Source organism: Borrelia sp. MN22-0132, assembly GCF_049201035.1.
GTDB lineage: Bacteria > Spirochaetota > Spirochaetia > Borreliales > Borreliaceae > Borrelia > Borrelia puertoricensis.
This window is the reverse complement of record NZ_CP138334.1, coordinates 57,672-115,342: the sequence shown is the minus strand read 5'-3', so window position 1 is coordinate 115,342 and position 57,671 is coordinate 57,672. Positions and strand designations below refer to the sequence as shown.

The 57,671-nt window shown below is 28.8% G+C and carries 54 protein-coding genes and 1 tRNA gene (2 of these 55 cut by a window edge); 37 read left to right on the top strand and 18 right to left on the bottom strand.

Translation table 11 applies throughout. The features are described from left to right. Positions 1-607, top strand: the 3' portion of a protein-coding gene (locus R5397_RS00505; protein ID WP_421622523.1) for a LysM peptidoglycan-binding domain-containing M23 family metallopeptidase. Its footprint begins 281 nt before the window's first position; 607 of the gene's 888 nt are visible here — the last part of the coding sequence; the start codon falls outside the window, past its left edge; it ends in the stop codon at positions 605-607. Positions 608-761: 154 nt separating this feature from the next. Here the strand turns inward: R5397_RS00505 and R5397_RS00500 are convergent, their stop codons facing one another. The 14 genes from R5397_RS00500 to flgF all read right to left on the bottom strand — a co-directional run bounded on the left by R5397_RS00500 (position 762) and on the right by flgF (position 13,592). Further along, positions 762-2,132, bottom strand: coding sequence for a sigma-54-dependent transcriptional regulator (locus tag R5397_RS00500; RefSeq protein WP_421622522.1), 1,371 nt, complete (start codon positions 2,130-2,132; stop codon positions 762-764). After that, positions 2,125-3,285 carry a two-component system sensor histidine kinase NtrB gene (locus R5397_RS00495; RefSeq protein ID WP_421622521.1) on the bottom strand — a complete coding sequence of 387 codons (1,161 nt, stop codon included), beginning with the start codon at positions 3,283-3,285 and terminating at the stop codon, positions 2,125-2,127. The genes R5397_RS00500 and R5397_RS00495 overlap by 8 nt, the downstream gene beginning before the upstream one ends. Beyond that, positions 3,285-4,328, bottom strand: a complete 1,044-nt coding sequence (locus R5397_RS00490) for a hypothetical protein (protein ID WP_421622520.1) — start codon at positions 4,326-4,328, stop codon at positions 3,285-3,287. Before R5397_RS00490 ends, R5397_RS00495 begins: the two co-directional genes overlap by 1 nt. A 10-nt stretch (positions 4,329-4,338) precedes the next feature. Further along, the gene (locus R5397_RS00485; RefSeq protein WP_421622519.1) at positions 4,339-4,827 is read right to left on the bottom strand and encodes a CvpA family protein; all 489 of its coding nucleotides are present in this window, start codon (positions 4,825-4,827) and stop codon (positions 4,339-4,341) included. Beyond that, entirely contained in the window at positions 4,817-5,905 is a 1,089-nt protein-coding gene (murG, locus tag R5397_RS00480; RefSeq protein WP_421622518.1) for an undecaprenyldiphospho-muramoylpentapeptide beta-N-acetylglucosaminyltransferase, read from the bottom strand. Before murG ends, R5397_RS00485 begins: the two co-directional genes overlap by 11 nt. Positions 5,906-6,099: 194 nt before the next feature. Further along, on the bottom strand, positions 6,100-6,894 hold the full coding sequence (locus R5397_RS00475) for a PfkB family carbohydrate kinase (RefSeq protein ID WP_247066001.1): 795 nt from the start codon (positions 6,892-6,894) through the stop codon (positions 6,100-6,102). Next, a complete protein-coding gene (tsaD, locus tag R5397_RS00470) occupies positions 6,891-7,907 on the bottom strand; it encodes a tRNA (adenosine(37)-N6)-threonylcarbamoyltransferase complex transferase subunit TsaD (protein ID WP_247066003.1) in 1,017 nt (338 codons plus the stop codon). Before tsaD ends, R5397_RS00475 begins: the two co-directional genes overlap by 4 nt. Beyond that, complete coding sequence (locus R5397_RS00465) at positions 7,873-8,784, bottom strand: divergent polysaccharide deacetylase family protein (protein ID WP_421622517.1); 912 nt, start codon at positions 8,782-8,784, stop codon at positions 7,873-7,875. The genes tsaD and R5397_RS00465 overlap by 35 nt, the downstream gene beginning before the upstream one ends. Positions 8,785-8,830: 46 nt before the next feature. After that, the gene (locus tag R5397_RS00460) at positions 8,831-9,634 is read right to left on the bottom strand and encodes a sigma-70 family RNA polymerase sigma factor (RefSeq protein ID WP_421622516.1); all 804 of its coding nucleotides are present in this window, start codon (positions 9,632-9,634) and stop codon (positions 8,831-8,833) included. Between the two features lie 113 nt (positions 9,635-9,747). After that, the gene (locus tag R5397_RS00455; RefSeq protein WP_025375749.1) at positions 9,748-10,089 is read right to left on the bottom strand and encodes a rod-binding protein; all 342 of its coding nucleotides are present in this window, start codon (positions 10,087-10,089) and stop codon (positions 9,748-9,750) included. 3 nt (positions 10,090-10,092) lie between these two features. After that, the gene (locus R5397_RS00450; RefSeq protein ID WP_247066030.1) at positions 10,093-11,088 is read right to left on the bottom strand and encodes a flagellar basal body P-ring protein FlgI; all 996 of its coding nucleotides are present in this window, start codon (positions 11,086-11,088) and stop codon (positions 10,093-10,095) included. Between the two features lie 210 nt (positions 11,089-11,298). Further along, complete coding sequence (locus tag R5397_RS00445; RefSeq protein WP_347343292.1) at positions 11,299-11,937, bottom strand: hypothetical protein; 639 nt, start codon at positions 11,935-11,937, stop codon at positions 11,299-11,301. Continuing rightward, positions 11,937-12,731 (bottom strand): flagellar basal-body rod protein FlgG, encoded by a 795-nt coding sequence (gene flgG, locus R5397_RS00440; protein WP_421622515.1) that lies wholly within the window; start codon positions 12,729-12,731, stop codon positions 11,937-11,939. Before flgG ends, R5397_RS00445 begins: the two co-directional genes overlap by 1 nt. Positions 12,732-12,743: 12 nt before the next feature. Next, positions 12,744-13,592 carry a flagellar basal-body rod protein FlgF gene (gene flgF, locus R5397_RS00435; RefSeq protein WP_421622514.1) on the bottom strand — a complete coding sequence of 283 codons (849 nt, stop codon included), beginning with the start codon at positions 13,590-13,592 and terminating at the stop codon, positions 12,744-12,746. 249 nt (positions 13,593-13,841) lie between these two features. Here flgF and R5397_RS00430 point away from each other — a divergent pair, with 249 nt between their 5' ends. From R5397_RS00430 to R5397_RS00345, 18 genes are all read left to right on the top strand, one after another. Further along, positions 13,842-14,378 carry a DUF2147 domain-containing protein gene (locus tag R5397_RS00430; protein WP_421622513.1) on the top strand — a complete coding sequence of 179 codons (537 nt, stop codon included), beginning with the start codon at positions 13,842-13,844 and terminating at the stop codon, positions 14,376-14,378. A gap of 36 nt (positions 14,379-14,414) precedes the next feature. After that, positions 14,415-14,945: an adenine phosphoribosyltransferase gene (locus tag R5397_RS00425; protein ID WP_247066039.1), complete on the top strand. Its 531-nt coding sequence runs from the start codon at positions 14,415-14,417 to the stop codon at positions 14,943-14,945. A gap of 126 nt (positions 14,946-15,071) precedes the next feature. Beyond that, positions 15,072-15,386 (top strand): 50S ribosomal protein L21, encoded by a 315-nt coding sequence (gene rplU / locus R5397_RS00420; protein ID WP_247066041.1) that lies wholly within the window; start codon positions 15,072-15,074, stop codon positions 15,384-15,386. Further along, positions 15,386-15,718 carry a ribosomal-processing cysteine protease Prp gene (locus R5397_RS00415; protein WP_421622512.1) on the top strand — a complete coding sequence of 111 codons (333 nt, stop codon included), beginning with the start codon at positions 15,386-15,388 and terminating at the stop codon, positions 15,716-15,718. Before rplU ends, R5397_RS00415 begins: the two co-directional genes overlap by 1 nt. After that, a complete protein-coding gene (rpmA, locus tag R5397_RS00410) occupies positions 15,705-15,950 on the top strand; it encodes a 50S ribosomal protein L27 (protein ID WP_247066044.1) in 246 nt (81 codons plus the stop codon). Before R5397_RS00415 ends, rpmA begins: the two co-directional genes overlap by 14 nt. Before the next feature lie 22 nt (positions 15,951-15,972). Then, the gene (obgE, locus tag R5397_RS00405) at positions 15,973-16,956 is read left to right on the top strand and encodes a GTPase ObgE (protein ID WP_421622511.1); all 984 of its coding nucleotides are present in this window, start codon (positions 15,973-15,975) and stop codon (positions 16,954-16,956) included. Between the two features lie 85 nt (positions 16,957-17,041). Continuing rightward, entirely contained in the window at positions 17,042-17,614 is a 573-nt protein-coding gene (gene nadD, locus R5397_RS00400) for a nicotinate (nicotinamide) nucleotide adenylyltransferase (RefSeq protein WP_247066047.1), read from the top strand. Then, a complete protein-coding gene (locus R5397_RS00395) occupies positions 17,615-18,799 on the top strand; it encodes an LCP family protein (RefSeq protein ID WP_421622510.1) in 1,185 nt (394 codons plus the stop codon). Next, complete coding sequence (rsfS, locus tag R5397_RS00390; protein WP_247066051.1) at positions 18,774-19,124, top strand: ribosome silencing factor; 351 nt, start codon at positions 18,774-18,776, stop codon at positions 19,122-19,124. Before R5397_RS00395 ends, rsfS begins: the two co-directional genes overlap by 26 nt. A gap of 99 nt (positions 19,125-19,223) precedes the next feature. Continuing rightward, the gene (gene spoVG / locus R5397_RS00385; RefSeq protein ID WP_247066052.1) at positions 19,224-19,514 is read left to right on the top strand and encodes a septation regulator SpoVG; all 291 of its coding nucleotides are present in this window, start codon (positions 19,224-19,226) and stop codon (positions 19,512-19,514) included. Positions 19,515-19,577: 63 nt separating this feature from the next. Continuing rightward, positions 19,578-19,649: transfer RNA gene (locus R5397_RS00380), tRNA-Gln, on the top strand. 28 nt (positions 19,650-19,677) lie between these two features. Beyond that, positions 19,678-20,226 carry a 50S ribosomal protein L25/general stress protein Ctc gene (locus R5397_RS00375; RefSeq protein ID WP_247066055.1) on the top strand — a complete coding sequence of 183 codons (549 nt, stop codon included), beginning with the start codon at positions 19,678-19,680 and terminating at the stop codon, positions 20,224-20,226. 6 nt (positions 20,227-20,232) lie between these two features. Then, a complete protein-coding gene (gene pth / locus R5397_RS00370) occupies positions 20,233-20,799 on the top strand; it encodes an aminoacyl-tRNA hydrolase (protein WP_421622509.1) in 567 nt (188 codons plus the stop codon). Continuing rightward, entirely contained in the window at positions 20,799-22,115 is a 1,317-nt protein-coding gene (gene tilS, locus R5397_RS00365; protein WP_421622508.1) for a tRNA lysidine(34) synthetase TilS, read from the top strand. The genes pth and tilS overlap by 1 nt, the downstream gene beginning before the upstream one ends. Next, complete coding sequence (gene ftsH, locus R5397_RS00360) at positions 22,112-24,019, top strand: ATP-dependent zinc metalloprotease FtsH (RefSeq protein WP_421622507.1); 1,908 nt, start codon at positions 22,112-22,114, stop codon at positions 24,017-24,019. The genes tilS and ftsH overlap by 4 nt, the downstream gene beginning before the upstream one ends. 21 nt (positions 24,020-24,040) lie before the next feature. Beyond that, positions 24,041-25,531 carry a hypothetical protein gene (locus tag R5397_RS00355; RefSeq protein ID WP_421622506.1) on the top strand — a complete coding sequence of 497 codons (1,491 nt, stop codon included), beginning with the start codon at positions 24,041-24,043 and terminating at the stop codon, positions 25,529-25,531. 16 nt (positions 25,532-25,547) lie between these two features. After that, the gene (locus tag R5397_RS00350; protein ID WP_421622505.1) at positions 25,548-27,185 is read left to right on the top strand and encodes a S1C family serine protease; all 1,638 of its coding nucleotides are present in this window, start codon (positions 25,548-25,550) and stop codon (positions 27,183-27,185) included. 32 nt (positions 27,186-27,217) lie between these two features. Next, positions 27,218-28,324 (top strand): thymidine kinase, encoded by a 1,107-nt coding sequence (locus R5397_RS00345; RefSeq protein ID WP_421622504.1) that lies wholly within the window; start codon positions 27,218-27,220, stop codon positions 28,322-28,324. Positions 28,325-28,331: 7 nt separating this feature from the next. Here R5397_RS00345 and R5397_RS00340 read toward each other — a convergent pair whose 3' ends face one another. Together R5397_RS00340 and tmk are read right to left on the bottom strand one after the other, a co-directional pair. Further along, positions 28,332-28,949: a hypothetical protein gene (locus R5397_RS00340; protein ID WP_421622503.1), complete on the bottom strand. Its 618-nt coding sequence runs from the start codon at positions 28,947-28,949 to the stop codon at positions 28,332-28,334. Positions 28,950-28,980: 31 nt separating this feature from the next. Further along, positions 28,981-29,589 (bottom strand): dTMP kinase, encoded by a 609-nt coding sequence (gene tmk / locus R5397_RS00335; protein WP_421622502.1) that lies wholly within the window; start codon positions 29,587-29,589, stop codon positions 28,981-28,983. A gap of 74 nt (positions 29,590-29,663) precedes the next feature. On the opposite strand from tmk, the gene R5397_RS00330 reads away from it, so the two are divergent. The 3 genes from R5397_RS00330 to R5397_RS00320 are packed head-to-tail and all read left to right on the top strand — an operon-like array spanning position 29,664 to position 37,094. After that, complete coding sequence (locus tag R5397_RS00330) at positions 29,664-34,052, top strand: translocation/assembly module TamB domain-containing protein (protein ID WP_421622501.1); 4,389 nt, start codon at positions 29,664-29,666, stop codon at positions 34,050-34,052. Positions 34,053-34,071: 19 nt separating this feature from the next. Next, a complete protein-coding gene (bamA, locus tag R5397_RS00325; RefSeq protein WP_421622500.1) occupies positions 34,072-36,531 on the top strand; it encodes an outer membrane protein assembly factor BamA in 2,460 nt (819 codons plus the stop codon). A gap of 44 nt (positions 36,532-36,575) precedes the next feature. Then, on the top strand, positions 36,576-37,094 hold the full coding sequence (locus R5397_RS00320; RefSeq protein ID WP_247066074.1) for an OmpH family outer membrane protein: 519 nt from the start codon (positions 36,576-36,578) through the stop codon (positions 37,092-37,094). A 20-nt stretch (positions 37,095-37,114) separates the two neighbouring features. Here the strand turns inward: R5397_RS00320 and R5397_RS00315 are convergent, their stop codons facing one another. Continuing rightward, complete coding sequence (locus R5397_RS00315) at positions 37,115-37,624, bottom strand: STAS domain-containing protein (RefSeq protein ID WP_247066076.1); 510 nt, start codon at positions 37,622-37,624, stop codon at positions 37,115-37,117. 75 nt (positions 37,625-37,699) lie between these two features. Between R5397_RS00315 and mutS the strand changes: the two genes are divergently transcribed. From mutS to R5397_RS00240, 15 genes are all read left to right on the top strand, one after another. Next, a complete protein-coding gene (gene mutS / locus R5397_RS00310; RefSeq protein WP_421622499.1) occupies positions 37,700-40,279 on the top strand; it encodes a DNA mismatch repair protein MutS in 2,580 nt (859 codons plus the stop codon). A gap of 10 nt (positions 40,280-40,289) precedes the next feature. After that, positions 40,290-40,895 (top strand): amidophosphoribosyltransferase, encoded by a 606-nt coding sequence (locus R5397_RS00305; RefSeq protein WP_421622498.1) that lies wholly within the window; start codon positions 40,290-40,292, stop codon positions 40,893-40,895. Between the two features lie 113 nt (positions 40,896-41,008). Then, positions 41,009-41,440, top strand: coding sequence for a ribosome maturation factor RimP (gene rimP, locus R5397_RS00300; RefSeq protein ID WP_421622497.1), 432 nt, complete (start codon positions 41,009-41,011; stop codon positions 41,438-41,440). Between the two features lie 13 nt (positions 41,441-41,453). Continuing rightward, entirely contained in the window at positions 41,454-42,899 is a 1,446-nt protein-coding gene (gene nusA, locus R5397_RS00295; RefSeq protein ID WP_421622496.1) for a transcription termination factor NusA, read from the top strand. Beyond that, a complete protein-coding gene (infB, locus tag R5397_RS00290) occupies positions 42,880-45,471 on the top strand; it encodes a translation initiation factor IF-2 (protein ID WP_421622495.1) in 2,592 nt (863 codons plus the stop codon). Before nusA ends, infB begins: the two co-directional genes overlap by 20 nt. Positions 45,472-45,495: 24 nt before the next feature. Beyond that, a complete protein-coding gene (gene rbfA / locus R5397_RS00285) occupies positions 45,496-45,858 on the top strand; it encodes a 30S ribosome-binding factor RbfA (protein ID WP_421622494.1) in 363 nt (120 codons plus the stop codon). Between the two features lie 6 nt (positions 45,859-45,864). Continuing rightward, positions 45,865-46,710, top strand: a complete 846-nt coding sequence (gene truB, locus R5397_RS00280; RefSeq protein WP_421622493.1) for a tRNA pseudouridine(55) synthase TruB — start codon at positions 45,865-45,867, stop codon at positions 46,708-46,710. A gap of 307 nt (positions 46,711-47,017) precedes the next feature. Further along, positions 47,018-47,284 carry a 30S ribosomal protein S15 gene (gene rpsO / locus R5397_RS00275; RefSeq protein ID WP_247066091.1) on the top strand — a complete coding sequence of 89 codons (267 nt, stop codon included), beginning with the start codon at positions 47,018-47,020 and terminating at the stop codon, positions 47,282-47,284. A gap of 13 nt (positions 47,285-47,297) precedes the next feature. Beyond that, the gene (gene pnp, locus R5397_RS00270) at positions 47,298-49,451 is read left to right on the top strand and encodes a polyribonucleotide nucleotidyltransferase (protein WP_421622492.1); all 2,154 of its coding nucleotides are present in this window, start codon (positions 47,298-47,300) and stop codon (positions 49,449-49,451) included. Positions 49,452-49,459: 8 nt separating this feature from the next. After that, entirely contained in the window at positions 49,460-50,977 is a 1,518-nt protein-coding gene (locus tag R5397_RS00265; protein WP_421622491.1) for a hypothetical protein, read from the top strand. After that, on the top strand, positions 50,952-52,241 hold the full coding sequence (locus R5397_RS00260; protein ID WP_421622490.1) for an LptF/LptG family permease: 1,290 nt from the start codon (positions 50,952-50,954) through the stop codon (positions 52,239-52,241). Before R5397_RS00265 ends, R5397_RS00260 begins: the two co-directional genes overlap by 26 nt. Beyond that, the gene (locus R5397_RS00255) at positions 52,238-53,305 is read left to right on the top strand and encodes an LptF/LptG family permease (RefSeq protein WP_421622489.1); all 1,068 of its coding nucleotides are present in this window, start codon (positions 52,238-52,240) and stop codon (positions 53,303-53,305) included. The genes R5397_RS00260 and R5397_RS00255 overlap by 4 nt, the downstream gene beginning before the upstream one ends. A 17-nt stretch (positions 53,306-53,322) precedes the next feature. After that, the gene (tgt, locus tag R5397_RS00250) at positions 53,323-54,450 is read left to right on the top strand and encodes a tRNA guanosine(34) transglycosylase Tgt (RefSeq protein ID WP_421622488.1); all 1,128 of its coding nucleotides are present in this window, start codon (positions 53,323-53,325) and stop codon (positions 54,448-54,450) included. Then, positions 54,443-55,966, top strand: a complete 1,524-nt coding sequence (murJ, locus tag R5397_RS00245) for a murein biosynthesis integral membrane protein MurJ (protein ID WP_421623037.1) — start codon at positions 54,443-54,445, stop codon at positions 55,964-55,966. Before tgt ends, murJ begins: the two co-directional genes overlap by 8 nt. Further along, complete coding sequence (locus tag R5397_RS00240) at positions 55,963-57,384, top strand: HEAT repeat domain-containing protein (protein WP_421622487.1); 1,422 nt, start codon at positions 55,963-55,965, stop codon at positions 57,382-57,384. Before murJ ends, R5397_RS00240 begins: the two co-directional genes overlap by 4 nt. On the opposite strand, the gene coaBC is transcribed toward R5397_RS00240, so the two are convergent. Next, positions 57,378-57,671 carry the final stretch of a bifunctional phosphopantothenoylcysteine decarboxylase/phosphopantothenate--cysteine ligase CoaBC gene (gene coaBC, locus R5397_RS00235; protein WP_421622486.1) on the bottom strand. The gene runs 882 nt beyond the window's last position, so only the last 294 of its 1,176 coding nucleotides appear in the window; its start codon lies beyond the right edge, outside the window — the gene reads right to left on this strand; its stop codon occupies positions 57,378-57,380. The two genes, R5397_RS00240 and coaBC, sit on opposite strands and share 7 nt — an antisense overlap.

Below are 57,671 nucleotides of genomic sequence, written 5' to 3'. Positions count from 1 at the left end.
AGGAGAAGAGATCTTAATTCCTAGTAAAAAAGGCATTTTTATTATTGATAATAAGGAACATAGATTTAATAGTTTGCTTTTAGCAACAAGGGATTTAACAAAAGCAGAAAAGATAAAGGTTAGACAAAATAATAAGATTTATGAGTTTTATTTTTTTGATTCTTTGATACAACCAGAGTTAAGTTACCTCTCAAGTACAGAAATGCTTTTCTTTTTGAATTCTGATTTTATTTTGCCTTTAAAGGGCTTTATTATTAGCTCTGATTTTGGATTTAGAGCAGATCCGTTTACTGGTATTAAAAATTTTCATAAGGGTATAGATCTTGCAGCTCCAATGAATTCTTTGGTTTTTTGCTCATCTTATGGTGTTGTAGTTGTAGTTGACTATAATGATATTTATGGCAATTTTGTTGTGGTTGAACATAAAAACAATATTAAATCCTTTTATGGCCATCTTAGTTCTTATATTGTAAGGAAAGGAGATGTTTTAAGAACAGGGGATATTATTGGTAGGGTAGGTCGAACTGGTCGTTCAACAGGTCCCCATTTGCATTTTGAAATATTGAAAAAAGATGAACCTATTAATCCTATTAAGATTTTGAAGTAGATAGATACTTTTTTGATCAGTATATGATAGGTCGATTTTAAATATAAGGATATAGTTTTTTGCCATACTTTGTTTAAATTGGCATTAATATGTTTTTATACTAAAAAATATATATCGTGAAATAATCGGTATACTTTTTTGTACTAATTATTAATTAATTGTGCTTGATTGAATCTATATCATACTCTGTTATTTTATTGTGCAAGGTTTTTCTTCCTATTTTGAGTATTTTGGCACATTTGCTTTTATTGTTCTTGGAATGTAAAAGTGTTTGCTTAATGATTTCTTTTTCTGCTTCTTTTAAGCTTATACCTATTGGTAGTGTAATTTTAATTATTTGGTTTGTGTTATTTCTAATTTTGGGAGGTAAATCATCTTTTACAATTTGCTTTCCCTTAGATAATATTAAGGCGCTCTCTAGTACATTTTTGAGTTCTCTAATATTTCCTGGCCAATCATATGCATAAAGGGCTTTTAGTGCATCATTAGAGAGATTTTTCTCTTCTCTGTTATTTTCACTTGCAACACCTTTAATTAGTATTTTTGTTAGCTTTGGTATGTCGTCTTTTCTCTCTCTTAAGGGAGGAATATTGATATTTATTATGTTAAGCCTATAAAATAAATCTTCTCTAAACCTTCCTTTTTTAATTTCTTCTTCAATATTTTTGTTTGTTGCTGTTAATAGTCTAATATCGACTTGCATAGTAGTTTCTCCACCTACTCGTTCGAATGTTCTATTTTGAAGTACTCTTAGTAGTTTTACTTGAACCTCAGGTGATGTTTCTACTATTTCGTCTAAAAATATCGTTCCTTTATCTGCTAATTCGAATCTACCTTTTTTTTGAGATATTGCACCTGTGAATGCTCCTTTTTCATGTCCAAAGAGTTCACTTTCAAGTGTGCTCTCAGAGAGTGCAGCGCAATTGACTTTAATAAAGGGTTTATCATTTCTATTTGATAAGTCAAATATGGCATCTGCTATTACTTCTTTTCCAACTCCGCTCTCTCCAATTATTAAGACAGATGCTTTTGATTTTGCAATTTTTTTTACAAGTCCTAAGGTTTTTTGCATTATAAGGGATTTTCCAAATATACGTTCATAGTAATTTAAATCTTTTCGAATTATGACATTATCTTGGGATATGTTTTCATGCCTTTTGTCATTTTTACCATTTAAGGCTCGCTTTATTATGAGTAACAGCCTTTCAAGATCAACAGGTTTTGTTAAAAAATCATAGGCACCTTCTCGCATAGCATCGACTGCTGAATCGACAGTTCCATGAGCTGTAAGAATAATGAAGGGAATATTTGGGTTTTTATCTTTTACGATTCTGAGTAATTCTTCTCCTGATATTTGGGGCATTCTAAGGTCAGATATTATGGCATCAATCTTTTCATTTTTAATTGTTTCAAGTGCTTCCTTTCCATCACTAGCAGTAAATACAAAATAACCTTCATCTTCAAGATAAGTTGCTATTCCTTCTCGTATATTTTTTTCATCATCTGCTACCAGTAGTTTACTCATTCTCTAAACATCCTTCAATTAGAATTTTGCCCGTATTTAATTTTGGAAGTGTAATTGTAAAAGATGTTCCCTTCATCTCTTTACTTTCCACAAAAATTTCACCCCCATGTTCTTTAATTATTTTATAAGAGATAGTTAGTCCTATGCCACTTCCACTTTCTTTTGTGCTAAATTGAGGCTTGAATATTTCATCTTTTGTTTCATTTTTTATTCCATTTCCATTATCTTTAATGCTAATGTATATTTTTTCTGTGTTTTCGTGAATAGAAATTTCTATTTTTTTTGTCTTTTTATTTGATTCAAGTAGTGCTTCTTCTGCATTTTTTATTATGTTGATTATTACTTGCCGGATGAGTTTTTCGTCAATTAATGTAGAGCTTACTTTTTTTAGATTGATTAGGAATTTAATATCTTTATTGTTTAATTCTGGATTTAATAGGTTATAGACGCTTTTTATAACGTTAGTAAGATTTTTTTTTTCTGGTACTATTTTTATTGGTCTTACTGTTAATAAAAAATCTGTTACAGTTTTATCCATTCTATTGATTTCTTCTTTTATTATTTTGAAGTAATTATTTGCTTTTGTGCTTTTGATACTTTGTCTATCTATTTCTTTTTTGAGTAGTTGTAAGTTTATATCAATTGCTCCTAGTGGATTTTTAATCTCATGAGCAATATTTCTTGCATGTCTTGTAAAAGCAGCTAAAGCCTCAGCTCTTCTAAAAAGTTCTTCTTTATGTTTTTTATCTTTAATATCTTCAATTAAAATAATATTTCCTTCAAGCTTTTGATCCCTGACGTATGGCATAAATGATATTTTAATGTATATGTTTGTTGAAATTTGTACTTCAAATCCTATTATTTTATCTTCATTTGTTACTAGTTCTTCTATTAAGTTTGTTAGAGTTGGAATTTGAATATCTTTAAGGGTTTCTAGTTTGTATTTAGGACTTATGACTAGAATTTGAAATAGCATTTTGTTTAGGTAAATTATGTTATTAAGTTTATCAAGAACTAGGATCCCTTCATTAATGGATGCAAAAATACCATCGTATATTTCTATTTTTTTATAAATATCTTGAATAAATTTAAGTTTTTGATCGCTTGATAATTTATTTAATTTGGTCAAGGTTTTCTTTAAAAATTTGCTCATTAATCCTCGTAATTTAGCATTAAATTTTCGATTATTAATTTTTTGTTCTGGTTGTATGGACTGTATTTTGATATGTATTTTAGATATTCTAATCTTTTCAGATATGTATTAGTGTCTAAATTTTGGCTTAAAAATTCATGTCTAAGCTGGTTTGTAAGTTCTTGTAAGAATAATTTAAATATATTTTCATCTTTTAGGAAATTGAATGTGTCAAGATTAAATATACCCTGTTTTTCTTTTATTATATTTAAAATTCGCTTGACTTCTTCTTTTAATTTTGTGTATTCTTCACTATAAAATGAGTCGAAATACTCTTTTGTTGTTATTTCATCATTTTTATTAAAGATTGCTTTGAATTTTTTGATCTCAAAATCTCTATTTTCCTTTCTGAATCTGTATAGTCTTAGTCTTGAAAGGATTGTTTTTGGAATCTTGTTTTTGTTTCTTGTAGCTAAAATAAAATAAATGTTTAAAGGTGGTTCTTCTAGTATTTTTAGTAGTGCATTATAGACATTAAAATTTAGATTTTCAATTTCATTAATGTAAATTACCTTTATCTTATGTTTCTCTGATAATACCCAGGATTTAATTTTTCTAACATCACTAATGGTAATATTAAAGTTTATGTTTTTAATTATTTCCTCAATTTTTTTAATAAGTTCTTTTGTGATTGTCTCATTATATTCGTTTTTGTAATAGGTATCATTAATAAAATTAATGTTTGTTTCTATTTTTTTAAGGTTTTTATCGCTGCTGAAATTGTATTTAGTAAAAATGATATTTTTAACATATTCTAGATATTTATTTATAACTTTATTTGAGTTTACATTAAGATATGCCTTTGCCTCTATTATGTTAAGATTTGAAAAAATTATTAAATTTGGGTTTGTTAAAGTTTTTGTATTTAAGATTCTTTTTGCAAGTTCAATTGCAGTTGTTTTTTTAGAAGAAAATCTCTCTCCCCAAAAAAGTATTGCATTTGGTAGGCTTCCTTTTTCATACTCATTAATTATTTCGTAAGTTATTTCGGATAAATTTTCCATGTGATTCTCTTTACTGTCTTTTTGATATTTTAAACAAATAGTTTATGCTAGGATTTAGATATTTAAGCAATTTGCTTTCTTCTAAGAAGTAGTTGGGATTAAAGATTTGTTGAGAGTATATTATATATACTACAATTGCAATTATTCCAAAGGCTTCAAATAAACCAAGTATTAGTCCAAGTAACCTGTTGAAAAATAATAACTTAAGGTGATTTATTATTGATTCAATTAGTGCTTGTAAGATTAAGAATCCTATGTGTATTATTAAAAAAAATACTAGTAGTGATTGAACATATGATAAATCAAGAATAGGTGATATTAATATTTTAAAATCATTGGTTTTATTGTAAAGCAAAAATATTAAAGTAAAAATTTCAACAAATCCAGCAATTTCTTTGATGAAACCCCGTAAAAATCCTCTAAATCCTAGTGATATAAAAATTATTATTATTAGTATGTCGACTATACCAGTTATTTTGAAAGGGTCGTTAACCAGCATTTATTTCCTCAAATTCTTTTAACAATAAATTAGCTATTAGGATTGATGAGTCTTGATTGTGGAATTCTTTTATATTATTTCTTAGTATATTGGACTTTTCTTTATTTTCTAGGATTGCTTTTATCATATTTATGATTTTGCTTTCACTTAGGTTCTCTTCATCTATTTTGAAACATGCATTTTGTTCTTCTAGTAGTTTTGCATTTCTGACTTGATCTCCTCTTGAGCCTTTTACAAATGGAATAAATATTACGCATGCACCAGCATTGGCAAATTCTTTAATAGCCCCTGATCCTGCTCTGCTTATTATTATATTTGAAAATTTTATTATGCTTGCCATTTCTTCTGCATTAAAAAATTGATTTCTTAAATAATTATTTTCTCTAGTCGCATCTAAATTTCTTCCACATTGATGGATAAAATACGCATCAATTTTGTTTTTGATATTGAGTGTTAATTTATTTAGAATTTCTGCTCCAAGAGAGCCTCCAAGTATGCTAATTATGGGTTTTTTTGTATCTTGAGTTAAATTTTTTATTATATTTGGATTTGGACTTGAGAATTCTTTTCTTATTGGTGAGCCTGTATATAAGACATTTTTATTCTTAAAATATTTTGTGCTTTCTTTAAAGCTGATATGTATTTTGTTTGCAAATTTTGAATTGATTTTTGTTGCAAGACCAGGATCAAGGTCCATTTCGTGGGTTATACTTTTTACCTTAAGTAGACTTGCTGCAATAATTGGTGGACTTGATACAAAACCACCAGTTGCGTATATAATTTGGGGTCTATACTTTTTTATTATGAAAAAGCTTTTGATTATTCCAAATATGACCTTAAAAAAGTCAGTAAAATTTTGCAGTGAAAAATATCTTCTGAGTTTTCCTGATGGAATTGCGATAAATTTGATATACACGTGATCTTTTATGATCTTGTCTTCCATTGAGTCTTTTTGTCCTAACCAAAAAAATTCGATATTTGTATCAAGTTCTCTTAGTTTTGAAATTATTGCTATTCCTGGGAAAACATGCCCTCCTGTACCTCCTCCTGTAAAAAATATTCTTTTCTTAGTTTTCATATACCTCTTTTATATACATTGTAATTTAACAGTGCATTTTAATGCAAATATTATACATATTTTTACTTTTACAGTGATTCTTCTAAATTTTATTGAATTTAAAAAAATGTTAGAAGTTCATATTATATCAAATTGTGTTTTTCTCTAAAATCATGGTTTGACTGTGCTAAGAGAGAATCTTATATTTAAATAGGTTAGAAAATATTTTTTAAGAATTGCTCAATTTGAATACCTTTATTTTTAAGAGTATTATTTTCAATAGAATATTTGATTATTGAATGAATTACTTTAGTTGCTTTTTCTAAAGCATATTCTATCTCCAATTTTTCCAGATATCCTATTAGTAGACTTGCAAATAAATCTCCTGTTCCACCGAAGTTTTGTTCTAATTTTTCTAGAAAGATTTCTGAATATTCTTTTGTTTTTGTATTATAAACAACATTTCCTATAAGATTTTCCTTTTCTACACTTGTAACTACGATTATTCCATTTATTTCAAGATTTAATATTGCTTTTATTATTTCATCTTTATTGTTTATCTTTTCAGTTTTAGCTAACATTTTCAATTCTGTGATATTAGGTGTTATGATGTTTGCATGTTTTATTAGGCTTCTAAATCCATTCACTATTTTTTCATCAAAAATAGGGTAGAGTACGCCATTGTCTGCAAATACAGGATCAATTATTATTTTTTCAAAATTGAATAGTTTGAACATATTTTCTATTATTTTTTGCTGGGTGTTGCTTCCAAGAAATCCACTATAGAATATATCAAAGTTTTCATTTTGGTTTTTCCAAGATAAAATAAACTTTTTTAATTTATTTGTTAAATCTATTATTTCAAATTCTTTGTAATCTGTTGTTGCTGAGAGAACTGCAGTTACAAATGGACAAACTTGCATATTAAATGATGATATGACTGGTATGCATATTGTAAGAGATGCTCTACCTATAGTCGAAATGTCATGCATGGCTAGTACTCGTTTCACACTGTCTTTCCTTTTGTATGTTTATAGTTTTCTATTCTTGAATTTGCATCAATTTCAATTGGACTTGCTCCGTATTTTAAATACATAAGGTGACCAATTCCTGCAATCATTGCTCCGTTATCTGTGCAAAGGTCGATTGGGGGATAGTATGTTTTTATTTCAAGTTTTTTGATCTTTTCTCTTAAATAAAGATTGCTTGCAACTCCTCCAGATATTATTAATTTTTTTATATTGGTATCCTTTATTGCTCTTTTAATTGGAATAATTAAATTTTCAAAAGCTACTCTTTGGAAGCTTGCAGCAATATTATTTTTTGTTATGTTTTCATTTTTGTCTTTAAACTTTTCAAGTTGATGTATACATGCTGTTTTGAGGCCTGAATATGAAAAATCATACCTATTTTCTTTTTTGTCAAAAATTGTAATTGGAAAATTAAATGCATATTGGTTACCGCTTTTGGCTAATTTTTCTATGTTTGGGCCACCTGGGAATCCCATTTTATAGTATTTTGCTACCTTGTCAAATGCTTCTCCACAAGCATCGTCAAGCGTTCGTCCAAGTATTTCAATGTCATCGAAGTTATTTTGTTTTGCAAGTATTGTATGTCCTCCACTTAATATTAGAGATAGAAATGGATATTCTATCTTTTTAATCATTAAAGGAGCATAAAGATGACCTAAGATGTGGTCAATGCAAATTAGAGGCTTTTTAAGGGCAATTGATAAACCTTTAGCAAAATTTACCCCAACAATTAAGGAGCCAATAAGACCAGGTTTAGATGTGACTGCTATTAAATCAATTTCTGATGCATGTATTTGAGCATTTGTTATTGCCTGTTGACAAACAGACATTATAAATTCCGTGTGTAGCCTTGAAGCAATCTCTGGCACTACACCGTAATATTTTTTGTGTTCTTTTTGACTAAGCTTTATATTACTTAAAATCTTAACACCATCTTCTACTACAGCTGCACAGCAATCATCGCATGAAGTCTCTATTCCAAGCACTCTCATTTTTTTCCTCTTTTTGATAAAGATTGATTAAATTTTTAAATTCAAATTCTTTATTTAAGTTTTCCGCTTCTTGTTTGAGTATTTTAAGAGTATTTTTTGACCAAATGTGTCCTATTACTTTAACAATTCCTTTTTTTCTAGCTATTTGTTTTGCTCTCTCAAGTGCTTTAATTATGGCTTGTTCATTATCTTTGTTATCAAGAAATATGTCTCTTTGTTCTACTATAATCCCAATTTTTTTACCAATTTTTGTGGATATGCTTTTTTGGGTAGTTAGGCTATCGAAAAAGTATCTATTTTCTTCTTTAAGTTTAATTAGAATAATTTGCATTATATTCTCATTTGCAGTAATAAGACTCCCCATATGATTATTCATGATCTTTGCATTGGAGTATGTTTTAAATGTTTTTTCGATTTTTGTTCGTATTGCAAATTCATTATCGTTGATGTTTATGTGAAATTTTTCTATTGAATTTTTATATTTTGATTGCATTGGCAAATGAATCATTATAATTTTATTTTTACTTGCTAGTTTGTTATAAAAATTCATTGATTTTGGTAAAAAGGGAATAATTGAAAAATTGATGTTTAAGTCAATTTTTATAAATTCGTCTAACATAAATTCGTCATAGCCAACATCATCAATTATTAGATAAAATGCAGGTTTTAAATTTTTTTGTACTTTTATTAAATTTTCTTTTTTAATTTTTGCTAATTTGTTCTTAAAATTTAGATTGAGTTTTTTTGCATTTGATCTTATATACATAAGACTAGAAAATAGCATAATTATTGAGACAAAAGATGTAATAATAACAAATGATATTGTGATTTTTAATTTATGTTTCTTTAGAAAAATAGAAACATTGTAAATACTCATGTCCAGTAGCTTCTCATTATATCAAAATCTGGTATTAAGTCAATTTTTATTGATAAAGTTCTTCTTTGAGTTTTTTAAGTACCCTTTTTTCAATTTGTCTAACGGTTTCTGAAGAGATTCCAAGTTCACTGGAAATGTCTTTTAAAGTGCTTTTCTTATCACTGTTGTCTAAGTTATATCTTTTTATTATGATATATCTTTCCTTTTCATTTAGTTTGGTCTCTAGTATGTGATTGAGATGTTTTAATGTTGAATTTTGCTCAAGAGTATTTTCAGGATTAAAAGAATTGTCTTCATAGAGGTTTAGTAGTGTGGAATTTTCTGAACCCTCGATCTTTTTATCAAGGGAGTATTCTTTTTCAAGATAGGGAATGATTTTTATATATTGAGCAGTTGTTAAGTTAAATCTTTCCATTATGTCTTCTTTTTTTGGTGATTTTTCTTCTTCCATTAGATATTTATTTATTTGGAGTATTAAATTTTCTTTTCTGTATGGCACCTTTACAAGTCTTGTTTTGGTATTTAATGCTCTTTGAAGCGATTGTTTAATCCAAAATGATGCGTAAGTTGAGAATTTGGTGTTTTTACTTGGATCATATTTTTCAGCTGCTCTAATTAAACCTAGATTTCCTTCTTGTATTAAGTCTTCAACTTTTAATCCTTTGCCAGCATATCTTTTAATTATTTTTAAGACAAGACGTAAATTGGCATTTATCATTTTGTTTTTGGCTTTTAGGTCTCCTAGTTTAATTTGTTTTGCAAGTTCAATTTCTTCTTCGTGAGTTATCAGTCTGTGTTCTCTTACGGATTTTAAGTATATGTTTAAATCTTCATTGCTAAATATATTCACAATACTTCTCCCATTTTTGAAATTTGCATATCAACATCTCTCTCTCTGTTTTTGATGTGGTGCAAAAATCATGCCAACTTAGAAAATAATTAATATTTTTTATTAAATATGAACTATTTCCTAAAGTTATTTACTTCTGCTATTTGGTTATAAATTAAATCAGCAAGTCTAAAACTTTTAGATTTGGCTATTTGTTTTGCTCTTTCTAAATAGAGCATATCTTCAAAAATTTCTTCTGTTTGACCCCCATTAATTAGATTATTTTCTTTTTTTAAAGAATTTTTCATGCTCTTAAGCATTTGATTTATAAAGATTGACTCAAATTCTAGTGCGGCTTCATAGAGTTTATTATCATTTTTGTGTTGATTTGTTTTTTCTATTTTGTCTTTTAGGATTTTTACCTGTTTTGTTTGATTTTTTGTTTCTAAGTATTGTAAATTAATTTTACTTGTCATAATCTATTCCCCCAGAATTAATTCTCCATGTAATTTATTAATTTTTTTAGCTGCTTTAATTACTTTTATTAATTCTTCATTGCTAAGCGTATTTGAATTTTTTGATATAAATTCATTTAATTTCATCTTTTGTATTTCTATTTTTATTTTTTCATTGCTTCTGTTGCTAAATAAATTTTCCCCATTTCTTTCAATTGAAAATATAAGGGGCCCTATTTCTGCATTTGTACTTGCTATAATGATTTTGTTTTGTTCACTTATTAGAACTTTAGGCATAGTTTTTATTTCTATTTCTTCAATTTCGCCTAGCAATCCAATTTCGTTGATCTCAATTTCTATGATATTTCCTGATTTTATATTATTTTTTATGTTTTTACTTGTTAGTTTTTTACTTATTGAATCTGCTAAGACATAATCCTCTTTTTTAAGAATTATATTGTAATTTGTATAATTTTTGTCTTCATGTATTGTTGCTCCGTTTAGTATATATCCTGTACCTTTTGATTTTGCGTTAGTTATTATTGGACCTGAGGCTGTTGCTAGTACTTTTCCTTCTTTATCTTTTAGTTCTGTTCTTAAAAGTATACCATTTGTTAAGTCTTTTGAATCTAGCATTGATGCTATGTAAACATTGTGATTTGTACCTTTAACCATGTTTCCATTTATTTTAACCGTTGTGCTTACTAATGCGATGTTTTTGCTTCCTATGTTTGTTAGATCTATTTCGTTTATGCCAATTTTATTTAAAGCCTTATTTAAAATTTCTTTTCCCTTTAGAGAATCTCCTTTATCAGCAAGACCTGCTACTATTCCAATTCCTGTTAACGTATATGAACCTGTAGATTTCATTTCAGCAATATTTTTTAATTTTGTTTGTTCACTTATTTGATTTATATTGTTATTTTCATTAACAAGATTTTTTAAAGGTTGATTTTCTTGTGCGAATGAGCTTAGGACTATCTTTAAGTTTAAGATGGTTAGCATTGTCAATAGTTTCATGATTTTGTTCCTTTTGTATGGCAATATAGTTTACCTTTATTTTAATATTATTGCAATTGCTTTTAGTTTATTCATTTTTTCTTTGGGTTTATTATAGTGATAAAAAAATTATAGGAAATTTTCCCTTTCATTCATAATTAAGCTTTAAATTGTCAAGTAAATTAGTAAAGCCAATAACAAAATTGGGAATTTATATGTTTGAATATGGTATTATTGTTGTTTTTGTATTTTATTTAGTTTAAGCTCTTCATTTTTTATTATATCTTGTAATACTATGTAGTTACTTTGGTTTAATTCGTTTAAGTTTAGCGTTTCTTTGTTTTTAGTTGTGTTTATTTGATATTTAAAATAAACATTATATTCATTTAAGCTTTGTCCTGCCTTTAAATCTATTTTTGCAAGTACAATTGGTTCTATTATGTCAATATACATATTTACTTTATTATGTTTTTTATAGTCTTCAAATTTTTTTGCATAATAAACCAAAGTTTTTTGTATGGGTATATTTTTATATGATATGCTTTTTATTGCTTTAAATTTTATATCGGTGAAAAATTTATCTTCTATATTGATCTCTGATTCATCAAAACTGAATTGTAATATGTAAATATTTTTGCTTGCTAGATTTTTTGTGATATGGCTAATCATTTCAAATATTATTTGCTTTTGCTTAAGATGTGGGCTTATGTAAATCTGTGATAAGTTATTATCATTGCACATTTTTGAGTATTCTTTTGAGAAAAAATATGTTTTACTAGGAGATATTGTAAAACAGGTATCATAAGGCATTATTTGTGATAAATTTATTGTAAATAGATAGAATATAAATTTATTTGTGAGTTTTTTCACTACCTTTTTAAGTTATTGGCAATTCCTAGCATATTATCTGAGGTTTGAATTGCTTTTGAGTTTATCTCATAAGCTCTTTGAGCAACGATCATTGTTACCATTTCTTCTGCAATTGATACGTTTGACATTTCAAGTATGCCTTGCCTTAATCTACCCATTCCATTACTTCCTGGTATTCCTGATATTTCTTCTCCAGAACCAGTGGTTTCTTTAAATATGTTGTTTCCAATTGCATTGAGACCTGCTGGGTTTACAAATCTTGCAATTTCCATTTGACCAAGTTCAATTGGATCAGAGCTTCCATCAACTTTGACAGATATTATTCCTTCTTGAGATATTGTAATAGAATCTTTTATATATTCTTCAGGAAAGGATATTTCAGGCAATAATTTGTATCCTTGACTTGTTACAAGATCTCCATTTGCGTCGATTTTGAATGAACCATCTCTGGTGTATCCGTAAGTGCCGTCTGGTAAGAGAATCTTGTAAAATCCATCACCTTCAATTGCAATATCAGTTTTTAAATTGGTGGCTTGCAGATTGCCTTGTTCAAAGATTCTGTGTGTTGCTGATACTTTTGTTCCGTGTCCAACTTGATTGCCAAGAGGGCTTACTGTGTCCTCAGTTGCAGGAGTTCCTGCTCTTTTTTGTGTTTGATATATTAGATCTTCAAATTCGGCTCTTATTTTTTTAAATCCCGTAGTGTTTACATTTGAGAGATTATTGGCAATTGTATCCACGTTATATTGTTGTGCTTTCATTCCGCTGGCTGCTGTCCAGAGTGATCTCATCATAAACTAATCTCCTTAAAATTTTCCAATTTCGTTAATTAATTTACCAAGAAGTGAGTTCTCGGTTTGTATTGTTTTTTGATTTGCTTCATAGGCCCTATTAACTGTAATCATTGATACCATTTCATTAATGGCGTTTACATTTGAGCCTTCTAAAGTACCAGTTTCAATTTTGGGTCTTGAATTTATTTCGATATTTCTAGCTTGTCCAGATATTTCTGTACTATTCCAGAGTGAACTGCCTTGTTTTTGTAGAAATCTTGTTTTTTCAAAATTTACAATCTTTAAGTTGTCAAGGAGTTCATAGTTTTCCCATGAATTTTCATATTCACTTACAAGATTTTTGGGATTTTTTTCAAATGTTGAATTATGAAATATTTGTCCTTGAGCTGTTATTTTAAAGTTATTATCTTTTAAGTATATGTATCCCTTCTCTCCAATTACAGGATATCCATCTTTTGTAACAAGTATGCCTTCTGGTCCGAGTATGAAAGAACCGTTTCTTGTATATCTCTCTCCTTCTGGTGTTTGAACAACAAAAAAGCCTTCATCAGTTAATGATAAGTCAAGAGGATTCCCAGTGATTTTTAGTGGTCCTTGTTCAAAAGAAGTGTAAATTTCATTTTCTTCAACTCCTGTACCAAGCTTGCCAATAACAGGTGCTGTCTCCAGGTATCCTTTGGGAAATTTGTAAAGACCGTCATCATTGATTCTCCTAATTAACATTTCGGGGAATGCTTTTTGGACAGATAAATCTTTTTTGTATCCCGTAAGGTCAATATTTGCTAAATTATTCGCAATAACATCTAACCTGTGTCTTTGTGCCATCATTCCGCTGGCAGCAGTATAAATACCTCTTACCACATTAAACCCTCATTATTTATCATTGATATTGTTATTAATTTTATCACTAAAATTAGTATATATCAATTTTGATTTCTTTATTGTTTTATGTATCTTGATTTTCTAAGATTGAACTATCAATTTGTATTTAGTAATTTAAATTATGTAAGTAAATTATTCCTTTTGCAAAAAGTATGAAATAAATGTATAATCTTTCTTTGTCATGACATATTTAAATTGTTGGCTCAGATATTAATTTTAGGAGTTTATATGGATAAGAATGTATTGAGAATTATTCTTTTATTTTATTTTTCGTTTTTTGCATTTGCAGAGTCTGAGAAAACAGACAATAAAAAAGACGGTAGTGAGGTTTTAGGATATTGGGTTGGATATGATAGTACTACGAATGTTAAAAATTCTGTAATTTATGTTTATAAGTATAATGATAAAGTCTATGGTAGAATTTTAAATGTAATAAAGGATGGAAAGGTGCATGATATTAATGATCCTTCTGGTTATAGGGTTGTAGGTTTTGAGCATTTAATTACTGAAGGTCTTGATTTTATGTGGGGGCTTAAATATATTGAGTCTTCTGACAAGTGGGATAAGGGTAAGATTATTGATCCTAAGAATGGTAAAATTTATAGTTCTGAAATGAGGGTAGATCCAAAAACGGGTAATCTTATTACCAAGGGTAAGGTATGGATTTTTGGTAGAAGTAAGGTTTGGACAAGAGCTAATGAAGATGAGATTCCAAAATTAGATGTAGAAGGTATAGTTCCAAATCCCCCTGTAGCGGAAGAATAAAAAAAATAAGTATTTAATTTTTTTGTGGGAATCTTAATGAAAGATAGAACGGAATATTATGATAAATTTATTATGAAAGTACCTAACTTTCCAAAGGAAGGTATACTTTTTTATGATATTACTAATGTTTTACTCAAAGCAGAAGCATATAAATCTTTAATTGAAGATGCGTATGCTTTTTATTTATCAAGAAACATCGATTACATTGCTGCTATTGAGTCAAGAGGTTATCTTATTGGTGCGCCTTTGGCTTTAAAAATGGGCTTGCCTCTTTTGTTGATTCGAAAAGAAGGTAAACTTCCAAGGCAAGTCTTAAGAGAGAGATATGAACTTGAGTATGGATTTAGCAGTATTGAAATACATAAAGATGATGTTAAACAACATTCAAATATTTTGTTAGTTGATGATGTTTTAGCTACCGGAGGCACTTTGAGAGCAGCCGACATGTTGCTTAAAAAGGCGGGTGGAGTGGTATCTGATATCTTTTGTTTTATTGAACTTGTAAGTATGAATGGTAGAGATGCTTTACGGGAATATAGTTTAAATTCTCTTGTTAGATATTTTTGATAGTTATTTAATAAATAATTTGTATTATTAATTTAGTGAGATTAAATAAGTTAATTGAGCTTAAATAATTGACTTTAAATTTCATTAAATTTATAATACTTAGCTGAGCATTGAGAGGTGATTGTGATGTATGCGTTGTTGGAAATAAAGGGTAAACAGTACAAGGCTGTTATGGGAGAGATGTTAAAGATAGATAAAATTGGAGCTAGTGAAGGTGATAAAATAGAATTTAGCAGTGTAATGCTTGTAAACAAGAATGGAGATGTGAAGATAGGCAAACCTTATGTTTTAGGTTCTTGTGTAAAATGTACTTATATAGAAGATAAAAAAGATAAAAAAGTTATCTCTTACAGATATATAAGAAGAAAGTCAAGTGAGCGAAAGGTCGGCCATCGTCAATCCTATTCTTATGTTTTGGTTGATGATATAGTTGTTAGTTAGTGATTAATGTTTTAATAAAGACTCGTAATGATATAATTATTTATATTTTAGCTAATGGGCATGCTAGAGGAAATAATTATGTTAATATAGTTTGTTCTTCCTTTTCTTTTATTTTAAGGACTTTTTTAAGTGTTCTTAATTGTGAAAAAGAAGATTTTACTGTGGATAATTCTTTAAGAGGATATTTAGAATTTGAGGCTTCTTTTGAAGATTTGGATAGGCAGAATCTTTTTTATTATAGTAAATTTTTAATACAAGGTGTAAAGGATTTATGCTTTGAGTATCCTTGTGATATTAAATTGATTTTGGAGGAAAGTAGTGGCAACAAGTAAAAGTGGTGGTAGTTCTAAGAATGGAAGAGATTCTATATCTAAGAGGCTTGGTGTTAAGAGAAGTGGTGGGCAATTTGTGAGATCTGGAGAAATAATTGTACGTCAAAGAGGTACAAAATTTCATAAAGGCAAAAATTCTGGACTTGGCAGAGATCATACGATATTTGCATTAAAGGATGGTATAGTAGAGTTTAAAACTTTTAAGGGCCGAAAATATATAAATATTATTTAATATTGTTATAGTTGAGGTTGATTTGCATACGTTTAAGGATTCTTTAAACATAACTGTGTCTTCAGGTAATGGGGGTGCAGGATGTGTTTCTTTTTTGCGTGAAAGGTTTAAATCCAAAGGAGGTCCTGATGGTGGTGATGGAGGTCGGGGTGGAAATGTAGTCTTTAAGGTTAAGGCAGATCTTAAAACCTTATCTCTTTATAAAAATGGTCAAAAATTTGCTGCTAATAATGGCAAGCCTGGGATGGGTTCTAGGAAAAATGGGGCTTCTGGAGAAGATTTAGTTATTTTTATTCCTCCTAATACCCGTGTTTATGATGCTTTTACTGATTCTATGTTGTTTGAACTTCAGAATTTTGGTGATGAAGTTATTGCTTTAAAGGGTGGAAGAGGTGGCCTTGGAAATGTAAATTTTAAAAGTTCTACAAAACGGACACCAAGATTTGCTCAACCCGGAGAATCTGGTATTACTTTGGATTTACGTCTTGAATTAGGATTGATAGCTGATATTGGACTTGTTGGGCTTCCTAATTCAGGTAAGTCTTCTCTTATTTCTACAATAACTGCTTCAAGGTCAAAGGTTGGAGATTATCCTTTTACTACTAAAGTTCCGCATCTTGGCGTTTTGAAGTCTTATTATGATGATTTGGTAATTGCTGATGTGCCTGGGATAATTGAGGGTGCAAGTCGAGGGATGGGGCTTGGTTTTGAATTTTTGAGGCATATTTCAAAGACTAAAGTTTTGGTCTTTTTGATTGATGTTGCTAGTAATGACTTTATGAGTACTTATAATATTCTTGTTAATGAGCTTAGTGTGTATGATGTTGGCCTTTCAAGTAAGAGGCGACTAATTGTTGCTAATAAACTTGATTTAGAAGGTGCTATTGAAAATTTTAATCAGTTAAAAAGAGCTTTGGATGGCGAAAAAGTTTTAGGAATTTCTATTTATGATAATATGGGAATAGATGACCTTGTTAGTGAACTTTTTGCTTTATCGAGGATTTAAAGTCATTGTTTTTTTAGAAGTTCAAAATTAATATTGTTCAGACATTAATTAATGTAGTAAATTAAATGTATAACATGGGAGATTTATGCGAATAGCAATATTGGGTGGTACTTATAATCCTGTTCATGTTGGGCATATGTTTTTAGCAAAGGAGATAGAGCATTTTTTAAATGTTGATAAAATACTATTCATTCCTACTCATAAACCTGTTCATAAGCGTGTTGAAAATATTAGTATTAAAGATAGAATTGCGATGCTTAAGTTGGCCATACAACATGAAAATAATATGTTTATCGATGAATGCGATATTATAAATGGCGGAATAACTTATACTGTTGATACTATTGCTTGTATTAGGAATAAATATGTTCATGATGATATTTATTTGGTAATTGGAGATGATCTTTTTGAGAGTTTTGATTCATGGAAAAATCCAGAAAAAATAATCGAATCTGTTAATCTTGTGGTGGTTCACAGGATTTACAGTGAAAGATTAGTTAGTCGGTTTGAACATATTTATGTTGATAATAGAATATTTTCTATTTCTTCTTCAGAGATTAGAAGTAGAATTGAGCAAGGATTACCCGTTGATTATTTGCTTCCCTTTGATGTTTTGCGATATATTAAGAGTAATAATTTATATGTTAAAGGTCAATAATTGAGAAAAGAATTATTTTTTTTAGTTTTAATTATTTTAATAGTTCTTGGTATTGTGATTTTTTTTGTTGATAGTTCTAAGAGAGAGCAAATATATTTTGAATTGAATACTAAGAGTAATATTAGTTTTTTATTTCTTATAGAAGATGATAATGACAATCTTTTAAGTATGCAAGAGATTTTCGTTAATATAAAAACAGGAAATGTTGGATTTTTAGATATTCCTGTTTATACAGGTTATGAGGATTTAAAGGGAAATGTGTCTTGGTTTGAAGATTTATATAAAAAGGATAGCTTTAATGAATTTTTGTCTAAAGTATCTAGACAGTTGAATCATGAACCTGATTATTATATTTGTTTTAAAAAGAGTAGTTTTGTTAAATTTGTTGACTATATTGGTGGAGTTCGTCTTCTTGTTAAAAATCCTGTTAAAATATATAATTTAGTACGTCCTATCTTAATACCCTCTGGTAATTCTGTTTTTGATGGAGATAAGTCTTATGATTATTTAAGTTATTTCAGAGATATTGCTTCTTACGATGAAAGATTTGAGTTTTTTAAGGAATTTTTCAAGAAAATCTTGACACAATTTTCTGATTTTAAAGAAGAGTATGATTATTTTTCCAAAATGTATTTCATGTTAGATACGGATCTTTCTGAAACTGTATTTAAATATATTCTTGCTAATTATAAAATAAATAATGAAAAATTTATTTTTGTCAATATTAAAGGGCAAGAGGAAACATTTAAGGATAATAATGATAATTTAATAAAAGTTGTTTTTCCTTATTATGGTGGAGCGGTTCTTAAGGAATCGATAGAAAATTTAAATAGAGATTTAATGGGTGAAGCTAGAAGTGAAGAGGTAATTAAAGTTATTGTTTTAAATGGCACTAAGACTGCTGGACTTGCAAGGAATGCGGCAGATATTTTTAAATCTTTAAAATTTAAGGTTGTAAGGGTTGGTAATGCAGATAGGCATAATTATTCTCATACTTTAATAATAAATAATTCAGATAATTTAGAGATTGCCATTAAGGTTGGGGATGTAATTGGAGCAAGGAACATTAAACCAATTTCTGAGTTTCGTGTAGATATTTTAGGACTTGATGTGCCTGATATGAGTCCTGATGTAATAATCATTTTGGGAGATGATTTTGATGGAAGATATGTTAAAAATATATGATGTTAAGAAATTATGTAAGATTATATCTGATTTTGGCGGGATTGATGTTTTAGGTATTAATGTTAGTTCTGTTTGTAATTGGGCTGATTTTTTTGTTATTGTTTCATGCTTATCATTTAAGCAAATGGAAGCTTTGTATACCGAAAGATTAATAACATTTTTTAAGGAAAAGAATTTTAATTATTGTATTGATGGTAAAGGTTTTGTTCATGATTGGACAATTATTTCATGTGAAGGTTTAGTTGTACATTTAATGAGTGAAAAGGCCAGAGAATATTATGAACTTGAAAAGATATGGGATCAGGGAAAAATTATTTATCCTTGAGAGTTATTTAATTAAAAAAAATAAAAATATCGCAAGAATTATTTACAAAAAATTAAAAATATTCTAGATTTAAAACATGTATTTTAGGGAGGCCTAGGAGTGAATATTACAGATGTAAGAATTAGGAGAGTTGATAATAAAAATCCCGGTTCGAAGCTATTGGCATATGTGACAGTTATTTTTGATGATTGTTTGGTTTTGCATAATATCAGGGTTATTAGGGGGCAAAAAGGTGTTTTTATTGTTATGCCTAATAGAAGAACTAAGGTCGGAGAGTATAAAGACATTGTACATCCTATTAATCAAAATTTTAGAGAGATTTTGCAGAGTGCTATTTTTAAAGAATATGTGAAGGAAAATCCTTCAAGTCTTGAATTTGGATTAGGCTAATAAATATTATTGACAAAGTGTATTGTATTTTGTATCCTTTTGACTTATGGATAATTAAGTATTTGGGACGTGGACAAGTGGTAAGTCACCTGGTTTTGGTCCAGGCATTCGAGGGTTCGAATCCTTCCGTCCCAGTATTTGATATTAGGTTAGGAGTTTCATTGTGGATAGTAGTAGGATTTTAAAATATGAAAGTCGATTGAATTTTGGTTCTTTGTGTGCTCGTAGAATACGAGCAAAATCTGAGGTACCAGCTGTTGTGTATGGGAAAGAAAGTGATGTCCTGCATATCAAAATTGCAAGTAATGAATTTAATAAGAAATTTGCAAAATTTACAGGTAATACTGTTTTAATTTTAAGTGACGGAAAAGTCGAGAAATGTGTTTTTATTAAAGATGTGAGCGAAAATATTATTAAGGGGCTTATTTATCATGTTGATTTTTATGAGGTTGATAGGGATAGAGATATTGAAAGAGATATTGCAATTAAATTTGTAGGGGCTTCTATTGGTGTTAAGGAAGGTGGTACTTTAAGTGTTCTTCGGACTAAAATCAAAGTTAAGGCTTTGCCTTTAGATTTGCCAGAATTTGTTGAAGTAGATTTGACCCCTGTTAAGAAGGGATATCAGATAACTTTTAAGGATATTGTACTTCCTGAGAATGTGAGACTTGCTGAAGATGATGAAAATTTGTCTATTTTGTTTGTAAAATAAAAAAATATGGATTTGTTAATAGTTGGCCTGGGTAATCCCGGGTCTAATTTTTTTCATACTAGACATAATGTTGGTTTTGGGCTTATAGATAAATTGGTTGTAAAGCATGATCTCTCTTTGAAAAAGGTAAAAAATTATGAATACTCTGATTTTAATTTTGAGAATAAACGAATAGTTTTAATTAAACCTTTAACTTATATGAATTTGAGTGGTAATATTTTTCCTTTTGTTTTTGCTAGATTTTATATGAAAATAACTAATCTGTTGATTGTAGTTGATAATGTTGATTTACCTTTGGGAAAATGTAAACTTAGAAAGATAGGAGGTACTTCTACGCATAATGGACTTCGTTCTATTTCTGAGAGCCTTGGAAGTACTAAATATAGTAGACTTTATATTGGAGTTGGAAAGAATAATGAATCTAGTCTTAGAGATTTTGTTCTTGCAAAATTTAGCGATGGTGAGCTTAAGCGTATTAGAAATGTATTTAATTTTTTAAGTGAAGAGATATTAAGTATTGATGAATGTAATTTTGAGAGTAAAATTGCGACTATTAATTCTAGTAGTTTTTGATGTTTTGGAATAATATTTTAACAAAGATAGAAAGTTTTTACTTTAAAAATTCTTTAACCAAAGAAAAAGTAATAGTTGCTTTTTCTGGGGGAGCAGATTCTACTACCTTGTTATTGAGTTTAAAGGAGTATTTAAATAATAATATTGTTGCACTTTATTTTGCGCATTATATAAGATCAGATTTCGAGCAAAATCTGGAAATAGAACATATAAAAAAGTTTTGTAATTTTCATAGCATTACTTTTCAAATAAAGAGGTGTAGTGTTGATATAAAGAGAAAGTCTAGGCAACTTGGTATGTCAGTTGAGGAGTTGGCTAGAAAATATCGCTATGATGCTTTGTTAGAATCTTTTAGAGAAAATGGGGCAAGTTATATTGCTCTTGCTCATAATCAAAATGATCAATTTGAAACTTTGGTGATGAGATTTTTTCAAGGTTCATTTTTGGATGGATTGTCTGGTATTCCAGTTATCAATGGAAATATTATTAGACCTTTAATTGAGGTATCAAGAGAGGATATTGAAAAATTTCTTTCTTTGAATAATATTGTTTATTCTGTTGATAGTACTAACCATGAAGATTTATATTTAAGAAATAAAATTAGAAATAATCTTATGCCAGTTATTAGGAAAATTTTTAAGGGATATGAAAGGGGTTTGAAAAGGATATCTGATTTTTCAAGTGAGCTTGCAGGTTATTTTGATAAAGAAGATTATCTTCCCCCGAGTAAGGGTAATTATTATTATTTTTTTGATGCTATGACTTTTTTCAGGCTACCAAAGTATTTGGTTTTTAGGAGTATTTTTAAGATTTTAAATTCAGAAGGAATTGTGTCAAATTTGTCATATGGCACTTTAGGTGAGATTTTTAGGGTGAATCTTGCTAATAAAAAAAGTAAAATATTACTTAAAACCAATGATTTTTTTTTGGAAAAACGTAAAGATAAGATTAACCTTATCTTTAGAGAAGCTGAAGAGATGCATGAGCCTTTTGATTTTTTCTTAAGACTTAATGAATGTCATAGTTTATCTTTAGGTAAGATTTTGTTAGAATGTTTGGAGTGTGAAGATAATTCTATACTAACATTGAGATGTTGTTCTTATGAGTTTAGGCATAGATTTTTTAGAAGTAAGTTACAATCAAAGAAGTTCTTTTCTAAGTTTGTAAGATATAATCCACTTTATTTAATGTTGTTAGTGTTAGATGATAAGGTAATTGGCATTATTGATTTAAATACTTTAAACTTAATTTGGAGTGATAAGAGTATTCTTAAAAAAATTAATATATCTTTGTTCGGAGGATTTTTAAAGGAATGAATATTAACAATAATAATTTGAATAATAATGGTAAATCTAATAATAAAAAGAAAAATAAGAATTGGATTTTGGTTCTTGTTATAGTCTTTTTAGTTTTAGCAATATTCATGTCTTATTTTATGCGTGGCGGAGAAAATTATAAGAACGTGCCTTATAGTACATTTCAAACTTATTTAGATAGTGGTTTAGTTGAATCAGCAATAATAATTGATAAGAGTCAAATTCAATTTATTGTCAAAAATTCGAATTTAGGAAAATCTTATTTCTCTACTAGTATTCCTTATTTTGATATCAATCTGCTTTCTGAGCTTAAAGCAAAGAGAGTTGAGGTAAGTTCTGGAAAAAGTCAGTCATCTTTAATTGGTGTTATTCTTCAAACTTTGCCATGGATATTATTTTTTATTTTCTTTTTCTTTATATTTCGTCAAACTCAGGGTGGTGGAGGCAAGGTTTTTTCATTTGGAAAAAGCAATGCTCAAAAGTATGAGGCAGGAAAGAATAAAGTTACTTTTAAAGATGTTGCTGGTCAAGAAGAAGCTAAGCAGGAACTTAGGGAAGTAGTTGAATTTCTTAAAAACCCTAAAAAATTTGAAAAGATAGGTGCAAGGATTCCAAAAGGTGTTCTTTTAGTAGGATCTCCTGGAACAGGAAAGACCTTGCTTGCCAAAGCAGTTGCAGGTGAGGCAGGTGTAAATTTTTTTCATATGTCAGGTTCTGATTTTGTTGAGATGTTTGTAGGGGTTGGAGCAAGTCGTGTTAGGGATTTGTTTGACAATGCAAGAAAAAATGCTCCTTGCATAATTTTTATTGATGAACTTGATGCTGTTGGAAGAAGTCGTGGAGCTGGCCTTGGTGGTGGTCATGATGAGAGAGAGCAAACTCTTAATCAGTTATTAGTCGAGATGGATGGTTTTGGGACATATACTAATGTAATTGTGATGGCAGCAACAAATAGGCCTGATGTTCTTGATTCTGCTTTGCTTAGACCTGGAAGGTTTGACAGGCAAGTAACAGTGACGCTTCCTGATATTAAGGAGAGAGAAGCAATACTGAATATACATGCTCAAAAGACTAAACTTTCAAAAGAAATTGACTTACATGTAATAGCAAGAGCTACTCCTGGTGTTAGTGGTGCTGATCTTGCAAATTTGATTAATGAGGGTGCTTTAATTGCTGCAAGGAATGATCAATCTGAGATTCTTATGCATGATTTAGAAGAAGCTAGAGATAAAATATTAATGGGCGTTGCTAAAAAGTCTATGACTATTACTGATAGACAGAAACTTGAAACAGCTTATCATGAAGCAGGACATGCATTGCTTCATTATTATCTTGAATATTCTGATCCTTTACATAAGGTTACTATTATTCCTAGAGGTAGAGCTCTTGGGGTTGCTTTTTCTCTTCCTAGGGAGGATAGGCTTTCAATAAATAAAAATCAGATTCTTGATAAGATTAAGATATGTTATGGTGGTTATGCTAGTGAGCAGATTAATTTGGGTTTTACTACAGCTGGTGTGCAAAATGATTTGATGCAAGCTACTAATTTGGCAAAAAAAATGGTTACAGAATGGGGTATGGGGGAAGATGTAGGCCCAATATTTTTAGTGGATGATGAAGCTCCAATTTTTCTTCCAAAAGAATTTTCTAAGTCAAGAGCATATTCTGAGCATACTGCTGATAGAGTAGACAGGGAAGTTAAGAGAATTCTTGAAGGATGTTTAAAAGAAGCTTCAGGTATTTTGATGAACCATAAAGATCAGTTAGTGAAACTTGCAGAAGCTTTAGTTGCAAGAGAAACTTTGACAGATAATGAAGTAAGAGAGCTTTTAGGATTTGAAATTGTTGAGAGTGAGCATGAAAAAAGTTTAAGAGAGTCTAAATTGGAGACAGTCAATGGGTAAATAAAATTTTGAAGGGGTCTTATGGTTATCTTGAAAATTATATTTATGTTTTTCTTTTTAGTAAGCTTGAATGATTTAAATGCTAGTTTAAATCATAGAGACAAAGATATATCAGAGATTCTTTTTATTGAGGCTAAAGATTTTGATGGTACTCAAAGGGGACTTGATATGCTTTATGGTTCTCTTGAATTTAATTTAAGAAACTCAGATTCTCTTTATGAACTTTCATTGAGAAATGATATTTCTCTGCTGGATAAAATTTATTTGTTGGATTCGGCAATAAATATTAATAATTTTACGTTTGTAGAGCCTAGGGATTTGTATTATCAATATTTTTCATTGATTCTAAGTCAAAGTGAGGATATTGGTAAAAACAGGGAAATTATTACTATTTATGATAAATTGTATGGGGATCTGCAAAGTGATAAAGACTTGATTTACATGAGGCTTGAAGCTTCCAGTAAACTTGGGGATTTTAAGGGAAGTTTTAGTAAAGTGTTAGCCGACTCTTTTGCTATGTATAGTGATGATTTGAGGTTTTTTAAATGGTTTTTAAAAGAAGATAAATTTTTTCCAAGTCTTTTTGGTAAACTTAAATTAAAAGAAGATTCTTTTTTTAGTAGTGATAATATTGATTTTATTTTTAAAAATACATCATTAAATGAGGCTAATTCTGTTGCTTTATTTACTTTTTTAAAAAATAAGAGCGAAAATTTAAACGGTCTTCAGAGTACGTATTTGCTTAAATATAGACTTTTGACACCTGATGAAGCTTATATGTTTTTTAAAAAAGCACCTCCAAAAATAATAGGTGAATATAAAATGTTTTATGATCTCTTAAGAGATCCTAGTATACGAGGTGAGTTTTTAAATCATTATAAGCATTTGACCGGTATGTATTTTGTGGATGATAAGAATAGTGCCGCAGTATTTGAAAATGGAGTTTTGGTAAGTTTTTTTTCAAAAATAATGGACTATCCTATGGATTTAAACTTAGATGAAAATTATTTTAATAAAGTTTATTTCAAAGATAAGGTCCCTGTTCGTTATGAAAATACTTTGCTTGGTTATAAGGTTAATTATTCTGTTTATCCTTATGTCAATATGATTGAGGTTGATTATTCAGATAAGAAGCATGTATATACTTTTGCTTTAGATTCTTTTCGGTATGAAGTTTTTGATAATTATTTTAATTACAACTTTGATTATGTAGGTATTAATGAATTTTTAATAGCTAATGTTCCAGAAATTTTTCTTCCCAGTATGTTAAGTTTGAATCCAAAACGAGTTTCTGTTTTAGATATTCAAAAAAATTTAATAGAGAAAAAAATTTTTAGTAATTCTGATATTATTGAAGTGAAAAATTACTCTTCTGGTAATTTGGTTTCAGTTTATAGAAAAATTAATGGGTCTGAGAAATTCAATTATATTGAAATTTATGATAAAGGAGTTTTGAAAGTTAAGAAAGTTATTTTAGATGATAGTTTTGATGTCTATCATAATATTAATTAACTTTTGAGAGTTATTGATGCATAGAAAAATTTTTATTATTTTTATGTTATTTTTTTCATGCAGCACAATAAAAGACATAGATGACAAACAAATTTATTATATACCATCTAAAAGCATAAATAAACATATTGAAGATAATAATTTTGAGATTGCTCTTTCAAGTTATTATAATCTAAGAAATAATGGTTTTGAAATGGATCAAGTTATTCTAGGCTTAAGAGATAAAGCTTTAACCGGAATTCAAAATGAATATCTTAAATTTTGTAAGGAAGGGAATTATGAAAAAGCACTCTTTAAGCTTGAAACTTTAAATTTGTTTGGTATGATGCTTGCAGAGAGTAGAGAGCAATTAATTTTGAAGCATCTTGAGAGTGTGAAACACAAGGATCCAATGCTTGCGAGTTTATTTGCAAAATATTATTCATTGTATAATACTTTTGATTCTTTGCAAAATTTTGTTATTAATGAAAAAACTCCTCTGAGAAATGTTTTGCTTAATACGGCTGTTTTAACAGTTTGGGTAGATATGGGTACTAAAATTTTAAATGGTCATAGGCTTCCAAATATTGCCTTAGGCTCTGCTTTTGTTGTTGATAGTCTTAAAGGATATGCTTTGACCAATTATCATGTGATTAGTTCTCAAGTTGATAATAATTATAATGGGATTTCCAATCTTTATGTAAGACTTCCAAGAGGTAAGGGTGAAAAACTTCCCGCAACGGTCATTTCTTATTCAAAGGAAATGGATCTTGCTTTAATTAAGGTATCTTTTAAATTAGATCATCAATTTAATTTGAATTATTCTTCGAATATTAATATTGGAGATAGAATTTATGCCATGGGTTCTCCTATGGGATTTGAAAAAACTATTACATCAGGAATAATTTCTGGACAGAATAGAAATTTATTATCTGTTGGTGATTCTTATCAAATTGATGCTGCCATTAATCAGGGAAATTCTGGTGGACCTGTGGTGAATGAAAGTGGCGAGTTAGTTGGACTTACATTTGCTGGAATTTTATATTCACAAGGTCTTAATTTTGTTATACCTTCAAAATGGGTTTTAAAGGTTTTGCCATTTATGTATGAAGGTGGAATTTTAAGAAATAAGTGGTTGGGATTTACTTTTTCTGAAAGTTTGAAAGATTTAGAGATATCATATGTAGCTCCTAATTCTCCTGCAGATATTGGTGGGTTAAGGAGTGGGGATTCTATTCTTAGTGTTAATTCTTTGAAATTTGATAGTTTAAGAGATCTTCAGTACTATATTTTGCAAAAAAAATCTATGGTTAAAATTAAATATAGAAGAGATAATAAAGAGTATGAGAGTTATTTGTATCCACAAGACCGGCCGGACGATATTATTGAGAGTATTATAGAGAGTGATTCTTTTAAGAATTTGATGGGAGCTTTTTTGGGTTTAAATTTGAGTTTGGTTTCTGGAAAGGAGTATAGAGTTGCTAAGGTTTTTTCAAATGGTCTTGGTGATGAACTTAATTTTAGGGATAATGATGAAATTTTTGTTTATGCTTCTAATTATCTTAAGGATAAGAGAGTGTTTGTTTTATTGCTTTATGTTAAAAGACTGTTTTCAGGATATTTAGGAGCTCCTTTGCAACTTATTATTCCTTTTGATTCACTTGTATTTGTATAAAAGAGCTTTTAACGTGTTTGGAGTTGATTTTTATGAGCTTTTATTTGAATTTAGTTAGTGGAGATACTAAATCCAAACTTGATGATATTGTATCTATTAGTCATTTTGATTTTAAAGATAATTTAAATTTAATGCTTATAATTGGTCCTATGGGTAGTGGTAAGACAGAATATGCTGCTAAAATTTATAAGGATTCTCTTATTATCAAGAATAAATCTTCTAAAGTGTTAGATTCCATTACCAAAGGACGTAGAAACAGAGCCAATATATTTTTTATTAGAAATATTCTTGATAAGAAAAGGTTTAAAGGTTATCCTAAAAATGTTATTCCTTATAGAGGAGGTGGAAGTGATAGGATTGAGGGAGTTGATTTTGCAGGTAATTCTTTTGATGTAGGTCAATTAATAGACGATAATCCTGAATATGGAACCTTTATTATTGATGAAACTTGTTTTTACGATGAACGTTTGGTTTTTATTTTAAATAAAATCGCATTAGATTCGAATGTATTATTTATACTTCCTACTTTACTTTATAATTTTAGGAAAGAGATATTTAATAATACTGCTAAACTTTTAATAGAATATTCAGATAAGATTTGTCGTCTTGGTGCTTATTGTGAGCATGTTAATTGTATGGATGAATCTTTTTTGACATACAGATATTATTTTTACAAAGGAGAGGAAATAGCTGCACCTTATTTTGATCCTTTGTTAATTGTTGGTGGTGATGAGATTGTTGAGTCTGCTATTTATCCAAATTATGCTACAAGATGTTCTAGTCATCATTATCTTGTTGGTAGGGAGTATTTTTTTACCATTCTTAAACCTTTTGCATTGTTGTATATGCAAGGTGATAAAAAATTGCTTGAGAAAGAAATAATGGATTTGAGCAGTAATGTGAAGAATTCAAATTTTGAAAATTCTCTTTTGATTGAATCTAGGGGAAGATGTGATATTGCAGTTTTAGAAAATTTGTTAGGATTGCCTTTTTTAGCAGAAAGAGCTTTAATTACACTGTCATTGGAATGTAATATTCTTAGTAAGGGAGATCTTAAAGAGCTTATTGATAAGTTTTCTCTTAGTAAGGATTATATTCAAAAAGTAATTGTTTCAAGAGAGTATCAATGGATTTTTTAGAGAAATATTAATAATAATTTAGTCTTTTTTGAAAGAATTTCTTTGTTTGTTCAATACGTGTTAATTCTCTTGCGATTATATCATAGTAGTTAAGTTCTTTAGTTTCAATTCTATGATATTCATCTTCCCAGTTTGTTATTCCATCGCTTTGCATTTTAGTAAATTTATATTTTTGCAATTGTTTGTGGTACTTTAAAGCTTCTGTGTAGTATTTGGCGGCTATTTTATAAAAATTTGTAGACTTATTTAAGTTTTCAAGAATCCCCTTCTTTTTTGGGGTTTTATAAAAATATGTATGTCTTGTGTCAAATAAATCTCCTAAATACAGATGTTGCTTAACAAGAAGTAAATTTACATGCATTTTAAAGAGAAGCTTATATTTATCCCATTCTTCTCTTGTTTCTATTTTTGATAAAGAATAGTTTGGATTTCCAAATGGATATTTTAATGCATTTTGTAAAAAAAATATATTTCTTTTATAGTTATTGGGATTTTTTTTCATTTGTTCGTTGAAAATGACATACCATTGTTCAGCATAGAAAAATTTTGATGATGCATTTATATTGGTTATGAGTAGAATTGAAAATATTATTAGACATAATATAAAAAATTTTTTATGGAACATGTTCTGTATCCTTGTCCTTGTTTTAATTATATTAAAATTTTATTAAATCAAAAATTTTCCTTGTACTTGTTTCTAAGTCTTCTTCATTTGAGTTTTCAATGTATACAATATCAATTAGGTCGTCAAAAATTTTGAGCATTTCTGTATATCTAGAGTTGATTTCTTTGAATTTTGCTGCTTCAAACTCAAAGAGATCAGCTTGTATTCTGTTTTCTTGAATTCGTTTGTATGCAATACTGGGATCCGTTTTTATGAAGAAAAGTTTTTCAGGTAGTGGGAAGTCTTTGTTTATTTTATATCCCAATTCTCCTTGATATGCTATAGATGAGAATAAATATCTGTCGGTTATTACTTTTGTTTTACCTTTATTTAATATTTCTATTATTCCATTCTTTGTGTTGTATAAATGTTCATATCTGTCTGCTACATACAAGTATGCTAGTGACACCTTTCTTAAGGGATTTTTAAAATTAGTTAGTTGCTGTCTTATGAATTCTCCAATGACCCCTTGTGATGGTTCTTTTGTAAAGTAATACTTCAGTTTGTTATTACAGAGTTTTTGTAGTTTTTGAATTATACTTGTTTTTCCACTTCCATCGATTCCTTCTATGCAATAGAAGTTTTTTAGGATCTTATTCACAAAAATTGTCCCCTTAAATGGTTTGAGTAATTAGATACTTACTTAAGTATTATATAATATATATACATATATATATGAATTTGTTTTTTATAAGAAATAAGATTGCTCTATCTTTTATTTTTTCAATGATAGTCTTTGTATCAATTCTTGTTATCTTTATTTTATTTATTCAAGCCCAAGTTTATTCTGCTAAATTTTTTATTATGAGTTACCTTGAATCGAAAACAGGCTTTAAAATCAAGTATGATAAAATTGCCCCTTGTTTTTTATCTTCAATAAAAATAGATAATCTGGAGTTGAGCTTAAATGATAAAGATACAATATTGATGAATACTGTTAAAGTCAATTTGGATTTGTTTAAACTGTTATTAGGAGATAAAAACATTATTTTGGATGTTTTTGTAAGGGGAAGTACTTTGAATTTTGATTTAAATGATTTTAAATTTCTTAACCCTCAGAGTTCACATTCTCATACATTAAAATTAGATGATGATAGTACTAGTCATGCAATATTTGGTAAAATGTTTAATTTATTTGATAGTCTTCATGTGCATTTAGAAGATATTAATATGAATTTTAGACTAATTTCTGATAAGTTTCTTAAATTTCAGATTAAGAGTTTTGCATTAAAGACTATTGATGATGATTTTTTATTTAGTTTTATTGTTGATTTTAGTTCTATTGCAGTTTTAAATCCTGATGTTAGTCATGAAAATATTCTTGATTCGACTTTTTATTTTGAAGGTAAGTTTAAAAAAGAGCTTGAAGATGGATATATTAACTTTAGTTTTTTAAAATTACATACAAGTTATTTTGATTTGCTTGAGCAAGGCTTTCAAATAAATTATTCTAAGGGAAATATTGAGATTTTTAATATTCTCAGAGAGAATTTGGATTTTAATTTAAGATATGATTTTAATAAAAAATTTTTAAGATTAGATGTTTTGTTCTTTGATGTAAATCTTGTAAATTGGATAAGCTTTAATAAAAATTTGAGTAATTATAAAAATTACCTTGATACAAATTTAAATGGTCAACTAGCATTTTCTTATGATTTTAAAGACAAAGATTTACGGTATGCATTTTTATTAAATTCATCTTCAAATGCTAATATGGTAAATAAGGAGATTCAGGGATTAAAAGTTCAAATTAAAGGGAATGAATTAGTTGTAGATGTTCAAAATGCTTTTGTAAAACTTAAGAGAGGATTTATTGGTTATAAGGGCTATTATTCTTTAAAAGATTTAGTGCCAATAGGAAGGCTTGATTTTAGGTCTGCAAAGATTTTTAATTTTAAGGATATTAATGGGCATTTAAATTTTAGTAAAATAAATCAAAAATTTTGCGTAAGATCTGATGATTTTAGGATTGGCAGGCTTAAAATTCGAGATTTGAATATGAAAACGAGTTTTGCTCAGGATCATATCTATGTTAATTATTTATTAAGTTTTGCTAACAATAATTCTAAAATTTCATTAAAGGGTGATTTTAATAAGGAAAATTTTAATCTTAATTTAGATATTAAAGAGTTTCCTATGCTTTTTTTGAAGGATGTTCTTCCAGCAACTTTTATTACTAAAGTTATTCCAGAATATTTTTTGTCGGGTAAGTATTTAAATTTGACTTCAGATTTTGATTTAAATACCGTTGATTATACTAAAAGTAAGTTGAATAGTCTTAATTTTGTTGTCTTATCAAAATTAGATGATTTTAATTTAATGTTTGATGCAAGTGGAGAGAAGAATATTTATAAGGTAAATTACTTTAATTATGGTAATGGGGATTATAATGTAAATTCTAATTTTTTGATACAGTTGTTTGATGATAGTTTTAAGATAAATACTGAGTTTAATTATTTGAATAGAAATTATCCTTTGTATTTTGAGTTGAATTTTAAAGATAGGTATGCCAACTTAAAATTGTCACCTAAGTCGCAAGTCAGTTTAACTTATTCTGATTCATCTATAGTTTATTTTTTTGATATTAATGATTTTTGTCTTTATAATGGAGATTCTGAAATTTTGTTTAATGTTGATTCTTTAGGAAATTACCAAAGAATGAATGATGATTTAAATGTCAAAATTACTAAGTTTAAGTTAGATAAGATTGCTGGTAATCCTGCTTATAATTTTAATTTTAGCTTTGAAGGTTTATATAAAGATAAACAAGTTAGTCTTTCAAATATTAGATTTATAAATGGGGTTTCAAATTTACAAGGGCAAGGACATTTTAATTTAAATGATAAACTTAGTGGTAATTTGAATTTGTTTTCGCATGTGAATTCAGAGCGTTATTTTTTTGGTGTTGATTCTAATGAAGATGGCAGTTATTTTGTTGGTAGATTCCAGGGATTCAATTTCAGTAATTTAAAATTCTTTTCTGTCTTAAATGGAAATATTAATGGTAACTTTATACTTAGTTTTAAAGATAGTGATTTATTTAATTATTCTCTTAGTGCTTATCTTGAAACAAATGACTTGTTTTTAGTAGGTGTTCCTACATATTGCTCTTTGAATTTGGGATTGGTTGATAATAATCTTAATATTTATAATATAAATGCGAGTCAGAATAAAAGAAAAATTCTAACAGGTAATTTTAGATATGATATTAAGAATTCTATTGGAATTTCTAATTTGAATGTTAATGGCAAGCTTTTTTCTTCAAGGGTAAATGCAAGCTTTCAAAAATTTGAAAATAAAGCAGAAGAAGAATTTGGTATTTTAAAGAGTGAAACTGATGGAGAGATTGCTTTAAGAGATTTGAGATATAAAGATAAAGATCTTTCTGATCTTACAATTGAATTTAAAAATAACTCTGAAAGATTTATCATGTCATCAATTGAATATGATCTTATTAGTTGTTTATATGAATATAATTATGGTAATTTTGATATTAGGTTAAATGATTATTTGCCTTTTAGTTTTGTTGCATCAGGTAACATTTCTGGGAATAAAATTACTGGTAATATTCAAGACATTAAATTTGATTCAAAGTTAATTACAAAAGATTTATTGGGTTCAAAAACTTTTTTTAATATTAAAGAGCATTTTGTTCTGCATGATCTTAATGTGATTGGAATGTTGGATGTTGATGGTGATTTATATAATCCAAATCTTAATGGAGAGTTTGAAGTAGTACATGGTTTAATAAGTAGTGAATATTTAAAAATGTCTAGACAATATGGAAAGAGTAGAATTTTAGAATTAATTAATGTACCAGTTATTGTTAAAGATAATAATGTGATTATTGAGAACAAATTTAATTTAGACTATTATTCTGATGTCAATGTCGCTGCACATTTGAATCTGAACTTTTTAAGTGATAGTATTGTTGATTATTATAAGATAGATATTGGTGTTTCTGGTAGTTCTGGAGTACCTATTAAATTTGATAAAGTAACTATAAATTTTGTTGGACATGCTTCAGGTGATTTTTTTATTGAAGGTAATTCTGAAGAGATTATGTTTAGAGGGGATCTAAATGTTTCAAATGCTTGGATTTATTTACTTGAAAATTCGATTGTCGATCTATTAATAGATCCTTATAAGAGATCAAAAAAAGTTAGAGCATTTGATGTTAGCTCTAAGGGGTTAGATGTTGTTACAGATCTTAAAATTAATTTTGATAGTAATGTTGCTTTTCATTGGCCAGATAATAAAATTTCCTTCTTGAATGCTATTATTGCAAGAGGGAATACGCTTGAGGTTAAATCTGATACTAAAACGGATGATTTTATCCTTAAGGGAGATTTAAATGTTGCAAGTGGTTCTTTCAATTATCATAATAAACAATTTGTTTTCAGGGGAGGGGCATATATATCTTTTAATGAAAATAAGAACAAATTTGATCCGTGGGTAAAGGCAGAGGCTACAAATATGATTAAAGATGGTAATGAAAATTTGTTAATAACAATGAGCATAGATGGTCCTTTGAGTTTGTGGAATTTTAGTTTTTCATCTTATCCTGTGCGAACTGAGCAAGAGATCAAATATCTTTTATCAAGTGCAATAATTGGGGGTGAACATGGACTACAATCAGCAGGAACAAATACAGCTGAGATGGCACTTGGGTTAGCTAGTGATATTCTTGTTGATCTGATAGTACAACCTATTGAAGATTATATACGTTCTGTATTAAAATTAGACCTATTGAGTATAAAAACAGATATATTAAGGAACGCTATTGGTATCTTGGGTAGTACAACAACTTTTGCAGGTGTTCTTGATAAAACAAATGTTAAAGTGGGTAAATATATTATTGATGGTGTTTTTGCTAAGGCGGGATTTGGATTTTTAAAAGAAGAAGTAACACCATTATCTCAGAATTTAAATTTTAGTATTAATTTTGGTCTTGAACTTGATTCACCGTTTTTCTTTGTTGATTATATTTTTGATTATAATTTTATGAAACATGGTCACGGAATAGGAAATCAAATATCTATTTTTTGGAAATTTAAATACTGAGTTATGTGAGGGATGTGGGGTGCATTTATTTAGAATCTTTATTGTTGTGTTTTTGTTCTTTTTTGTATTTAATTTAGTGTATTCTCAAGAAAACTATAAGGGTAAGGTGATAAAAAGTATTGATTTTAATGGGCTTAAGAATATAAGAGAAAATGACTTTGGCTCTATTTTAAATGCTTATTTGGGACAAGCTTATTCTGATGAACTTTTTGATAGGTTGCAAGTTGACCTTTATGCTCTTGATTATTTTGAGGGACTTATTAAACCTGAGTTTAGAGTAGAAAATGATAAACTTGTCATTACATTTTTTGTGAAGGAGAAATCCTTAATAAATACTGTTATTTTTATTGATGATAGTGGAGTTTTTTGGAATAGTGAACTGCGTGATAAATCAGATGTTAAGGCAAAAGAGGCTTTAAATCTTGCAAAAATTAAAAAAAGTGTTCTTAAATTTGAAGAGATGTACAAAGATGCTGGATATCTTGATGTTACTGTTGAATTTGATATTAAAGAGAAAAATAGTTTAGTAGATATTGTGTTTAAAATTAATGCTGGTCCTAAGTATGTTGTTAAAGAGGTTTCTTTTGAGGGAAATTCGAACTTTAAGAGTCGTATTCTTAGAAAATATTTAGTATCAAAACCCGCATCTTTATTTTTTGATGGCAAGTATTTAAAATCAAATGTTGATAAAGATAAAATGAAACTTGAGTCTTATTATAAGAACAATGGATATATTAATGCAAAAGTTGTAGATAGTATTGTAGATATACGAATGCCCAGTGATTCTAAAAAATTGGAAAGAGAAGTTTTCTTAAAATATTTTATTTCAGAGGGTAATGTTTTTAAATTTGGTAAATTTGAAATTACTGGTAATTTAGTTTTTAAATTAGAAGAATTGCAATCCTTGATTACTTTTAAGGAAGGAGATGTTTTTGATGATTCAAGATTTGAGCAAGATTTTGCAAAAATTAGGGAAAAATATTATTCTGATGGTTATATCTTTACAGAGATTGTTCCTTCTCGGACGATAAGGGATGAATTTGTAGATTATTCTATTAAGATATTAGAGAAAGAGAAAGCACATATTGAATCTATTACTGTCTCAGGTAATAAAAAAACAGCTTCACATGTAATCCTTAGAGAAATTCCGCTCATTGAGGGTGATATTTTTAATTTGGAAAATCTTCGGATGGGAATGCTTAATTTACAAAGACTTGGTTATTTTGGAAATGTTATACCCGATGTTGTTCCAAGTAATATTGAGGGTTTAATGAAGATAAATTTTGCTGTTGAAGAGCGAGAGACAGCAAGTTTTAGATTTGGTATGAATTTTGGTGGGGTGAGTAATTCTTGGCTTCCATTTTCAGTTTTTGGACAGTGGGAGCAATCTAATTTTTTAGGTAAAGGGTATTCTCTTTCTGCAAGGCTTAATCTTGCTTTTTCAGAGCAAAGTTTTAGGTTGATGTTTGAAGATAATTGGTTTATGCAGACTAGATGGACTATTGGAGGATTTTTTGATTTTTCACATTCTATAAATACAGCGTATCAGGATATTAATGGACCTATATTTACAGACAAAAAAGAAGTTCCAGATCCTTTTGTAAGTTGGGAAGCATATAATAATTCTAAGAATTTTTCGGATTTTAATGTTATGAATTATTCTTTAGTTAAATTTAGTATTAATGGGTTTACTGGTTATACTTTTTCTAATTATCTTGGAAAGCAATCAATTGTTGGAACTGCACAAACGGCCTTGAAATATGTTTATTATGATGATAATGTTAACAGACCTTCAAATTATTATTTGAGGTCTAATTATAATACTATTAAATTTGAAAATTCTTTTGGTATTAGCGTTGCATGGGATACAAGAAATTCTCAGTCTTTATCTAATAATGGTTTTTTGCTTAAGCAGCAATTTGATCTTTTTGGTGGATTTTTGTTTGGGCAGAGTCATTTTTCAAAATCCACAACAACTTTTGAGAGATATTTCTCTCTTTTAGGCTATCAAGATGTTTTTACCCCATTTTTTGATTTAATTTTAACTTTGAGGAGTGTTTATTCAAATATTTTACCACCACTTGGGAATGGTTTTGAAATAGAAGTTCAACCACATCACCTTATAGTTATTAGTGAAAACTTTATGATTGCTAGAGGATGGGGAACTTTGAGTAATATTTATAGTTCCTTTGTAAATACTCTTCAGTTATCAATGCCTTTGATTAAGAATATTTTGGTTTGGGATGTTTTGTTTTTAGATATGGCTTCATATTCTCTAGAAGGGCAAGAAAATTCTTTGTTTGTTCCTTTTAGTAATTTTATTTTTAGTTGGGGTTTTGGAATTAGAAGTGTATTGCCTCAAATGCCTTTGTCTTTTGTAATAGCTTATCCATTTCATTTTAATAATGAAGGTGTTAATAGATATTATAATTATTTTGGAGGATTTAAATTTTTCTTAGCCATTGATATGAGATACTGATATAACTGATATAATTTAGTTAGCTTTTTGTAGGGAGGATTTTTATGACTGTTATAGTGTTTTTGTTTGCATGTTTTTTTCCATTAAATATTTTTTCAGTTAATGTTACAAAAGTGGGTATTGTAGATTTTGAGAAGGTTGTAATTGAATTTTTAAGTCCTCAATTAAAGTCTAATCTTGAGCAATTGAAAAATCATTATCAGGAAAAAATAGATATCTTGAATTCTGAGATTAAAGATTTGAGGAAAATATATGATGAATCTGTTAGTATTCATGATTTAGAGAGTGCTAAATTGTATGGTAATCAATATAACTTGAAGATTGATGAGCTTAAGAAACTTAAGAGCTTGGCTAAGAGTAATCTTGAACAACAGAAACAGATTAATATAAATAGTCTAAATAGTGATGGATTACTTTGGGGCAAAATACTTAATGGTATTCAATATATTGCAGAGACTAATGGTATTTCTTTGGTTATGAAAAAAGACAGTCCATATATTCTTTATTATAATAGTACAGTTGATATAACAGATAATATTATTAAGTATTTAAGTGAACAGTAGTATATTACTAAAATTACTTCTTAATTGTTATTTTCTTTTTTTAGTCTTTTAATTAGAGTACAAAATTCTTTTTTGTTGTCTCTATTGAGGCTTGAGAGTAAAATATGTGATTTTAACATTGATTTAAATATTGTATTTTTATGTGCACTGAAACAAAAATACTCTTTCATGTCATTTTTTTGTAATTTTTCTTCTCTATTTTCTATTTTTAATATCTTTTCAAGACCAAGAGATTGTAAATTTTTAAGTGCTTCTTTGCTAGAATTTATTATTTTAAAGGTTTTTTTGTATTCATTGCTCTTATTATCAATGTATATTAGTACTCCCATAAAAGTTGAATCTAAATATTTTGTTTCCGATAAATCTATGTATAATTTATTAATTTTATCGTTATTATTTATGAATATATTTTTGATAAATGTTTTAAAATTGACAGAATATAATGCAGTAAGTCTGTTAATTAATTTTATGAAAACAGAATCGTCTTTACACACATAAAAGACATTGCTTTGAGAAGTATCTTTTTCCATTGTTAATTCTTTTTGATAATTTTAAGTATATTGTAAAGTTTTAATAATATCAATTATAATTTTGGTATTGTTTATATGAAAAAAGATGTTACGCCGATGATGAGGCAATATTTAAATATTAAAGATAAACATAAAGACGCTATTCTGTTTTTCAGAGTAGGTAGTTTTTATGAAATGTTTTTTGATGATGCTCTTGAGGGAAGCAAGCTTTTAGGATTAACTTTGACTAAAAGAGAAAATGTTCCTATGTGTGGAGTACCTTGTCATGCAAGTAAAGAGTATGTAAAAAAATTGATTTTGCTTGATAAAAAGGTTGCAATTTGTGAGCAAGGATTGCAAACTGATCCTAAAGGGCCTTTAGAGAGAGAAGTTGTTGAAGTTATAAGTCCTGGGGTTGTGATTGATGAAGATTTTTTGCAAGATGATATTAATAATTATTTGATAGCTATTAGTGATTATAAAGATTATTATTCGTTTTCTTATATAGATTTGTCGACATCTAGACTTGGAATAATCTTTTATGAGGAAAATTTTTTAGAAAAGTTAAGACGGGATATTGAGAAATATTCTCCAAAAGAAATAATAGTTTCAGAGGGTTTTTATTATGAATATTTAGAAAAGCTTGCTCTTGATCGATTTTTAGTTAATAAAATTCCCTATTGGCATTTTGACAAAGAGATTGCCATGAAATCACTAAAAGAGCATTTTAATGTTCTTAGTTTGAGTGCTCTTGGGTTTAAAGAGGATGAGCCTTATTATATTTCATCTTTTTTAATAATAGATTATATAAAGAATAACTTGAAAAATTTATTAATCAATATTGACACAGTTCATATTAATAATGATTCTGAATATATGTTTCTTGATGATGTTACTCAAATAAACCTTGAACTTGTAAAAAACAATAATGATCTAACATCCCGCTATTCTCTTTATTCAGTATTAAATGATTGTAAAACTCCCATGGGAAAGAGACTTTTAAGAGAATATATATTAAATCCGCTTTTAGATATTGTTGCAATTAACAATAGATTGGCTCATGTAGAATTTTTTAACAATAATATTAATTTAAGTATAAAATTGAGAGATATTCTTAGTAATATTTGGGATATTGAGAGAATAATCTCAAGACTTCAAATGAAAAAATATGTTAAAAAAGATTTTTTATTGATTAAGGAATCTTTGACAGCATTTTTTTTAGCAAAGAGGCTCCTTAATGAACATTTTTTTAGTTATTGGATATTTGATGTTAATGATGAAAATAATATAAGAGAAATTTATTCTTTAATTGATTGCTCCATTTCAAAGGAGCCAGATGAGCTTATTCAACATGGGTATAATTTTGAGATTGATCGTTTAAGAGAGATGAAAAATAATGCAAGCAAGTATGTTGATGATTATCTTAATTTTGAGAGGGATTTTAGCAAAATTAGTAGCCTTAAAATTAGGAAAATTAATGTTCGAGGTTTGTTTTTTGAGGTTACAAAGAGTTATTATGGACAAATTCCATCTCATTTTGTAGAAAGTCAGACTTTAAATTCTGTTAAGAGATATAAAACTAACAAACTTATTGAACTTGAAAGGGATATTAATGATGCTGAGGATAATTTATTGGCTCTTGAGCAAGAAGTGTTTGATGACATAGCTTCAAAAATTGTTAAGCATAGTGTGGTTATTAAAAAAATTGCTAAATTTTTTGCGTATGTTGATGTAGTCTCTAATTTTGCATATTTGGCTAAAAAAAATGGATATGTAAGACCCTCTCTAACTAGCAATAAAGAAATTATTCTTGAGTGTTCCAGACATCCTGTTGTTGAGCATTATATGAAGGGAGTGGAGGCTTTTACTAAAAATTCCGTAAAGATTGATAATGATAAGTATTTTTGTTTAATTACTGGTCCTAATATGGCAGGCAAATCGACTTATTTACGTCAGACTGCTTTAGTTGTTTTAATGGGACATATTGGTTCTTTTGTGCCTGCTGATCAGGCCATCATAGGAATTACAGATAAAATTTTTTGTCGAATCGGGGCAAGTGATAATATTTCCAAAGGTGAGTCTACGTTTTTAGTAGAGATGAATGAAACGGCTAATATTTTAAGAAATGCAACTCAGAATAGCTTGATAATTATGGATGAAGTTGGTAGGGGTACTAGTACTAATGATGGACTTGCTATTGCGTATTCAATTGTTGAATATATTTTAGAGCATATCCAAGCTAGAAGTTTATTTGCAACCCATTTTCATGAGCTTTCAGCTATTAAGCATGATTCTTTTTTTAATCTTTCAATGAAAATTGAAAGACAAGGTGATGAACTTATTTTTTTAAGAGAGGTTGAAGAAAAACCTTCTCTTAATTCTTATGGGATTTATGTTGCTCGCATAGCAGGAATACCTTTAAAAGTTATTAAGAGGGCTAATGTTATTCTTAAAAGTTTGACTAGTCGAGAACATTTGTATGTGCCTGAATTTTTTACTTCAGCCTCTGTTATTAATGATGGTGAAGAAGTAATGAGAGAGGATTTAAGTTATGAAGTAGAACTTAATGATTACTTAGAACTTAAAAATTTTATTTCTAAAATAGATGTCAATAATATTACTCCTTTTCAAGCAATGAATTTACTAAGTGAAATAATTTTAAAGACTAAGACATAGGGGCATATAAGTGTGGAATTGGGGTGTTTTAAAAAGTATATTTCTTCCCTTTTGTTCTTGTTGTCATAAAAATTATGTTTACTTAAATGCTCTTTGCAAGGATTGTATTGAGTTTTTTCGTTTCGATGTTAAGCTGAGAGATGATGTTTGGTATTTTTTTGACTATAAAAATGAATATAAGAACTTGGTTCTTACTTACAAGAGAGATGGACAGAGATTGCTTGGTCGGTTTTTTGCAAATGGGATTTTACATTTTTTGATGAGTATTGATTTTGACTTTGTTGTTAGTATTCCTTGTAGTTTTAAGAGAAAAATTTTTTATGGTTTTGATCACATGGAATATATTGGAAATTTGTTAAGTAATAGTGAAATAAATTATATCAATGTTTTTAAGCGAGGATTAGGCAAGAGTCAAAAGCTATTGCGTGGAGATTTAAGGCATAGTAATTTGGAGAATAAAGTTAAATTAAAGTTGAGGTATAAAAATATTAAGTTTAATAGGGTTGTACTTATTGATGATATTGTGACAACAGGAGCATCTATGACTTTTTGTAAAGATATTCTTATAAGACATGGGGCTTTAAGTGTGATAAAGCTGTCAATTGCTAGAGTTTAGTTGATTATTGTTTTCTTGACATTTATTGTCGTTAATGTTATTCTTAGGTTGTATTGATTATTTTATTTAATAAGGTTCTTTTGAAAAGAGCCTTATTCTTTTTAGGAATATGATTGGTTAAAATTATTGATAATAGTGAAGTTTATAATTTAATAAAGAATATAACAGATCAATTAGGAATTGAAATTATAGAAATTAACACTTTCAAGAAAAGAGATGAAGGGAGAATTCAAATAGTTCTTTATAAGGGTGATGATTTTGGAGTTGATACTCTTTGTGATTTACATAAAATGATTTTATTAAGTTTAGAAGTGGTTCTTAAATATAATTTTAGTTTAGAAATCTCTACACCTGGGATAAATAGGAAAATTAAGAGTGATAGAGAGTTTAAAATTTTTGAGGGCAGGAAGATTAAGTTAATGTTAGGTAATGATTTTGAAGAAGGTCTTATCTTAAAAGCAGAGGCAGACGGTTTTATTTTTAAAACAGATACTAAGGAGATAAGAATTCTTTATAGTGATGTTAAGAAGGCTAAATTATCGTGAAGGAGTCTTGGATATGATAAAGGGCACTGGTCAAATGATTGCCAATATTGCTAATGAGCGAGGAATGAGCATAGATGCTATTCGAAAGACGGTTAGGGAATCTCTAATGATAGCTTATAAGAAGTATTTTGGAACGAGTGAGAATGCTTTAATTAAGTTTGATGAGAATACTGGGGATTTGATAATTTATTCTAAAAAAAGGATTGTAGAGGAAGTTCAAGACGATATACTTGAGATATTGAAAGACGATGCTCAAGAATGTGAAGTAATGGAAGATGGATATGCATATATTGAGATTGATCCAAAGATTTTTGATAGACTTTCAATTCAAGTTGCTAAGCAGAGAACTAAGAGCGATTTGCAGGGAATCGAAGATAATGAACTTTATTTAGAATTTAAACACAAATTGCATAAAATTGTTATTGGGTATGTTCAGCAAAATAGAAATGGAGATCTTTATGTGAATCTTGGGAGTACAGATGGTGTTATTCCTAAGAAATATCAATCCCCAAGGGAAGTTTATGGGCTTAATGATAAAGTGCGAGTTCTTGTTTACAGTGTAAAGAAGGGAAAAAATGGAATAGAGGTAGTCTTATCAAGGACTCATCCTAAATTTATTGAAGAACTTCTTACTCTTGAGATTCCTGAGATTGAGGAAGGTCTTATTAAGATTCATAAGATAGTAAGAGATCCAGGTTATAGAACTAAGATTGCTGTTTATTCTGAGAAAGAAGAGATTGATCCTGTAGGTCCTTGTATTGGGCAAAAAGGTGTTAGGATTCAATCAATAATTAAGGAACTTGAAGGTGAGAAAATAGATATTATTCCTTATTCTAAGGATATTAAAGAATTTATTAGAGATGCCTTAACCCCTGCTAAAATAGATAATGTATATATTGTTGATGAGGATTTGCATAAAGCTTTGGTGGTTGTTAGCGATGAACAGCTCTCGCTTGCAATAGGTAAAATGGGACAGAATGTTAGACTTGCAAATAGACTGCTTGATTGGGCAATTGATGTTAAAACTAGTAATCAATTTGCGGAAATGAAAGCAAGTGGAGAGTTTAAACAAGATACTTTTGAAATGTTTGATAAAATTATTCAAGATAATGTTCCGGAAGATGAATTTGAGGAAATAAACAAAATTAGTGAGCTTAAAGTTCTTGATAATGATATTGTTGATAAATTGGTTGAAGCAGGTTTTGATGATATTGATAGTTTTTTGGATGTTAGTGAGGAAAAGCTTTTTGAGTTGGGCATAGGTTATGAAAAGCAAGAAGAAATAAATAAGATACTAAAGGAAGGGATGGTAATAATTTCTAATGATGATAGATCTATTGAAGACATGAAAGATGAAGAAGAGTTGCTTTGTCCTGAGTGTGGGGCTGTTATTAATGAAAATATGACTTTTTGTCCAGGTTGTAAGATAGGGCTTAGCTTTGAATTTGAAGAGGAGTAATAGTTTGTCAGAAAGTATTGATGATGATCGCAGTGAAGATGAAAAAAAAATTAAAGTTGTTAAATTACGAAAGAAAGTAGTAAAGGTTGTAGCCCATACTGATAAAATTTTAAATAAATCCAAAGATAATTTTGTGGACCTCTCAAATTCAAGAGGAAATCAGGATTCTAATAGAGGATATTCTTATGGCAGTAAAGACAGGGGAGTTAGGGCTTCTTCTTTAAATGTAGATAAAGATAATACTAGTGGTCAGCAGCAAGGTAATAGGGGCTATTTCAATAGGAACAATGTTCATAATAGAGATAATAGAGGATATTCTTATGGTAGTAAAGACAGGGGGGGAGCTCGGACTTCTTCTTTAAATGTAGATAAGGATAATACTAGTGGCCAGCAACAAGGTAATAGGGGCTATTTCAATAGGAACAATGTTCATAATAGAGATAATAGAGGATATTCTTATGGTAGTAAAGACAGGGGGGGAGCTCGGACTTCTTTTTTAAATGTAGATAAGGATAATACTAGTAGTCAGCAACAAGGTAATAGAGGATATTTCAATAGAGTTAATACTCATAGTAGTAGTGGTTCTCAGACATTTAGACGAGTAATAAGAACTAAGGTTATCTCTAGTGTTGCAATTTCACCTTCTGATTCTGATAATAAGGGTCTTAATAGGAAACTTGGTGAGAAGAAGAAGCAGCAACAAGAAAGTCAAAAAGGTTACAAGAGGAAAAAGGAAGAAATTGAGAGCAAAACAATAGAACAAAAAGTGTTTGAGCAGCTTCAAAAAAAGAAGAAAGAAAATCTAGCAAATCCAATTCCTAAGTCGATTGATATTATGGGAACTATTACTGTTGCTGAACTTGCAAGGAAAATGAATTTAAAATCCTCAGATTTAATTGCTAAGTTGATGACTTTAGGTGTAATGGCAACTATTAATGAGAAAATTGATTCTGATACCGCTACTATTTTGGTTGAAGAATATGGCTCTAAAGTTAATGTTGTGTCAATCTATGATGAAACAGTTATCGAAGCAGAAGAAGATGATGAGAGTAAGAGGGTTGCAAAACCCCCTATTATTACAATAATGGGACATGTTGATCATGGAAAAACTAAGCTTCTATCAGTGTTGCAAAATATTGATATAAATCAAACAGAATTTGGAGGAATTACACAACATATTGGTGCTTATACTATTAATTATAATGATCATGAAATAACATTTTTAGATACTCCAGGACATGAAGCTTTTACGATGATGAGGAGTCGAGGGGCACAGGTTACAGATATTGTTGTGCTTGTTGTTTCTGCTGTAGATGGAGTAATGCCGCAGACTGTTGAGGCTATTAATCATGCAAAGGACGCAAAAGTACCCATTATTGTTGCTATCAATAAGATTGATTTGCCAGATTCAAATTTGGATAGAATTAAACATCAGCTTTCAGAGTATGATTTAGTTCCTGAAGATTGGGGTGGAAATACAATTTTTGTTGCAATTTCGGCTCTTAAAAATATTGGTATTACAGAACTTCTTGATATGATTATTCTGCAATCTGAAGTAATGTCATTGAAGGCAAACCCAACTAAAAGGGCTATTGGTAGAGTACTTGATGCTAGAGTTGACTTAGGTAGAGGAGTAGTTTGTTCTGTGATAATTGAGGATGGAACTCTTTCTATAGGAGATTCTTTTGTTGGAGGAGTCTATCATGGTAAAGTGAGAGCATTAATTAATGAGAGAGGAGTAGCTGTTAAGAGCGTTGGTCCTGCAAAAGCTGTTAATGTTTTGGGTTTCTCCTCAATTCCTCAGGCTGGTGATCCATTCCAGGTTACAAAAACAGAAAAAGAATCCAAATTAATTAGTTCTAAAAGACAAGATCTTAAAAAATATGAAGATGCTAAAAATGTAAAAAAAGTTACTGTGTCAAATCTTTATGATTCAATTAAGGATGGGGCACTTAAGGAACTTAAGATAATTTTAAAAGCGGATGTGCAGGGTTCTGTTGAGGCTTTAAAGCATTCTCTTGAAAAATTAACTAATAATGAGATTAGAGTAAGAGTTATCCATTCATCAGTAGGAGCAATAACTGAGACTGATATTAGTTTTGCATCAGCAAGTGAAGCCATTATAATTGGTTTTCACGTACGCCCTGCAGCAAAAGCACAATTGTTAGCCGATCAAGAAAAAGTTGAAATTAGAAAATATAATATAATTTATGATGCAATTAATGATATTAAATCAGTTCTTGAAGGCATGTTAGAACCAGACATTGAACAAAAATTTATTGGATTTGCTGAAGTCCGTGCTGTTTTTAATATTTCTAAGATAGGGGTAGTGGCTGGATGTTATGTTTCACAAGGATGCATAAAACGGGATGCCGTAACTAATGTTATGAGAGAAGGATTCCAGGTGCATTCTGGTAAAATTTCTTCATTAAGGCGAGCTAAGGAAGATGTTAAAGAAGTTAATGCACAATATGAATGTGGAATTATGATTGATAATTATTTTGATATTAGGGAAGGAGATATAATTGAGGCATTTGAGATTAAAAAAGTGAAGAGACGCTTTGAATCTTAAGCATCTGATTTATTGTTTTTATGTATGGAAAAAGAGATAAGAAAGTCAAAACTTGAGAGTTTATTAGTTCAAGAGATTAGTAATTTAATAGTATCAAAAGGAATTAAAGATCCTAGGGTTCATGAATTTTTAACTGTTGTGAGAGTTGAAATTTCAAACGATTTGATAAATGCCAAGGTATTTATTGGTTCTATTAAAGAAGGTGCATCGCTTGATAATGCTATTAAAGCATTAAATAATGCTAAGGGATTTGTTCAAAGAGAAATTGTTAAACGTATTAGAGTTAGAAATACTCCAAAATTGAATTTTTTAAGAGATGATACTATTTCTAAGGCTTTTTATGTTAATAAGATAATTGAAAATTTAAGTTTTAGTGAAAAACAATAAAATTAAATGAATGGGATTATTTTATTAAATAAAAAAATTGGAATAACGTCTTGTAATACCCTCTATCCTTTAAAGGGATATTTTTCTACAAGTCGAGTTGGACATACAGGTACTCTTGATAAGTTTGCAAGTGGTCTGTTGGTTGTTTTAGTTGGTAAGTACACTAAACTTTCAAATTATATTATATCTTTAGATAAAGAATATATATCAGAGTTTGAGTTTGGAATTGAAACTGATACTCTTGATCCTAATGGTAGAGTAGTAAATACTACAAATTATATTCCAAGTTTAGAGAAATTAACCCTTGGCATTAAGTCTTTATTAGGTGAGATTTATCAAATTCCACCTAAGTTTTCTTCAGTGCATGTTAAAGGAAAAAGAGCTTATAAGTTAGCTCTTAGTGGAGAGTCTTTCAATCTTAAGTCTAGGAAAGTCAATATATATGATATTCAGATCTTAAATTATAATGTTGATTCTCGTATTTTGAAGCTACGAATAAAATGCTCTAAGGGAACTTATGTTAGAGGTATAGCAAGAGATTTGGCATTGTCTTTGGGGTCATGTGCTTATGTTAAGAGCCTTGAGAGAATTAAGATTGGGGATTTTAGATTAGATAGTGCTTGTTTTTGCGAAGATTTCACTAGCAATTCTTTAATGAGTTTAGAATCTTTAGGGCTTTTTGAAAAATTTTATGTTGATAATAGTATGATTAAGCTTGTCAAGAATGGTGTTTATATCAATGTTATGATTAGTGTTGGTGAATTTAAGATTTTGAAGTCTAGCAATGAAGAGATATTAGCAGTAGTTTATGGCGTTGGTTTGAATAAATATAAGTATGTTATTATTTTTTGATAGTTGATTTTCGGGAAATAATTAGTAGTATAAGTCTTTTTAAGAATAAGACCATTAGTTTTTATTGTAATACTTTTTACAAATAACATTAAAATAGAAAATTTTTTAAAGAGAGGGTTGATTATGCTGAAATTACGATTGAGAATTAGCTTAATTGATTTGATTGGTATTTTATGCAACTTGTTAAAAAAGTCTTCGGTTTGTTTTTGTTATTTGAATAAAAAAATATTATAATTTACTTTGAAGATTTAATTATAGCAAAAAGGTCTATTTTAGGCTTTGTTATGATGGTATAGGAGTCACTTTTATGGTTAGTAAAGAACAAAAACAAAAAATAATTACAGAGTTTGGTAAAAATCCAAATGATACAGGTTCAGTTGAAGTGCAAATAGCGTTAATTACAGATAGAATAAGGTATTTAACAGAGCATTTAAGGAGCAATAAAAAAGATTATAGCTCTAAGAGAGGTTTATTAAAGTTGGTTGGGCAGAGAAGAAATTTGTTAAGATATTATCAGAAGAAAAATTTGGAAGCTTATAGAATCTTAATAGCTAAACTTGGACTTAGAAAGTAATAAGGGGTTAATTTTGAGAAAAATTTTGAAGTTAAAAGTAGGAAGGGAAGATTTAATTTTAGAAACAGGCTTATTGGCTAAGCAAGCAAATGGCGCGGTTCTTGCTACTTATGGTGGTTCTACTGTTCTTGCTACGGTATGTTGTTCAGATTCAGTTCGTGAAAATTTGGATTTTGTTCCTTTATCTGTTGAATATAATGAAAAATATTATGCTGCTGGAAAGATTCCTGGAGGGTTTATTAAAAGAGAAGGTAAACCAAAAGACAAGGAAGTACTTGTTTCTAGATTAATAGATAGACCTATGAGGCCGCTTTTTGATAAGAGATTTGGTAGAGAAATTCAGGTTGTTCCAACGACTTTGTCTACAGATCAGATGAATCCTCCTGATATTGTTGGGATGAATGCTGCTTTTGCGGCAGTTTTTTTGTCAGATATTCCGTTTAATGGTCCAATTGCGGCTGTTAGAATAGCTTATTTAAATAATGAGTTTATAGTAAATCCTTCTTTTGATGAGATACAAGATTCTATTTTAGATATTGTTGTTGCGGGCAGTTTGGATGGTATTACAATGGTTGAAGGTGGTGCTAATGAGGTTAGCGAGGAAGTATTGCTTGCTGCAATAGATAAAGCTTATGAATATATTAAACAAATTTGTAATCTTCAAAAGGAATTTATACTTATAGTAGGTGAGAGAGAAAAATTACCACTTGCTTATGAAGAAAGGGTATTTGAATTTAAGGCTGAACTTAAAAATTTTATTTATTCTGAACTTAAAGATGCTTGTTTTGTGAAGGGAAAGCTTAATAGAGATAAGGCTATAAAATTGGTTAAGCAAAAAGCCTATGAGCATTTTTCTTCTGTAAGTCAGGTAGATGAAGAGAATGAAACTCTTTTTTATAAAGCTCTTGATGATTTTGAGCAAGCAATCGTTAGGAGATCAATTCTGGAAGATAATCTTAGGACTGATGGGCGCAATCCTACACAGATAAGAGATATTGTTGCCGAAGTTGATCTTTTGAAAAGAACACATGGTTCTGCTCTTTTTACAAGAGGTGAGACCCAGGCATTGGCTGTAACGACTTTAGGTACAAGTATTGATGAGCAGATAATGGATGATATTGATGGTGATAAGCGTCTTAATTTTATGCTTCATTATAATTTTCCTCCATTTTCTGTTGGTGAGACAGGTAGACTTATGACTGGCAGACGTGAGATTGGGCATGGTCATTTAGCTCAAAGGTCTCTGGAAGCTATGTTACCTAAGAAAGATGATTTTCCATATACTATTAGAGTAGTATCTGAGATATTAGAATCAAATGGATCCTCATCAATGGCTACAGTGTGTTCTGGGAGTATGTCTTTAATGGCCGCTGGTGTTCCTGTTAAGGAGCAAGTCGCAGGAATAGCTATGGGACTTGTTAGTGAGGGGGATAAGTATGTTATCTTAAGTGATATTCTTGGAGAAGAGGATCATTTGGGCGATATGGACTTTAAGGTTGCAGGAACTAAGAATGGAATTACTGGTTTTCAGATGGACATTAAGATTTCAAATGTTACAAAGCAGTTGATGAAGGATGCTCTTGCACAGGCACGAGTTGGAAGAATGCATATTTTATCTATTATGGATTCTGTAATTTCAAGATCAAGAGATGATATATCTGTTGATGCTCCTAAGATTATTCAGTTACAAATTGATATTGATAAAATTTCTCTTGTTATTGGGTCTACTGGTAAGACAGTTAAAGCGATTACAGATGAGTTTGAGGTTAGGGTGCAAATTGAGCAAGATGGTAGGATTACTCTTTTTGGGACTGATAGCTTAAAGATGCAAAAAGCTAAGGCAAGGATAGAGAGTATTGTAAGAGAACCTAAAATTGGTGAGATTTATGAAGGGATTGTTAAAAAGATTAACAGTTTTGGGGCCTTTATTGAGCTTACTCCTACCAAAGAAGGATTTTTAAGTAATCGACTAAAATCAAGGGATGATAGATATGGTGATATGAGGCATTCCAGATATGGCAGTGGTAGATATTCTAGATATGGTAGAGATAGTAGGAATACATTTGCTATGCGTCCTCCAAGATTAGAGGAGGGACAAATGGTTAAGGTTAGAATATCTGATATTGATAAGTTTGGTAAGATTGAACTTGAATTAGTTAGAGATTAGTAAATATTATGAGATTTGTAGATCATATAAATAATATTTTTAAAAATAAGCTTATCTTCGTGAGCTTATTTTTATTTTTTTCATGTTTGACTAGTAAAGATGTTGATTTATCTTCTAATTTTGTCGATCATATTCAAAAATTTAATGTTGATGAATTTGATATTGATGAGTTAGATCTTAATAGAAAAAGTCATTTATTGGGTCTTAGAGATGATGAATCTTTTTTCTTAAGTGATGCTTTTTTAAAAGAGGATAATTCTTATTTTAAAAGTGCTAGAGAGAGTTATGCCCGAAAAAATTTTGGCATGACCAGTTACTATTTGAATAAAATAGTAACTGATGAGAAAAATTATGATAAAGAATTAATTGCTAAAGCCAATTTATTTTTTGGTTATATGAATTATAACATAGGCGCTTATGATCTAGCTGAATATCATTTTGATAATTTTTTAAAAGATTATCAAAATTCTCATGCTAGTCTTAGGATTGCTGAATTAAAATATTTTGTTAAGGATAAAGTAGGTGCAATCTCTGCATTAAAGGATATTGATAAAACTTCTCTTAAGTCAGGCTATGATTTAGGAATTTATAATTTCTTGAATAATAAATTTGGAATAAATTATTTAAATCTAGAAGCTTTAGGATTTTTAGATAATAGTATTTTTGATATGTTTGTTTTAGGGAGTAATATTTTTGTTTCAAACATATTTGGTGGTCTTTTAAGATATGATATTAAAAATAATAAATATAAGGTTTATATTAAAGATAAAAAAAGTATCGTTTTAAATGGACTTAAAGGATTTGCAGAGCATAAAGGAGTTATATACGTTGGTGGGAATAATGCTCTTTATTATATTGATGATTTGGAAGGGGCTATTAAAAAAGTTAAAATACCTTTAAATGTTAATTTAAATAGTATACAAGTTTTACTGGGTGCTAAAGATGGAATTTTTGTTGGTACTCTAGATGCTGGACTATGGTTTTACTCCGATGAGGGTGATTGGACTTATATCAAACTTGGTTCTAATAAGATTTCATCACTGTATTTAGATGAGCGTAAAAATTTGTTATTAGTAGGAACAATGGATAAGTCTATTTATAGCATTGATCTAACTAATTTTAATAAAATTAAACATTTAAATTTTTTTAGCAAAGTAGATAGTGAGAGAAATATTAATTTTATAAAGAAGCATGATAGTGTTTATTACGTTGGAACTTATGGAGGAGGTCTTTTTAGATTAAATTTAGATAATAATACATATATAAAATATAATGTTAACAATGATCCTAGCATTGGATATTTTCTTGATATGGAGATTAGGGATAATAAGTTATTATTTGCAACTTTTGAACATGGTTTATTAATTTATGATACAGTAAATGATAGTTGGGATTATTTAGGTCCTAGTGATGGACTTATTAGTTTAAATTTAGTAAAAATTTTAAATTTTGATGATTATGTTGTACTTGGGACTTTAAATAATGGTTTGGTTTTTGTAAATGAGAGTATTAAAAAACAATTATGAATCTTACATAATTATTGAATTTTTTAAGTATTTCTTAATTACTTTTTTGTTTTTTTTCTTTGTTTTTTTCATAAACCAAATACTTTTTTTTATGAGAATACTTCTTCAAAACTATGTTCCGTTTTTAAAGGCTTTTATTTTTGTTATATATTCACTTCCTACGATAATTGCTCTTTCACCTCCCTTTGCGGCTTTACTCTCAGTAATACTTACCATTTATAGATTTAAACTTAATAATGAAATATTGGCTTTTAGATCAATTGGAATATCTGTTTTTGATTTATTAGTTCCATTTTTTAAGTTAGGAGTAGTTATTGCATTTATTTCGTTTATTGCTAACGATTTTTTACTTCCCCTTGGTTCTATTGGTAGGTTGAAAGTTTTTAATGAAATCAAAGAAGAAATACCTCATTTGATATTAAAGCCTTATTCAAGCAAACAGTATGGAGATTTAATATTTGTATCAGGAGAAAAATCTGAAACGGGGTATAAAAATGTTACTTTTTTTGATAATACTAGACTTAAAGGTTATGACAGAATATTGATGGCACGGGAACTTAATATTCAAAAAGAAAATTATCAGGTATATTTTATTTTGAATGATGTTTTATCAATTGCCTTAACAGAGGATGAGAGTGGGTTTTATGACTATTTTTATGCTGATCGGATGAAATATTCAATTGATCAAGTAACGTTTAGTGATAGTTGGTTATTAAGTTATATTGCACCATCGCAGATGAGTATTAGAGATGTTATGAAACTTATTGTTAAGCAAGATAAATTAGTTAAAGAATTAAATATGAAAAGTGATTTAGAGGAAGATCTTTTGCATTTAAATTTTTCAAATATTTATTTGAATTATTTGTATGATAAGAGTAGTTTTTTAGATGAAGAATCTGTTCTTGAAAACTTAAGTTATATGCATAATTTAAGTTTAAATTATAGCCCTTATGAAGATCTAATTGTTAAGAGAAGTTATGCTCTTTATTGTTTGGAATTTTATCAAAAAATTAGTTTACCATTGTCTGTTTTATTTTTTATCTTTTTAGCTTTTGGTATGGGCATGTATTCAAATAAAAAATATTCTATTATTCTTGAGCTTGTGATTTCAATTCTTATTTGTGTTTTCTATTGGGTAATGTTTATTGGTGGAAAAGTTTATACTTTTCAGTATTCTCCAAATCCTTTGCTTATTACTGTCTTACCAAATGTGATGTTAATTTTTGCAGGTTTGATACTTTTTTTGAGACTTTTAAAGAAATGAAAGTAGATAAGCTTTTTGTGAATAATATATCATTGACTTTTTTGTTTATGAATTTTCTTTTTGTGATCTTAATTGTGCTTATTGATGTATTTGTTAATCTTTTTAATTATCTTGATCATAATCTTAGTATTAGTGATATTGTTTATATTTATTATCTTTATTTGCCAAAGTGTTTTTCAGATGGTTTGGCTCTGTCTTTTCTTTTTGCCGTTTCTAATCTTATTGGTAATCTTTCTATGAGAAACGAAATAATAGGACTTTTTAGTTGTGGTATTTCTATTTCTAGAATGTTAAGATCAATAATTATGCTTAGTGTTTTTATCTCCGTAATGCTCTTTTTTTTTGATAATTATTTAGTTATAGATACTATTGCTAAAAGGGATGCTTTTCTTAAGAATAGTGTTGGTAATCAAGGTGCAAATGATAAAAATATAATCATTAGGGATTTTGCAAGAGAAATTTACAATATTAAGCATTATGATATCGAGAGTGATACTATTGCTAACTTGATGATTATTTTAAAAGATCAAAATGATAATTTTAAGAAAAGGTATGATATAAGTAAAGCTGAGTGGATTGATTCCAGATGGCGGCTTTATGGTGTTAGAGAATTTTCTAAGGTCGAACGAGATGTGTTAGAAAAATTTCATGAAGTTCTTGATGGTAGGGGGATTATTAATTTAGAGCCTGAATATATTAAAATAGTTATGCTTTCGTCAAAAACGTTGAATTTTTCAAAGCTTGTTAGCTGGATTAGATCTCTTAGGAGAGAAAAGCTAGATTATTCTGAAGCTTTATTTGATTTGTTAAGCAGAATATTTTTTTCATTTAGGTTAATACTTCTTAGTTTTACTGTGAGTTTTGTAAGTTTTTCTTTGAAAAAAAATATTTTTATATGGAGTTTATTAAATAGTATTGCATTTGCAGTTGTGTATGTTATGTCAATTATGGTTTTTAGTTTTTTAGCAGATCTTGGGTATTTGCCTATAGCAGTTGCAAGTTCGTTACCCACTATTTTGTTTATTATTATTAATTTTATCATTTATAATCTTGTGTGTAAGTAGTAGGTTTTTTAAATTTTATGTTTAGTATTATTAAAAATGACAAAAATTCTAATGCGAGACTTGGTCTGCTTGAACTTCCTCATGGGAAGGTTGAAACTCCGTGTTTCATGCCAGTTGGTACTTTGGGTGCAATGAAAGCTTTAAAGCATGATGTACTTGAAAAATTGGGATGTAATCTCATGCTTGCAAATACTTATCATCTTTATTTAAGACCTGGCATTGATGTGATAAAAAAATATGGAAGTTTACATAATTTTACAGCCTGGGATAAAAATTTTTTGACAGATTCTGGAGGATTTCAAGTATTTTCTTTAGCTAATTTTAGAAAGATTGAGACTGAGGGAGTAGATTTTAAATCGCATATTGATGGTTCTAGGCACTATTTTACACCTGAGAGTGTATTTAAAATGCAAGAAATTTTTGAGAGTGATATTATTATGGCGCTTGATATTTGTAGTTCTTATGGGATTGGTTACAGTGAGGCGAGTTTGTATACAAATATTACAACTTCTTGGGCTCGTCGTACATTGCGTGTTTATGAGAATAGAAAAGAAGGGTATGATGGTCTTTTATTTTTAATAACTCAGGGTAATTTTTTTAAAGATTTGAGAAAAAGAAGTACCGAGGCGATTTTAGAATTAGATAGTCCTGGTATCGCAATTGGTGGAATTTCTGTTGGGGAACCAAGAGATAAATACTTAGAAATTCTTGAATATAATTCTTCATTAATACCTAAGGTTAAGCCAAAGTATGTAATGGGAATTGGTACTCCTCACTATATATTAGATGCAATATATTATGGTATTGATATTTTTGATTGTGTTAATCCTACAAGAATTGCTAGGCATGGTTCACTTTTAACTGATAATGGAATATTGCGTATTAAGCGGGCTGAGTTTAGTTGTGATACTTGTCCTGTTGAGCGAGATTGTTCTTGCACTTTATGTACAAGGTATTCAAGAGGGTATTTAAGACATTTAATCAAATCAGAAGAAACTCTTGGAGTGATGTTGGCCAGTGAGCATAACATTCATTATATGCTTAGACTTATTAAAAAGGCTCGAAATGCAATTATGAATGGTGATTTTACAAAATTTAGAAAACTTTATTTAAGCAAATATGATGAAGGTAATTTTAATGAATAAAGATATTCTCTCAACAGTTATTGTTATGGTTTCGATTTTTTTTTCACGTATAATGGGTTTTATTAAAATTAAGGTATTTTCTTACTATTTTGGGGCAAGTCTTGAGTCAGATATTTTTAATTATGTTTTTAATATTCCGAATAATTTAAGGAAGATTATTTCAGAAGGTGCAATGACTTCAGCTTTTATGCCGGAATTTACTCATGAGAGGAAAAAATCTAGTAAACATGCTATTGATTTTTTAAGACGAGTTATCACTTTTAATATTATAAGTATTAGTCTTATTATTTGCGTTATGATTCTTTTTTCTCGACAAATTATGTATTTTATATCTTCTTATAGAGGTAGTCATTTGGAATTGGCTAGTTATATGTTTAACTACTTAATACTTTATGTGTTATTTATAAGCTTATCATCGATATTTTCATCGGTTTTAAATTCTTATAAGTTTTTTTTTATTCCATCTTTTTCTCCCGTTATGCTCTCTTTTAGCATTATATTAAGCATATATTTATTTTATAAGCAGTATGGAATCTATAGTGCTGTTATTGGAGTAATTGTTGGTGGGATTTTGCAATTTTTATTTCAGATGATAAATTGTATTTATATTGGTCTTACATATAGACCAATGTTTAACTTTAATGATTCTTCATTTTTAAGATTTTTAAAAAGATGGGCGCATATGATTATATCAGCTTTAGTGGCAATTGCTACTCAGCAAATTTCATTTGCTTTGGCATCAGTTCTGGATATTGGGAGTGTTTCTGTTTTAAGTAATGCAATTGTTTATTATCAGCTTCCTGTTGGAATTTTTTATGTCTCTATTTCTACAGTTATTTTTCCTAAGATGGCAGAATATGCTTCTTTAGGCAATAATAAAGGATTAAATTTGATTTTGAATCGTGGCATTGATATTTTGATTTTTATTTTGATTCCAATGTCATTTTTAATGTATATTTGGGCTGGTCCTATTCTAAATTTATTACTTACAGGGGGTAGATTTTCCGTATATGATACTCAAAGGACAGTTAACGTACTACAATATTTTTTAATTGGATTACCATTTGCTTCAATTTTTGGATTGTTTCAAAAATATTATTTTTCGATACGTAACTCAAAAATTCCGCTTTACTTTAATCTTCTTTTTGCTGCTATTGATATTACAATCTCAATTTTTGGTATTAAATTTTATAAATTGGTAGACATTTTGCCTATTGCACAATCAATTTCTTTTGCTTTATGTGTAGTTATTTTTTATTTCATTGGACTTAAGGGGGGAATGAAGCTTGAATTTGTTAGATCTTTAGTAGCTCTTATTAAGGCATTTATTTCCCTTATTCCCTTATATTTATTTTATACTCTTTTTAAGAATTTTAAATGGGATATAGGATTTAGTTTCAATAATTTTTACTTATTAAGTGTTGCAGGCGTAATTAGTATTGTTATTTTAATACTGTGTTATTATTTGCTTGGTGTTAATAAGGTTTTTAAGTTTATTAGTAGGGAGATTTTATGAGGTATTTAGAGCTTGTTTTTTTCTTTTATATTATACTTGATATTTTTGCTATTAAAGGGACAATATTGTCAATTAAATCTTTAGTGTCCCAGGATCATAAGATCGGTAAGGATATTATAGAAAATGATTTAAAGAGAGATGATACTCAAAATCCTGTTCTTGAAAATGTGAATTTAGATGTGAAGCGGGTAAATGATGTTATTTCTTATGGGCTTGATGCCCAAGTTATTGAAATTATTAATAGTCTTAAAAAATCAGGTGATGGTGAATATAATGCTTTGCTTAAAAAGAGATTGCAGAAAACTTTTAATATTGATCTTAAATTAGCAATTCTTGATTTGTTTTTATCACTTAAATATGCAGGAAGTGTTGATACTGCTAATTATATTCTTGATAATTATGAGAGTAATAGATATCCTAACAATTTGATCAATTTGGCAATTTTGTATCTTAAGGAATTTGGCACTAAAGATTCTTTAAAAAAAACTCTTATTGATATCCTTGAAAATAAGGAAGGGAATATTGTGGCTACTGCTGCTTATTATCTTGGTGAGCTTTCTTCTCCTGAATACTCAAAAGATATGATGAATGTTTATGATAAATATTCTGGTAATGATGGAGTTAAATCGGCAATACTCATTGCTCTTGGAAAATCTGATGCTGTTGATTATGCAGATAGATTTTATGAAATTTCTGTTGATAGTTATGAAAATCCAGCAATTAAGGCCTCAGCTATTAAGGCTTTATCATATCTTTTGCCTGAGAAAATAACAGAGAGCGCCGATTTGTATCTTCAAAATAATAATAACAATTATAATATTAAAATTGCTATTGTGGAGGCACTCTCAAGGGACGTATCTTTGAAATCAAAAGAGATTTTACATGATTTTTTAAGAGATTCTGATGTTAACATTAGGATTAGTGCCGTTGAGGCTATTAAGAGTCATGGCGATATTGCTTCAAAAGAGGTATTAATTTATAAGATCAAAAGCGATCCTTCTTTAAAAGTCAGGGAAGCATCAGGTAAAGCTTTAGTAGATATGGGGTCTAGTTATGAAGAGATACGAAATATAATGTTTGATTTTAGTGTTGAGAATAACTTTAAACTTACTATGTTTAGTTACCTTTTAGATAAAGATGTAAATTCTGCACGTTTAATCGCTTTAAATCTCTTGGAAAAGGAAAATATTAATAAACCTTCGAAGTTACTTACAAGTATTGCCATGTGTCTTGCAGCTAGGAAGGGTAATTTTGATAATTTTTATTCTAAGATCATTGAGAGTAAAAATATTGATTTAATGAATCTCGCAATTAAGGGTGCTGTTTATAATAAATCGGCATTACTCTCAGGTAAGCTTAAAGAGATCAAGAGAACAACTCGTTCAGAGTATTTAAGGAAACTTTTAACGAATTATTGATATAAAATTTTTAAAATTTCTGTTGCCGTTTCTTTTTTTGATATTTCAGGAAGTTTTTTAACGCTGTTTTTGTCTATTATATAAGTTTTGTTTAGGCTTGATCCAAAATATTTTAAGTCGTTTGCAATAATATAGTCTAAGTTTTTTGTTTTTAGTTTTTCTTTGGCTTTTTCTATTAAAATTTCATCTTTTTGAGCACAAAATCCAATAACAATTTGGTTTTTATTTTTGTTTTTACCTATATGTTTTATTATGTCCGGGTTTTTGATGAATTTAATATGAAGGTC

Bases quoted from the DNA above. Each gene is read 5' to 3' on its own strand.
- murG (WP_421622518.1), bottom strand. From the start codon at position 5,905: ATGAAAACTAAGAAAAGAATATTTTTTACAGGAGGAGGTACAGGAGGG.
- R5397_RS00255 (WP_421622489.1), top strand. From the start codon at position 52,238: ATGAAAGTAGATAAGCTTTTTGTGAATAATATATCATTGACTTTTTTG.
- R5397_RS00350 (WP_421622505.1), top strand. From the start codon at position 25,548: ATGCATAGAAAAATTTTTATTATTTTTATGTTATTTTTTTCATGCAGC.
- R5397_RS00240 (WP_421622487.1), top strand. From the start codon at position 55,963: ATGAGGTATTTAGAGCTTGTTTTTTTCTTTTATATTATACTTGATATT.
- R5397_RS00315 (WP_247066076.1), bottom strand. From the start codon at position 37,624: ATGGAAAAAGATACTTCTCAAAGCAATGTCTTTTATGTGTGTAAAGAC.
- flgG (WP_421622515.1), bottom strand. From the start codon at position 12,731: ATGATGAGATCACTCTGGACAGCAGCCAGCGGAATGAAAGCACAACAA.
- tgt (WP_421622488.1), top strand. From the start codon at position 53,323: ATGTTTAGTATTATTAAAAATGACAAAAATTCTAATGCGAGACTTGGT.
- R5397_RS00340 (WP_421622503.1), bottom strand. From the start codon at position 28,949: ATGTTCCATAAAAAATTTTTTATATTATGTCTAATAATATTTTCAATT.
- R5397_RS00450 (WP_247066030.1), bottom strand. From the start codon at position 11,088: ATGAAACTATTGACAATGCTAACCATCTTAAACTTAAAGATAGTCCTA.
- R5397_RS00465 (WP_421622517.1), bottom strand. From the start codon at position 8,784: ATGAGTATTTACAATGTTTCTATTTTTCTAAAGAAACATAAATTAAAA.
- mutS (WP_421622499.1), top strand. From the start codon at position 37,700: ATGAAAAAAGATGTTACGCCGATGATGAGGCAATATTTAAATATTAAA.
- R5397_RS00355 (WP_421622506.1), top strand. From the start codon at position 24,041: ATGGTTATCTTGAAAATTATATTTATGTTTTTCTTTTTAGTAAGCTTG.
- rsfS (WP_247066051.1), top strand. From the start codon at position 18,774: ATGGAAGATATGTTAAAAATATATGATGTTAAGAAATTATGTAAGATT.
- R5397_RS00430 (WP_421622513.1), top strand. From the start codon at position 13,842: ATGGATAAGAATGTATTGAGAATTATTCTTTTATTTTATTTTTCGTTT.
- truB (WP_421622493.1), top strand. From the start codon at position 45,865: ATGAATGGGATTATTTTATTAAATAAAAAAATTGGAATAACGTCTTGT.
- R5397_RS00345 (WP_421622504.1), top strand. From the start codon at position 27,218: ATGAGCTTTTATTTGAATTTAGTTAGTGGAGATACTAAATCCAAACTT.
- pth (WP_421622509.1), top strand. From the start codon at position 20,233: ATGGATTTGTTAATAGTTGGCCTGGGTAATCCCGGGTCTAATTTTTTT.
- R5397_RS00485 (WP_421622519.1), bottom strand. From the start codon at position 4,827: ATGCTGGTTAACGACCCTTTCAAAATAACTGGTATAGTCGACATACTA.
- tsaD (WP_247066003.1), bottom strand. From the start codon at position 7,907: ATGAGAGTGCTTGGAATAGAGACTTCATGCGATGATTGCTGTGCAGCT.
- ftsH (WP_421622507.1), top strand. From the start codon at position 22,112: ATGAATATTAACAATAATAATTTGAATAATAATGGTAAATCTAATAAT.
- R5397_RS00265 (WP_421622491.1), top strand. From the start codon at position 49,460: ATGAGATTTGTAGATCATATAAATAATATTTTTAAAAATAAGCTTATC.
- R5397_RS00455 (WP_025375749.1), bottom strand. From the start codon at position 10,089: ATGACAAGTAAAATTAATTTACAATACTTAGAAACAAAAAATCAAACA.
- nadD (WP_247066047.1), top strand. From the start codon at position 17,042: ATGCGAATAGCAATATTGGGTGGTACTTATAATCCTGTTCATGTTGGG.
- tilS (WP_421622508.1), top strand. From the start codon at position 20,799: ATGTTTTGGAATAATATTTTAACAAAGATAGAAAGTTTTTACTTTAAA.
- R5397_RS00495 (WP_421622521.1), bottom strand. From the start codon at position 3,285: ATGAGCAAATTTTTAAAGAAAACCTTGACCAAATTAAATAAATTATCA.
- R5397_RS00490 (WP_421622520.1), bottom strand. From the start codon at position 4,328: ATGGAAAATTTATCCGAAATAACTTACGAAATAATTAATGAGTATGAA.
- murJ (WP_421623037.1), top strand. From the start codon at position 54,443: ATGAATAAAGATATTCTCTCAACAGTTATTGTTATGGTTTCGATTTTT.
- rplU (WP_247066041.1), top strand. From the start codon at position 15,072: ATGTATGCGTTGTTGGAAATAAAGGGTAAACAGTACAAGGCTGTTATG.
- R5397_RS00500 (WP_421622522.1), bottom strand. From the start codon at position 2,132: ATGAGTAAACTACTGGTAGCAGATGATGAAAAAAATATACGAGAAGGA.
- R5397_RS00330 (WP_421622501.1), top strand. From the start codon at position 29,664: ATGAATTTGTTTTTTATAAGAAATAAGATTGCTCTATCTTTTATTTTT.
- rpsO (WP_247066091.1), top strand. From the start codon at position 47,018: ATGGTTAGTAAAGAACAAAAACAAAAAATAATTACAGAGTTTGGTAAA.
- R5397_RS00260 (WP_421622490.1), top strand. From the start codon at position 50,952: ATGAGAGTATTAAAAAACAATTATGAATCTTACATAATTATTGAATTT.
- nusA (WP_421622496.1), top strand. From the start codon at position 41,454: ATGATAAAGGGCACTGGTCAAATGATTGCCAATATTGCTAATGAGCGA.
- R5397_RS00425 (WP_247066039.1), top strand. From the start codon at position 14,415: ATGAAAGATAGAACGGAATATTATGATAAATTTATTATGAAAGTACCT.
- rbfA (WP_421622494.1), top strand. From the start codon at position 45,496: ATGGAAAAAGAGATAAGAAAGTCAAAACTTGAGAGTTTATTAGTTCAA.
- R5397_RS00320 (WP_247066074.1), top strand. From the start codon at position 36,576: ATGACTGTTATAGTGTTTTTGTTTGCATGTTTTTTTCCATTAAATATT.